Raw genomic sequence first — 47,712 nt, 5'->3', positions numbered from 1 at the left:
CCACGCTGGCCGATCGCCTGATCCAGCGTTGCGGTGGCTTGCAAGACCGTGAGATGTCCTCACAGGTTCTCGATTCCATGGATATCGAGCGTGAACGCGGCATCACCATCAAGGCGCAGACGGCATCCCTGCGCTATCAGGCGGCCGATGGCCAGGTCTACGAGCTCAACCTCATCGATACGCCGGGCCACGTCGACTTCTCCTACGAGGTGAGCCGCTCGCTGTCGGCCTGCGAGGGGGCGCTGCTGGTGGTGGATGCCTCGCAGGGCGTCGAGGCGCAGACGGTCGCCAACTGCTACACCGCCATCGAGCTCGGGGTCGAGGTGCTCCCCGTTCTCAACAAGATGGACTTGCCTTCGGCGGATCCGGATACGGTGGCCGCCGAGATCGAGGACGTCATCGGGGTGGATGCGTCGGGCGCCATCCTTGCGAGTGCCAAGACGGGGCAGGGAATCGACGAGATCCTCGAAGCCGTCGTGGCCCGTATCCCTCCGCCCAAGGGGGATCCCCAGGCGCCGCTGCAGGCGCTGATCATTGATTCGTGGTTCGACAACTACGTGGGCGTGGTGATGCTGGTGCGTGTCGTGAATGGCACCTTGCGCCCCAAAGACAAGATCCTGCTCATGGCGACGGGGGCGACGCACCTGTGCGAGCAGCTGGGCGTCTTCACGCCCAAGTCCCAGCCGCGCGACGTCCTGACGGCGGGCGAGGTCGGCTTCGTGATTGCGGGGGTCAAGGAGCTGCAGCACGCCAAGGTGGGCGATACCATGACGCTCGCCGCACGCCCTGCTGCCCGGGCGTTGCCGGGCTTCAAAGAGGTCAAGCCGCAGGTGTTCGCCGGGGTGTATCCGGTCGAGTCCAGCGCCTATGACCAGCTGCGCGACTCGCTCGAAAAGCTCGCGCTCAATGACGCGTCGCTCAAGTTCGAGCCCGAAGTCTCCCAGGCGCTGGGTTTCGGGTTCCGCTGCGGGTTCCTGGGGCTGCTGCACATGGACATCGTGCAAGAGCGGCTCGAGCGTGAATTCGACATGGACATCATCACCACGGCGCCTTCCGTGGTCTACGAGGTCCTGGACGGCAGCGGCACGGTATTGCGCGTGGACAGCCCCGCGCGGATGCCTGAAGTCGGCCAGATTCGCGAAATTCGCGAACCCGTCATGACGGTGACCTTGTTCATGCCGCAGGAATATGTGGGGCCGGTCATGGCGCTGTGCACCAACAAGCGCGGCGTGCAGCTCAACATGAGCTATCACGGTCGGCAGGTGCACCTGAGCTACGAGATCCCGCTGGCCGAGATCGTGCTGGATTTCTTCGATCGCCTGAAGTCCGTGTCCCGAGGCTACGCCTCCATGGATTACGAATTCAAGGAATACAGGGCAGCGGACGTGGTTCGGGTCGACCTGCTCATCAATGGTGATCGCGTCGACGCGCTATCCATGATCGTGCACCGCAGCAATGCGCGCACCCGCGGGCGGGACGTCGTCACGCGGATGCGCGGCCTGATCCCGCGCCAGATGTTCGACATTGCCATTCAGGCCGCCATCGGTGCCGAAGTGATCGCGCGCGAGAACGTCAAGGCGATGCGCAAGAACGTACTGGCCAAGTGTTATGGCGGCGACATCAGCCGCAAGAAAAAATTGCTCGAGAAACAAAAAGCCGGCAAGAAGCGTATGAAGCAGGTCGGCAATGTCGAAATCCCGCAGGAAGCTTTCCTCGCGGTGTTGCAGGTCGAGGACAAATAGGCGGACATCAACATGAGTTGGGATTTTGCACTGCTGTTGTTTGTGGCACTGATCGTCACGGGGGTAGTCTGGCTGCTCGACCGTTTTCATCTGCGTGGGCGGCGCCGTGAGCGGGCGCAGGCTGCAGCGCAGGCCTGCCGCAACAACGCGGCCGGCCTGGATGCTGCGGCACTGGATGCCGAGTGTTCCCAGGCCTACGAGAAAGCCCTGCGCGCGCCGTGGTGGGTGGAATACTGCGTCAGCTTCTTCCCGGTGATTCTGTTCGTGTTCGTGTTGCGTTCGTTCGTGGTGGAGCCCTTTCGCATCCCGTCGGGGTCCATGCTGCCTACGCTGGAAAACGGCGACATGATTCTTGTGAACAAGTTCGAGTACGGCATTCGCCTTCCGATCATCGACAAGAAAGTCATTCCCATTGGCGAGCCTCACCGGGGAGACGTGGTCGTGTTTCGCTATCCCGTCGACCCCAGCGTGGATTACATCAAGCGGGTGATCGGTCTGCCCGGCGATGTAGTGGAATACCGAAACAAGACGCTCACCATCAACGGGAACCTGGTTCCCCACGACCGTGATGGCGATTATTTCGAGCCCGATCGGGCTGCTTACGTGGGAGAATACCGCGAGCAGTTGGGGGCGGTGACGCACGAGATCCTGCTCAACTCCAACGCACCGCAGGATTTCGTCCCCATCACGCGCTTTCCCGACTTTCAGAACTGCACCTATCTGTCCGATGGCGTGCGCTGCAAGGTGCCGGCCGGGCATTACTTCATGATGGGCGACAACCGCGACAATAGTCTCGATAGCCGCTATTGGGGGTTCGTCCCGGATGCCAACATCGTCGGGCGGGCGTTCTTCATCTGGATGAACTTTGGCTCACCCAGTCGTATTGGCAGGTTCAAATAATGGCGGGGCTGGATTCTCTACAGGACAAACTGGGCTATCGGTTCCAGAATATGGGTCTGCTCGAGCAGGCTCTGACGCACCGCAGCCATGGCATGCCGCACAACGAGCGCCTGGAATTCCTAGGGGATTCCGTCCTGAACTTTGTCGTGTCGGCGTTGCTGTTTCGCGCGCACGACGAAATGGACGAGGGCGATCTGTCCCGGGTGCGCTCCAATCTGGTCAAACAGGCTGCATTGGCGGACATCGCCAAGACTCTTGCGCTCTCAGAGCTGTTGCGTTTGGGCGAAGGCGAACTGAAAAGCGGTGGTTTTCGTCGTCCCTCCATTCTGGCGGATGCGGTAGAAGCCATTCTGGGGGCCTTGTATCTGGATGGCGGCTTTTCTGAAGTCAGCGCAACCATCGAGCGGCTGTATCAGCCCATCCTCGCGCATATTGACGTTCGCACCTTTGGCAAGGATGCCAAGACACTTCTGCAAGAGCTGGTGCAAGGTCGTGGTCTCGCCTTGCCGCAGTATGCCGTCCTGGCTACCCGGGGGGCCGCCCATAATCAGACCTTCGACGTGGTCTGTGAGGTCGCCCCGTTGCAGATCCGCGAGCAGGCCTCGGGCAGCAGCCGGCGAGCTGCCGAGCAGACGGCCGCAGCGCAGGCCATTGCCGTCATCGAGGCGTTGGGGCCGACGCGCCATCAGGGTCGACGGCACCATCGACCCGCGCAACTCAGCCTGCCGGTGGCTGTGCCCCAGGAGAAAAAATGACAGTCACTCGCTGCGGTTTCGTGGCATTGGTGGGGCGTCCCAACGTCGGCAAGTCCACCCTGAGCAACGCATTGGTCGGAGCCAAGCTGTCTATCGTGTCGCGCAAGGCGCAAACCACGCGCCATCGCATCCATGGGGTCCTCACACGGGGCCATGACCAGTTCATTTTCGTGGATACCCCGGGCTTTCAGACGCGGCATGGCGGCGCCATGAATCGCATGATGAACCGTGTCGTCACTCAGGCGCTGGCCGAGGTCGACGTGGTGGTTCACGTGGTCGAAGCAGGCAAATGGTCGGCAGGCGATGCCGCCGTGCTGCCACTGCTACCGACCCAGCGACCGGTGGTTCTCGCAGTCAACAAGATTGATGCGCTCAAGAACAAGAACGAGCTGTTCGCGTACGTGACGCGGCTCACCCACGAGTTCTCGTATGCGGCCGTGGTCCCCGTCAGCGCTCAGCGTGATACCCAGCTCGACGTGCTGGTCGACGAGATTGCCCTGCATTTGCCCGAGGCCGAGCACCTGTTCGAGGAAGATACCCTGACGGACCGGCCTGTGCGCTTCCTGGCGGCCGAACTGGTCCGGGAGAAGATCTTCCGCCTGGTAGGCGACGAGCTGCCCTATGCTTGCACGGTGGTGATCGAGCAATGGGAAGAAACCGAGGCCGGTGTCCGGGTCGCTGCGTGCGTGATCGTCGAACGTGAAAGCCATCGGCCGATTCTATTGGGCGCGGGTGGGCAACACATGAAGCGTATCGCCACCGAGGCGCGCCAGGACATGATCAAGCTGCTCGATAAACCTGTGCATCTGGACGTCTACATCAAGGTGCGCAAGGGGTGGTCGGATCGCGAAGCAGCGCTGCGCGATCTGGGCTATGAGTAAGCGCAGCCAGCGTGTACAAGAGGCCAGAGGCTATGTATTGCATACCAGCCCCTGGCGAGAAACATCCCTGATTGTCCAGGCGTTCACGCGCGATCATGGCCGAGTCGCCCTGGTGGCCAAGGGCGCCAAGCGTCCTTACTCGGCGCTGCGTCCTGTTCTGGTGGGGTTTCAGCCGCTGTGGCTGTCCTGGACGGGCGATGCCGAGGTGCATACCCTGACGCGGGCCGAGGCCGGCCCTGTGCGTTTGCTGCGGGGGCGTGCGTTGATGTCCGCGTGGTACATGAACGAGCTGATCTTGCGACTGCTGGCACAAGAGGATTCGCATCCTGGTGTGTTCGACGCCTACGAAGTTTCGTTGGACGTGCTGGCAGGGCCCAGGAACGGCCCGCAGGCCGCCGTGTTGCGTCGGTTCGAATGGCAGTTGCTCGAACAGGTGGGCTATGGCGTCGAGGCTGCCATGCCCGACTTTGAAGATTCGGCGTCTGAGCCAGAAGTGCGCCAGGCGCTACGAGAGCGCCTGGATCAGCTGCTGGACGTGCCGCTACGGACACGCCAGGTCTTGATGGACTTGCAGAAATATTGAGCGGTAGTCAGTCGCGGTTGCCGCCAAAGATGCCCAGCAACATCAGCAGGTTGGTGAAGATGTTGTAGAGGTCAAGATACACCGCGAGCGTGGCCGTGATGTAGTTGGTTTCACCTCCTTGCACGACGCGCTGCAGGTCGACCAGCAAGAAGACCGAGAAGATTCCGATGGCCAGCACCGACAGCGTGAGCATCAGGGCCGGAATTTGCAGGAACATGTTGGCCAGCATGGCCACTACCAGCAGAACCACCCCGATGAAGAGGAATTTCTGCAGGTGGGTGAAGTCACGCTTGCTGGTCGTGGCGACGGAGGCCATGACACCGAAAACCGCCGCCGTGCCGCCAAAGGCCAGCATGATGAGCTGCGAGCCGTTGGACAGGCCCATGACCATGCCCAGCAGGCGCGACAGCATCAGGCCCATGAAGAACGTGAAGCCCAGCAGCAGCACGACTCCCATGGAGTTGTTCTTATTGCGTTCGACCAGGAACATCAGGCCGAAAGCCCCCAGCAGGAACACCACTGTGCTGGTGCCAGGGTTGGTGGCCATGGCCTGGCCCGCACCAAAGTGCATGCCGACTGCCGCGCCCAGCACGGTGGGGATCAGCGACAGCGTGAGCAGCCAATAGGTGTTGCGCAGCACACGGTTGCGCGCCACGATGGACGAGGCCTCATAGGCACCGTCTTGAGGAAGAGTGTGACGAAGATCAGACATTGTGATTTCCTGTCTTGGTATGTCCTGGCAAGAGTCAATCCTAACACGTCACCATCTTACAGTAAGCTGAATGATGGTGTCCATGAAGGGGTGAAGTGGTATGACGCATTCATGCCGCTGTCAGTTTTGACCGTCGTAGCGGGCAGAGGTTCCAGAAGCAGGCTGGATACGTGCACTCATTCCTGCGTGCTCAGCCTGTGCCCGTGCACGTCGTGACCGGCCTGCTGGTAGGCCATCCAGCGAGCGCGGGCAGCCTGGACATCGGCCTCGTGGCCTGAGACGATTTCGAGCACGCGGGCGAATCGTTCTACCCCCGGTGGGCAGGCCAGGTCCAGGTTGAGCAGCCAGGCGCTGGCGTCTACGTCGTGCAGCGCAGAGGCCTCGTCGACCAGAAGAACCGGAGCCAGCGGGGCGAGCGGATCGGTGGACGGCACGTGCGGGATGAAGCTTGCAGGATCGAATTCCCAGAGCAGCGTATCGAAGCGCCGCAAGCGACGAGCATCCGTGCAGTACACCATCAGCCCATGCCCTGCCTCGATATGGCGGGCTGTCGTGCGGCAGGCCATGCGCAGGCGGTGCGTGGCACCGTAGGCAAAATCGATGCGGCTCATGCGGGGAGATGTTCGAGCAGGTATTGCATCAGCAAGGGCACCGGGCGTCCTGTGGCACCTTTTTGGCTCCCGGATCGCCAGGCGGTGCCCGCGATGTCGAGGTGAGCCCAGCGGTAGAGGGGCGTGAAGCGTGACAGAAAGCAGGCCGCCGTGATGGCGCCTGCCGGACGACCACCGATATTGGCCGTATCGGCAAAATTGGATTTCAGCAGCTCTTGATAGTCGTCTTCCAGGGGTAGGCGCCAGGCAGGGTCCAGCGCTTCGCGTCCGGCGGCCAGCAGCTCGGCAGCGAGGGTGTCGTCCTGGGTGAACAGACCGCTATTGACGTGGCCCAGCGCGACCACGCAGGCGCCCGTGAGCGTCGCCATGTCGATCACCACAGCTGGCTTGAAGCGTTCCGCGTAGGTCAGGGCGTCGCACAGAATGAGGCGGCCTTCGGCGTCCGTGTTCAGAATTTCGATGGTCTTGCCCGAAAGGCTGGTGACGACGTCCCCCGGCTTGTTGGCGGTTCCGCTGGGCAGATTCTCGCAACTGGGGATGATGCCGATGACTTCCCGGGGAAGGTTCAGTTCGGCCACGGCTCGCAACGTGCCCAGCACACTGGCAGCTCCGCACATGTCGTATTTCATTTCGTCCATGGCGGCGGCTGGCTTGATGGAGATCCCGCCCGCGTCAAAGGTGACCCCCTTGCCCACCAGCACGATGGGTTTTGTCTTGCGCGCGGCTGCTGCGTCGGGGGTGTACCGCAGCACGATGAACGCGGGGGGCTCCGCCGAACCCTTGGCGACCGATAGAAAGGACCCCATTTTCAGCGCCTCGATCTTTTTCTGGTCGAGGACTTCAGCCTTCAGTGTTTTGAACTCGCGCGCCAGCGCCTTGGCCGCCTGACCCAGATAGGTGGGGGTGCATACGTTGGCCGGCAGATCGCCCAGCAGGCGTGCAAAATTCGTGCCTTTGCCAATCGCCGCTCCCTGGTCCAGCCCGGTGCGGGTGTTTGCCGCCTGGGCGCGGGGCACGTGCAGCGTGAGCGTGTTCCATGTCCGTGACGGTTTGCGCGTGCTCAGCGTGTGGTCGTATTGGTAGCTCTCGGTCATGGCCGTGCGGGCGATGAGTCGGGCGCGCTGTGTCGCGTCCGCATCAGGGCAGGGCAAGGCGCACAGCGTGCTGATCGCCGATTGTGCATTCGTGGACAGACAGACCTTGGCCAGCGCCTGGTGCGCTCGGACCAGCGTGCTGGCCTGGTAAGCGTCGGGTCGCCCAAGGCCGAGTAAAATCACTTTGTCGGCCGTGATGCCTTCAGGCTTGTGCAGCGTGAGACTTTGGCCGACGGCCCCATCGAAATCCGCCTTGGCGATGCGGCGCAGTGTGCCGCCGCAGGCCGCGTCCAGGGCTTCGGCTGCGGCGCTCAGCGTCCCGTCGCTGAAGACGCCCGCCGCCAGTACCTGCGTCTTGAGCGCAGCCAAAGAAGAAGCGGTCGTTGTGCTAAATTTCATGGGTTTTCCTTTCGTCTGCGGTGAGCTCATCGAGATGAACGGTCCATTATTCCGCATTTTCCATGTCCCTGTTCAAGCGCGCCGTCGTTTCTGAGATTACAAGCCACGCGGGCATTGTGTTCTCGACCTTGCTGGTCGTGTGGCTGAGCGTACTCATCGTGCGGCTGCTGGGGCAGGCTGCGACGGGCGACATCGGGGCCAACGTGGTGTTGGGGCTGGCCGTGTTCTCGAGTATTACGGCCTTGCCTGTCATCCTGGCCGTCTCGCTGTTCATTGCGGTGCTCACGACGGTGACCCGCAGCTACCGCGAGTCCGAGATGTCGGTCTGGTTCGCCAGCGGGCTGTCCTTGTATCAGTGGCTACGGCCTGTGATGCAATTTGCCCTGCCGGTCGCCGCCGTCGTGGCTGTGTTGACGTTGTTTGCCTCGCCGTGGTCATACGGGCAGATTGCCGAGTACCGTCAACGGTTTGAGCAGCGCTCGGATCTTTCCCGTATCACTACCGGCCAATTCATCGAAACAGATGATGGGAAGCGCGTCTTCTTCGCCGAAGCACCCAAGCGCAAGGGCGATGAACTGGGGCAGGTGATTGCACGCGTCATCGAGCCCGATTGGCTGAGTGTCATTACGGCCGACAGTGCCTCGATTGAGACAGAAGCCAATGGTGATCGCTTCGTTGTGCTGGGGCCGGGGCACCGCTACGATCTGAAGCCCGGCACTCCCGAGGTCCGCCTGCTGGATTTCGATCGTTACGGGATCCGCATTGAGAGCCGCACCAGTCCCAGTGCGATCGAGGCCTCGCGTCGAGAGGCCCTGCAAGAGGTGAAGGCTCGGCCTACAGTCGAGCTGCTGCGCAGTGGCGACCGCGAATCCATGTCGCAGCTGATGTGGCGGATCGCCTTTCCCTTGGCTGTTCTGAATCTTGCGTTCATCGCCTTGCCGTTGGGTGCGGTCAATCCCCGTCTGGGGAGGTCTGGCGATTTGCTGGTGGCGGGGCTGATTGCGCTGCTCTACATGAACCTCATCAACCTGTCTCGCGGCTGGATTCTGAACGGCTCGCTGTCGTTCGGCCTGGGCGTCTGGCTGGTTCATGCGGCCTTCCTGGGGGTGGGGCTCTTCATGCTGTGGCGCCGTACCCGGGTGGCTCGCCCCCGTCGTCGAAAAGCCAGGCCTGCCTGAGTGGGCGCGTTGTCGCGCGCTGCTCTGCGTGATCGTCCGGTGGGTGACAAATTTTTTTCAGTGTTGAGACTACACTGAGGCATGTGCCGCGACTTCTGTGCTCGTCGTGGCTTTTACACCCAAAAACAATACTTCCCATGGATGAACAGGAGACTTGAATGAGTGAAATACCGCGCGTTCCGCTGCTGATAGGTGGCAAGCTGGTCCAATCCAAGACCAAAGAGTGGCGCGACGTCATCAACCCGGCCACGCAGGAAGTCATCGGGCGCGTGCCGTTTGCCACGCCCGACGAACTCAACGAAGCCGTGGCCAATTCGGCCGAGGCCTTCAAGACCTGGCGCAATGTCAGCCAGGCCAAGCGCCAGCAGGTGATGATCAACCTGGCGCGGCTGCTGCGCGAGAACGCCACCAAAATTGCCGAGGTCATGTCGCACGAGCATGGCAAGACCGTCCCGGATGCCGAGGGTGAAGTCGGACGCGGCATCGAGGCCGTGGAACACGCCATCTCGGTGAACACCTTGCAGTTGGGCGAGTACGCCGAGAACGCGGCTACCGGCATCGACGTGTATTCCATCATTCAACCGCTGGGCGTGTGCGCCGGCATCACGGCCTTCAATTTTCCGGTGATGCTGCCCTGCTGGATGTTCCCGGTCGCCGTGACGGTGGGCAACACTTTTGTGCTCAAGCCTTCCGAACAAGACCCTACTGCCGCGCTGATGCTGGCTCAGCTGGCGCTCGAAGCCGGCCTGCCCCCCGGGGTGCTGAACGTCGTGCACGGCGGGCCTGAGACTGCCAATGCGTTATGCGATCACGCCGACGTCAAGGCCGTGTCCTTCATCGGGTCTTCTCGAGTGGGCGCGCATATCTATGAGCGCGCCTCGGCGGCCGGCAAGCGTTGCCAGGCCATGATGGGCGCCAAGAACCACAGCGTGATCATGCCGGACGCCGATCGCGAGGCGGCACTCAATTCCATGCTCGGAGCGGCGTTTGGAGCGGCGGGCGAGCGCTGCATGGCCATCTCGGTTCTGGTGCTCGTGGGCGAAGCACAGAAATGGTTGCCTGACTTCGTCGAACGGGCCAAGAAGCTCAAGGTCAACGTCGGCACTGACCGTAAGGCCGATTTGGGCCCGCTGGTGTCGCAGCGCGCCAAAGAGCGCGTGGTGGGCCTCATCCAAAAGGGAGTGGACGAAGGCGCTGATCTGGTGCTCGATGGCCGCGGCATCAGCGTGGCCGGGTACGAAAAGGGCAACTTTGTGGGGCCGACCATCTTCAGCAAGGTCAAGGGCGACATGACGATCTACCACGAAGAAATCTTCGGGCCGGTGCTGTCGGTCGTGCTGGTCGATACGCTGGAAGAAGCCGTCGATTTCATCAATGGCAATCCCAATGGCAACGGCACGTCCATCTTCACGCAAGATGGCAGCGCGGCGCGCTACTTTCAGAACAATATCGGTGTCGGGCAGGTGGGTATCAATATCCCCATTCCGGTGCCGGTGGCGTGGTTCAGCTTCACGGGGTCACGTGCGTCCAAGCTCGGCGACCTGGGGCCGAACGGCAGGCAGGCGGTGTACTTCTGGACGCAGACCAAGACCGTTACGGCGCGTTGGTCGGCGCATCATCGCGAAGTCAACACCACCATTGCCATGAAGTGACGCGTTCGTTCTTCCACGCAAGCTGCAAAGGCCATGGCTCGCAAGGGTCGTGGCCTTTTTGTACAGCCTTTTGAGGCCTTTTCGTGATGGATGCGGCCTTGCGCCGCACTGTGTCATATAGTTTGACGTGAACTAAATAAATATCTATAAGTTATATTAAATAGCATCTATATTCCATATAATCAGGGTTCGATAAGGACCCATCGATGAACCTGCAGCAATTCCGATTTGTTCGTGAAACGATCCGGCACCATTTCAATCTGACGGATGCCGCTCGGTCGCTCTATACCTCGCAGCCGGGGGTCTCGAAGGCCATCATCGAGTTCGAAGACGAACTGGGCATCAAGATCTTTGAACGCCACGGCAAGCGCCTGAAAGGCCTCACCAAGCCAGGACAGGCCGTATCCGTCGTCATAGACCGCATCATGCGCGAGGTCGACAACCTTAAAAAAGTCAGCGACGAATTCGCGCAACGTGACGAAGGCGCGCTGGTAATTGGCTGCACCCACACACAGGCGCGGTATCTTCTGCCGCGCGTCATCCCGGCGTTTCGGGCCCGCTTTCCCAAGGTGCATGTATCCTTGGCCGAGGGCAATCCCGAACACCTGGCCCGCCTGGTCCTGCAGGAACAGGCCGATCTGGCCATTGCTACTGAAACCTTGGCCGAGACCTCCGGCTTGGTCGCCCTGCCGGTCTATACCTGGGAACACACCTTGGTCGTGCCCCCCGATCATCCTCTGACCAGCCTGACTTCCAGCGCGGCGCGCAGTCTGTCCCTGGAGCACCTGGCCCGCTATCCCATCGTCACTTATGATCGCGCTTTTTCAGGGCGTCGCGCCATCGATGCCGCGTTTCAGGCGGCAGGCATCACGCCCGACATCGTGCTCGAGGCGATCGACGCCGACGTGGTCAAGACCTACGCCGACATGGGACTGGGGATAGGCATTATCGCCGGGGTTGCTTTCGATCCACGACGTGACAAGACCCTGGTCGGGCTGCCGGCTGGGCACCTGTTTGGCAAGCACGTGACCAGCGTGGCGATCAAACGGGGGGTGTTTCTGCGCGATTACGTATACACCTTGCTCGAGATGCTGGCACCCGAGCTCTCGCGCGACGTCGTGGCAAAAGCCATTGCGCAGCCCGCGCCCGCCGTGCGGGACGTGGCTTGAGCGATTTTGGGCGCTCAGCGGCCTCAGACCCCTAGATAGGCGCGCTTGAGTTCGGGGTCTTCAATCAGGTCTTTGGCAACGCCTTCGCGTACGATGTGGCCGGTGTCGAGCACATAGGCCCGGTCAGCTGCAGCGAGTGCCAAATGGATGTCCTGCTCGACCAGCAGGACGGTCACGCCCTGATTGCGGATAGTGGCCAGATTTTCCATCAGCTGGTCCACGATGATGGGTGCCAGTCCCAGGCTCATTTCGTCAACCAGCAGCAGCGTAGGTTTTGCCATCATGGCGCGTGCCATGGCGCACATCTGCTGCTCGCCGCCCGACATGCTGCCCGCCAGCTGCTTGCGGCGCTCTGCCATGCGGGGAAACTCGGCGTACACCTTTTCCAGATCCTGGCGAATCTGTGCCTTGTCGCTGCGCCGATAAGCGCCCATGAGCAGGTTGTCCTGCACGGACATGCGCGGAAAGAGCTGGCGACCTTCGGGGAGCTGCACCACTCCTTTACGGAAGATGTCATCGGGTGTGCAGCCTACCAGGGATTGCCCGGCCAGGGTGATGGTCCCCGACTGGATCGGCAGCAGACCCGAGAGCGTGCGCAGCAGGGTGGTCTTGCCGGCGCCGTTACTGCCTACCAGAGCCAGGAACTCGGCCTTGCGGACTTCGAGTGTGATGTCGTGCAGGACGTTGACCAGGCCGTAGCCCGCTGACAGGTTGCGGATCTGCAGCAGGGGTTCTTGTGTTGCTTGGGCGGTGCTCATGAACGCTTTTTCCCGAGATAGGCCTCTACCACGCGGCTGTCGGAGAGCACGCTGTCGGGTGCGCCGTCAGCGATCTTCTCGCCGTGGTGCAGCACCATGATGCGGTCGGACAGGTTGCGGATTGCCTTGATGACGTGTTCGATCACGATGATGCTGATGCCGGTGTCGCGGACCTTGCGGATGATGTCGATGACTTCGTCGATCTCGACGAGATTCAGACCAGCCATGACTTCGTCGCACAGCAGCACGCGTGGTTGCATGGCCAGCGCTTTGGCGAGTTCCAGACGCTTGCGGTCGGGGCCGCCCAGGTCTTCGGCGCGGTGATCGACATGCTTGCCCAGACCCACGAAGTTCAGGCATTCGCGTGCGCTTTCGCGCGCCAGTGCCAGCTTGGACTGCCCTTGGCCGCGCCCGAAGAGGGCACCGACTGCGACGTTGTCCAGCACCGAGAGCCCCGGGAATGGCTGCATGATCTGAAACGTGCGGCCTATGCCCAGGCGTGCTCGGCGGAACGCGGCCACGCGATCGATGCGTCGCCCGTCGAACCAGACTTCGCCTTCGGTGGGCGTCAGGGTACCGCTCAGCAGGCTGATGAGGGTGGTCTTGCCGGCGCCGTTGGGGCCGATGAAGCCCAGGATTTCGCCCTGGGCCAATGAAAAGCTGACGTCATGCACGGCCACCAGACCGGCGAAGCGGCGCGTCAGCTGGCGGGCTTCCAGAATGGGACTCATATGCGGTGCATCCGAACGTTTTCGACGAAGTAGTGCCAGCCGGTGCGGCGGAAACGCCGTACGACGTCCGCCAGGCCGCGCGGCATCAAGACCACTGCCACCACGATGACGACGCCGAAGAACAGGCCGGCAATGCTGGTCACTTCGCTGGACAGAAGTTCAGAGATGGCGGACAGGATGAACGACCCGACGATAGGCCCGAGGATGGTGCCCGGCCCGCCAAAGACGGCCATGATGATCATCTTGACGTTGAGCGTGATGTCGAAGGCGCTTTCCGGATCAAGGAAAGTGATCCAATAGGCGTGGATGCCGCCTGCCAGCGCGCTGAAAACACCCGCCAGGACGAAGGCGAGGACCTTGTAGCGCGTGGTGTCCACCCCCATGACCACGGCGCCTTCCTCGTTTTCGCGGATGGCGATCAGGCCAAAGCCAAAGCGGCTGCGCGTCAGCCACCAGATCGTCAGGGTTGCGAACACCAGCAGGATGAGCGAGAGTTCGTAGAACATGCGGTCGTTGTTCAGCGGCGGCAGCACCAGCCCGATGTTTTCGCCAGCCAGTGGCACGTTGGACACGATTGCGGCCATGATCTGCGCCAAGGCCAGGGTGGCAATGGCAAAGTAGTGGCCCTTCAGGCGCAGGACGGGGAACCCCAGCAGCAGCGCGAAGGCGACGGCCAGCGCCACGCCAAAGAGCATTCCGGTGGCGAAAGGAAGCTGCCATTGCACCATGGCGATGCCTACGCCGTAGGCACCCAACCCGTAGAAGACGGAATTGCCGAAGGAGGGGTACCCGGTGTACCCGCCGATGATGTTCCAGCCCTGCGCCAGAACGGCGAGCAGCAGGGTGCTGATGCCGAACTGAACCATGGTATCCGTGCCGTAATAGGGCAGGAACGCCAGGGCGATCAGCACCAGGATGATGAGAGGAATGCGCAGCGCCTTCATGCGGTTCTCCCGAGAATGCCCGTGGGCCGCACGATCAGCACCAGGATCAGGACGCCAAAGCTTGCGACGTCAGCGTAGGTCGGACCGATGTACAGCGTGGTCAAGGACTCGATGAGACCCAGGATAAGGCCGCCGACGATCACCCCCAGGGGGGTGTCCAGGCCGCCGATGATGGCGATGGCGAAGGACTTCGCAGTCAAGGTGGCACCAATGTAAGGATTGATTTGTGAGACGGTGCCGTACAGCCCGCCGGCGGCGCCCGCCAGGGCCAGGCCCAGGCCGAAGGTCACGGCATACAGGTGGCGGGGTTCAACGCCATAGAGGCGTGCTGCAGACAGGTTCTGGGCGGTTGCCCGGATGGCTCTCCCCAGGCGCGTGTGCAGCAGGAAGTACCACATGACCAGGGTCAGCAGAATTGCCATGGCGCAGGCGGCCAGGCGGACCAGCGGAATCGTGATGCCCAGTACCGTGGTGTTTTGCCCCGAGTAGCTGGGATTGATGGTGCGGAAATCGGCCGAGAAGACCAGCTGCGCCAGATAGGTCAGCACGACTTCCAGGCCAAAGGTGATCAGCAGCGTGTTGAACATGGGCGCGCGCACGATCAGATTGAGAATGCCCCGTTGGATGGCATAGCCCAGAATGAACATCACGACGGCAGTGAGTGGCAACCCGAGGAAGGGGTCCAGCCCCCACCAATGAAAGGTGTACCAAGAGATATAGGCGCCCAGCATGATGAAGGCGCCGTGGGCCAGGTTGACGATGTTGAGCACCCCCCAGACCAAGGCCAGGCCGAGCGCCACGATGGCGTACAGCCCGCCCTGCAGGATGCCGTTGACAAGTACTTGTAGCAGAAGGTCCAAGGGGGGGTCTCCGAGTCAGGCGATCAGCGTTTGGCCCAGTCGGGCATCGGGTACTTGGGTTGGTGCAGGAACTTGCTGCCATCGAACACCGCAACCGGCTTGCCGTCCTGAACTTGAATTACGGTCTGATCCAGGTGAATCTGACCGTTTTCAGCGAACTTGATGTGGCCATACAGGCTGTCAAAGTCGCTGGCTGCGAGTGCAGTACGCACGGCCTTGGGGTCCAGCGTTCCGGCCTTTTCGATGGCCTTCACGATTGCTTCGACGTCGGCCACGCCCGAAGCAGCGTGGTAGTCAGGCTCGTAGCGGTACTGGGCACCCCAGGTTTTGGCGAACTGGGCGGCATCGCCAAACCATTCGTCTTTCTGGGATTCGTTGGGCAACCAGGCCGTCATGCCAAACGCGTAGTCTGCGTCCTTGCCCAGGGCCTTGCGGAAGTCTTCGCTGGGAACCCCCACGGTGAACGAGTAGAACTTCGGCGAAACGTCCAGGCTCTTGGCCTGGCGGATAAAGTTCAGGATTTCGGTTTCGTGGCCCGCGACCAGGACGGCGTCAGCTTGCTTGGACTTGATTTGCGACAGCAAGGTATTGAAGTCGCTGGCGTTCGAGCTGTAGCGTTCGTCCAGCACGGTGTTCAGGTTCGCATCCTTCAGCATGGGACGGGTGCCCTTGGCAACCGAGACGTCAAAGGAGTCGTCTGCGTACAGCAGCGCAACCTTGGCGGGCTCAGGCTTGAGCTGCTTGAACATCTTGATGGTGCTGCCAAAGTAATCGCTGGCAGGTGCGAGCGTGCCAAATACGTATTTGAAGCCGCGCGAGAAGATCTGGTCCGAAGCACCACCACCTTGAACCATGGGGATCTGATACTTTTCAGACACGGCGGAATCGGCCAGTGCAAAATTGCTGGCGAACGGTCCGAGGAGGAAGTTCACCTTGTCCTGCGAAACCAGTTGCGTGTATTGACGCACGCTCAGGTTGACGTCGGACTGGTTGTCATACAGCTTGAGCGCCAGCGTGTATTTTTTTCCGCCAACTGTTACGCCGCCTTTGCGGTTGATCTGGTCGACGGCGAGCTGGTAGGCGTCGCGGTAGTAACGCCCGGTGTTGGCGATGGGGCCGGTGAGCTGAACAGAAGCGCCCAGAACGATCTGGTTGTTGGCTGCTTGTGCAGAGGTGCTCAGACCCAGGCCCAAAGCCAAAGTCAGCGCCGCCAGCGGCAGCCCGTGCCGTAGTGCGATATGCATGGAGAAGTCTCCTGAGGGTAGTCTTGTGCGCCGTATTGTGCTCTTTGTCACATAACAACAGGCTGAATATCAACTTACAAATAGTTGAATTATGTCTTGATCTTTTAGTGATCTTCGGCTTTCGCACCGATGAAATCGGCCTTTCTGGTTCGAAAAGTCCGCTTTCGAGCGTAGATGACCCCCGTGCTTTGATACAAGAAGTCGGGTCTTCCCCTAGTTTTTTGCCAGGGCTGACTGCCTGTTGCCTGAAGGCTCAGGAAAACCCCACTTTTAATATTGATTGTATAAATGAGAACGATTATTATTAACTAATCAAAGAACATGCCGCAGGAGATTTCGTATGGCACAGACCCCCGTCAACGCACTGATCGTTGGTGCCGATCGTCTGGGCAACATCCCGGCGCTCTTGCGCGGTCGCAATATCGCGATCGCACATCACATCAGCGGTCGCGAGCCCGGGCATCAGAAAAAGGTGGCATCTCTTCCGTCCGGGACGCAGCTGGTCATTTTGCTGACTGATTTTTTGGGGCACAACGTCATGAAGACGTTTCGCGCTGCTGCACAAAAAGACGGGATCCGGGTTCTGGTCTGCCGCCGCTCGGTTTGCAGCATGCAGCAGGCATTGGATCAATGCGGGTATTGCGCAAGCTGCCCCAGGCGGCAGATGGGGACTGCGCTTTTGCCCGCCTGAACGAGCAAAAGCACGGTTTTACCGCTTTGCCGTCGTCTTGACGACGTGGGGCACTTTCAGGCGCCGGGCGCCGTTGTAACGCTTGCGCCAGTAGGCCATGTCCATGTCATCCACGCGGATGGACGCCCCTGTGCGGGGAGCATGCACGAACTTGTGATCACCCACGTAGATGCCCACGTGGGAATAGCGCCGCCCCAGGGTATTGAAGAACACCAGGTCGCCGCGTTTGAGATCGTCGCGCGGAACCGAAACGCCTTCGTGCGCCTGGCCACGTGCCGAGCGTGGTAGCTTCAGCCCCAGTGATTTCTCGGCCGCGTAGGCCACGAGCCCGCTGCAATCGAACCCTTCTTTGGGAGTATCGCCGCCGAAGCGGTACTTGACGCCCAGGAACCGCATGGCGGTTGAAACCATGGTCTTGGAGCCTGGCGTAGAGGTAGGAAGATCGCTGGTGGAGTAGTTGACGTCGACATCCAGACTTTTGCCGTCGTCGAGCCATGCGCCAAGGGGGTCAGACTGGGTTCTTGCGAGATAACTGTCGCGCAGCACATGGTCCAGCGTATCGTTGGCATCGGCTGTCGTCGTCTGGCGCGGCTGGGTTGCACAACCCGCCAGCGCCATCATGCCGGTACAGAGCAGGATTTTCAGTAAGCGAGAAGGAGAGAGTCGTGTCGATAGGGCGGCGAGGAGATGTGGCGGTGGCATGGGCTGTAGTTTTTCTCATCAGCGCTCCTGTCCGAACCAGTCTCTTGTGATGCTAAAGACGCAAAAAATTCTTGCAGATCCCAGGGCTCAACGCCTGGGAAGAAGGACAAACAGAAACACGGGTTGGAAGATGAATTGCATACCCGCCCTGCGGGCAACCGCTAGAGTTTATTCGATCAATCTGTTGCGGACAAGCCAAAATCCGGGGCTGTTACGTAACAGCATTTGGCACTTGTCAGGTCAACGTCAGAATAGAAATCGAATTTTCGCGTAAATTCCGCCGGAATGCCCGTCCTGCGGGCCACAGGAAGAATTCATGTCAGATGAAAGGAACGGCGCTTCGGCCCTGCGGCCAGGGGTGGGACGGCGCGAGGTCTGGTCGTGGGCCATGTATGACTTCGCGAACTCGAGCTATACCACCGTGGTGCTGACCACGGTATTCAATGCCTACTTTGTGGGGGTGGTCGCGGCAGGACAAAGCTGGGCGACGCTGGCGTTGACCGGGGCTTTGTCCTTCTCTTATCTATTGGTCATGCTCTTCATGCCGGGGTTGGGTGCTCGGGCGGACGCGCGGGCAGGACACAGAAAGCTGCTGTATTCCAGCACAGTGGGATGCGTGGTGGGGACCGCCATCCTTGCCAGCGTGGCACCGGGCAATATTGCCTGGGCGTTGGTCTGGCTGGCGTTTTCCAACGTCTGCTATTGCGTGGGAGAGTCTACCGTGGCCGCATTCCTGCCCGGCCTGGCGCGGCCGGAGGCCATGGGGCGCGTGTCCGGTTGGGGCTGGAGCTTTGGCTACTGCGGGGGCATGCTGGCATTGGGCTTGTCCTTGTGGATTGCCGCCTGGGGCGGGACACACGGCTTGCCGGCCGCGCGTTATGTACCCTGGATCATGTTGCTGACGGCAGGCTTTTTTGCCATCGCGGCCTTGCCTTCCTTTTTGTGGCTGCGCGAGCCGGGCTCCGGGAGCACTGCGTCTACCGTGGCCTTGCTCACGCAACTGCGCCGTGCCTGGCATGAGACTCGGCGCGACTTCCCGGATTTTCGCCGCCTGCTCATGTGCATTGCCTGTTACCAGGCCGGGATCACCGTGGTGATCACGCTGGCCTCGGTGTATGCCACCGAGGTCATGGGTTTCAGCATGCAGCAGACCATGCTCCTGGTCTTTCTGGTGAACATCGGTGCCGCCATCGGGGCGTTCTGCTTTGGGTATGTGGAAGACCGGATCGGCCACAAGCGGGCCCTGGCGTTCACTTTGCTGGGGTGGATTGTCATGATTCTGCTGGCCGCATTGGGACGCTCCTTGGCCGTGTTCTGGGCTGCCGCAACCTTGGCCGGCCTGTGCATGGGCACCAGCCAGAGCGCTGCACGGGCCATGGTGGGTGTGCTTGCGCCTCAGCGCCGGCCTGCCGAATTCTTTGCCTTGTGGACTTTTGCGGTCCAGCTATCGGCTGTGGTGGGGCCTTTGAGCTATGGGCTGCTGGTCTGGGGAACTCACGGTGATCATCGGCTCGCGCTTCTGGTGACCGGGCTGTTCTTCGTGGCGGGTCTCGTTGTGCTCGCCCGGGTGAATTTCGAGCGGGGTATTCAGGCGCGTGACGCCGGCGGCAGTGCGCAGAATGTGTCCTGATTTGTCAGTATCGAGTAAGTCTCGTGAAGTACGGTGGCAGCCAGACCCATACAACACAATGCAGTTCAACAACAATCAGGAGTGAGTGATGGCGAAGGAGATTGAATCTGTTCTGGTAGAGAACCGCGTGTTTCCGCCCCCGGCAGAGCTCGTGAAGCAGGCCAACATATCAGGCATGGCGGCCTACCAGGCCTTGTGCGACGAAGCCCGGCGTGACCCAGATGCCTTCTGGGCCCGCCTGGGCAAAGAATACCTGGTCTGGAACAAGCCCTTCACTCGGGTCGTGGATGATTCCAACAAGCCGTTCTATCGATTTTTCCCGGATGGCGAGATCAACATCTCGGCCAATTGCCTCGACAAGCACATGGGCACGCCAGTCGAGAATCAAACGGCAGTGATCTTCGAGGCGGATGACGGTGCCGTCACCAAGGTGACCTATAAAGAGCTGCTTGCCCGGGTGTCGCAGTTTGCCAATGCCATCAAGGCGTTGGGCTACAAGAAGGGTGACCGGGCTGTCATCTACATGCCCATGTCCATCGAAGCTGTGGTGGCCATGCAGGCGTGCGCGCGGCTGGGCGTAATTCACTCTGTGGTGTTTGGCGGGTTCTCGTCCAAGAGCATTCACGAACGTACGGTCGACGTGGGTGCGACGCTCATCATCACGGCGGACGCCCAGATGCGCGGCGGCAAGGCCGTGGCCTTGAAGAACGCCGTCGATGAAGCCATCGCCATGGGCGGTTGCGAAGCGGTGAGCAAGGTCATCACCTACAAGCGTGCGGGCACCAACGTCCAGTGGCATCCCGAGCGCGACCTGTGGTGGCACGACGCGATCCAGGGACAGTCCACACAGTGTGCACCGGTGGCGGTCGAAGCCGATCACCCGCTCTTCATTCTGTACACGTCTGGCTCTACCGGTAAGCCCAAGGGCGTGCAGCATTCGAGTGCCGGCTACCTGCTCTGGTCTCTTCTGACCATGAAATGGTCCTTCGATTCGAAACACAGCGACGTCTTCTGGTGCACGGCCGACGTAGGCTGGGTGACGGGGCATTCGTATGTCACCTACGGCCCGATGGCTGCGGGTGTCACTCAGGTGATCTTCGAAGGCGTCCCAACGTATCCCGATGCCAGCCGCTTCTGGAAGATGATTCAGGCGCACAAGGTCAGTATTTTCTATACGGCGCCGACGGCGATCCGCGCGCTCGCCAAGCTGTGCGAGGCCGACCCCAAGACGCATCCCAAGGCGTTCGATCTGAGCACCTTGCGCATCATTGGTTCGGTGGGCGAGCCCATCAACCCTGAAGCCTGGGTCTGGTATTACAAGAACGTGGGCCGCGAACGCTGCCCGGTGATCGACACATGGTGGCAGACTGAAACCGGTGCCAGCATGATCACACCGCTGCCGGGCGTAACGCCGCTCAAGCCCGGTTCGTGCACCTTGCCGCTGCCCGGCATCGACGCGGCCATCGTCGACGAAACGGGCGAAGAAGTCGAGAAAGGCAAGGGCGGGTTCCTGGTGATCCGTCGCCCATGGCCGTCCATGATCCGTACCGTCTGGGGCGACCCCGAGCGTTTCAAGAAGACGTACTTCCCGCCGGAACTCAAGGGCTATTACCTGGCGGGCGACGGTGCACAACGCGACAAAGATGGCTACTTCTGGATCATGGGGCGCATCGACGACGTGCTGAACGTGTCCGGGCACCGCCTGGGCACCATGGAAGTCGAGTCCGCTCTGGTGGCCAACGAACTGGTCGCCGAGGCGGCTGTGGTGGGGCGCCCCGATGACACGACGGGCGAGGCCATCGTGGCCTTTGTGGTGCTTAACGGGGCACTTCCCAGCGGTGCCGAGGCCGACAAGGTTGCCAAGCAGTTGCGCGATTGGGTCGCCAAAGAAATCGGCCCCATTGCCAAGCCGCGCGACATCCGCTTTGGCGAAAACCTGCCCAAGACGCGCTCGGGCAAGATCATGCGGCGCCTGCTGCGCTCGGTGGCCAAGGGTGAAGCCATTACCCAGGACGTGACCACGCTCGAAAACCCCGGCATTCTGGAGCAGCTCGCACAGGTCCGATAAGCAAAACCAATGCACGCCTTCCCTGAACATTTGTTCGCGGAAGGCGTTTTTGTTTTTTGCGCGGCCCTTCTCTTTCATGACAAGGGCCTCGAGCGTTTGGGCGCCGGCCTCCCTGGAAATGGCTATCATGGGAGAGCGGGGTGAGTGAGGGGCTCATGCAGCCCGGCATCAAAACCCTGAATTCCATTCACATCCAGTTTGGAGCACAAGAGGGAATAGAGACATGACAGATACCAAGGTTCGTGAGGACGCAGGCGCTGCCAACGAGGCGCAGATTGCCGTGTATTGGCAAGAAGAGCAGTATTTTCAGCCGCCGCAGTCCTTCATCGATCAAGCCAACGTGCGTGATCCGGACATCCGCAAGCGATTTGGCGAAGAAAATTTCCCCGAATGCTATCGGGAATACGGCGACATGCTCAGCTGGTACCATCCATACGGTCAAGTGCTGGACACCAGCAATCCGCCGTTCTGGAAGTGGTTCGTGGGCGGCAAGATCAACGCGTGCTACAACTGCGTCGACCGACACTTGGTCAAATACCGCAACAAGGCCGCCTTCATTTTCGTGAGCGAAGTCGAAGACGAACCTCCGATCGCAATGACCTACCAAGAGCTGTACGTGCGCGTCAACGAAATGGCCGCATTGCTCAAGGACTACTGCGGCCTGAAGGCGGGCGATCGCGTCACGCTGCACCTGCCCATGACACTCGATCTGCCCATCACCATGCTGGCGTGCGCGCGGTTGGGCATCATCCATTCGCAGGTGTTTGGCGGGTTCTCCGGCAAGTCTGCCGGCCAGCGTATCCAGGATTCCGGCAGCCGCTATCTGATTACCTGTGATGCCTATTGGCGTTCCGGGCATCTCATCGACCATAAAGAAAAAGCCGACATTGCGGTTCAGGAAGCAGCTGATCTGGGGCAGAAGGTCGACAAAGTCCTGGTGTGGCAGCGCTACCCGGGCAAGTACAGCGCGGCAACGCCCATGGTCGAAGGCCGCGACGTGTTCGTCAACGACGTCCTCAGGCAATACCGCGGTCAGCGGGTCGAGCCGGCCGTCATGGATGCCGACGCGCCGCTCTTCCTGATGTATTCCAGTGGCACGACGGGCAAGCCCAAGGGCTGCCAGCACCGTACGGCAGGCTATCTGGCCTACGTCACGGGCACGTCCAAGTACGTGCAGGACATCCACCCGGAAGACACCTATTGGTGCATGGCCGACATCGGCTGGATCACTGGGCACTCGTATATCGTGTACGGGCCGCTGGCGCTGGCGGCCACCAGCGTGGTGTACGAAGGCGTCCCTACGTATCCGGATATCGAACGGCCGTGGCGCATTGCCGATCAGTTGGGGGTGAACATCTTCCACACCTCGCCGACCGCCGTGCGTGCCTTGCGTCGTTCAGGGCCGGACGTCCCCATCAAGGGACCGCAGCATTTCAAGCACATGACGACCGTGGGCGAGCCTATCGAGCCGAATGCCTGGCGTTGGTACTATGACCAGATCGGCAAGGGCCAGGCCGTCATCTGTGACACCTGGTGGCAGACGGAAAACGGTGGCTTCCTGTGCAGCACGCTGCCTGCGCTGGACGCCATGAAACCAGGCAGTGCAGGGCCGGCACTACCTGGCATCTATCCGGTGATTTACGACGATGATGGCAAGGAACTGCCTCGGGGTTCGAACCGTGCGGGCAACATGTGCATCCGCAACCCCTGGCCGGGCATCATCCAGACGATCTGGGGTGACGACAAGCGTTTCGTAAAGACGTACTACGAGCGTTACTGCAAGAACCCCAAGAGCACCGATTGGCGTGATTGGCCCTATATGTCGGGCGACGGCGCCATGGAGGCAGAAGACGGCTACTTCCGTATCCTGGGGCGCATCGACGACGTGATCAATGTGTCGGGCCACAGACTGGGCACCAAAGAAATCGAATCCGCCTGCCTCACCGTGCCCGATGTGGCCGAAGCGGCCGTGGTGGCCGTCAACGACGAGATCAAGGGCAAGGTGCCCGAGGTCTACGTGTCGCTGGCTGTCGGTTCCAAAGCCAGTTCGGATGCCATCGTCAAGGCCGTGAATCAGGCCTGCGAGGATATCATCGGCAAGATCGCCAAACCCAGTCGTGTCCATGTGGTGCCGGACATGCCCAAGACCCGGTCGGGCAAGATCATGCGCCGGGTGCTGGCATCGATTTCAAACGGCCGCGACGTGGGGGATGTGACCACGCTGGCCAACGCCGCCGTGGTGGAAGAGATCCGCAAGCAGGTGCAAGGCTGATCAGGTAAAGGCCGGGCACCCGTGCCCGGCGGTGGATTCATTGTTGTGGAGTGTCAAGATGACTGAGGTCGTCAAAACCGAGGAAACCGAGCTTCTGGCCGTCGCGCAGGCCGTGCGCGAGGCCTGCATCCAGGCTGCACTGGACGGCCACGAACAGGCGGGGTTGAGCGGCCTGTGCGCCGAAGGCCGCTGGGAGCTGGCTATCGACTACGTCCGCTCGCTGGACCTGAAGAAGGTGCTCAAGACCTTGCCCTGAGCGCAACAATGGGGTTCAGAGAACCCCATTGTTGCCTACATCCCGTTGTACACCGGCCCTTCGCCGCCTTGTGGCGTGACCCACACGATGTTCTGTGTGGGGTCTTTGATGTCGCAGGTCTTGCAGTGGACGCAGTTCTGCGCATTGATCTGCAGTCGGTCTTCGCCTGAATCAGTTTTTACGTATTCGTACACGCCTGCCGGGCAAAAGCGCGCTTCGGGCCCGGCGTATTTTGCAAGGTTCACCGACACAGGGACCGCGGCATCCTTGAGGGTCAGGTGCACCGGTTCGTTTTCGTCGTGATGGGTGTTCGAAATGAACACGGAGCTCAACTTGTCGAAGGTGAGCTTGCCGTCGGGCTTAGGGTACTGGATGCGTTTGCAGGCCGAAGCTGGCTGCAGGCAGGCGTGGTCGGGTTTGTGGTGGTGCAGCGTCCAGGGCATCTTGCCTTTGAGCAGCCACTGTTCCACGCCCGTCATGAGCGTGCCGATCGTGCGCCCCTTCTTGAACCACTGCTTGAAGTTGCGCGATTTGTTCAGTTCGGCGTGCAGCCACGAACCTTCGAAGGCTGCCGGGTAGGCAGTGAGTTCGTCGTGACTGCGCCCGGCCACCAGTGCGTCGAAAGCGGCTTCTGCCGCCAGGGCCCCGGTCTTGATGGCCGAGTGGCTGCCCTTGATGCGCGAGGCGTTGAGCACCCCTGCCTCGCAGCCCACGAGCACGCCCCCTGGAAAACACATCTTGGGCAGGGATAGCAGCCCCCCTGCCGTCAGCGAGCGAGCGCCGTAGGCAAGGCGTTTGCCCCCCTCGAAGGTGCTGCGAATGGCAGGGTGGGTCTTGTAGCGCTGAAATTCTTCGAACGGAGACAGCCACGGGTTGGCGTAATCCAGGCCCACGACCAGGCCGACCGCCACCAGGTTTTCACCCAGGTGGTACAGAAACGAGCCGCCGTACGTGTCGGCATCCAGCGGCCAGCCGGCGGTGTGTGTCACCAGGCCGGGGTGCGCCTGGGCAGGGTTGACCTCCCAGAGTTCCTTGACGCCGATGGCGTAGCTTTGCGGATCACGGCCCGCGTCCAGGCGGAACTTTTCAATGAGGGCGCGCCCCAGGTGACCCCGTGAACCTTCCGCAAAAATGGTATAGCGCCCGAGGAGTTCCATGCCCGGCTGGTAAGCGTCCGTGTGGCTGCCGTCGCGGGCAACTCCCATGTCGCCCGTGAGTACGCCTCGCACGGCACCGGCCTCGTCAAAGAGCACTTCAGCCGCTGCGAACCCCGGAAAGACGTCGACGCCCAGGGCCTCGGCCTGCTCGCCCAGCCAGCGCGTCACGTGACCCAGGCGCACCACGTAGTTGCCGTGGTTCTTGAAGCAGTCGGGCAGCAGCCATGCCGGGGTTTGACGTGAGCTCGTTTCGGTCAGGAATAGAAAGCGGTCGTCGCTCACGGGGATCGTGAGCGGGGCACCGCGTTCCTTCCAGTCGGGGATGAGTTCGGTGAGCGCGCGCGGGTCCATGACACAGCCCGACAGAATATGTGCGCCGATTTCAGAGGCCTTTTCCAGCACGCAAACGCTCAGATCCTGCCCACGCTCGGCACAGAGTTGTTTGAGGCGAATGGCCGCCGACAGCCCGGCTGGGCCTCCACCGACGACGACGACGTCGTATTCCATGGATTCGCGTTCAGTCATGGGCAGAGGGCTCCGGGGGGTGAAAGTAGGGGGTGAGCAGCCGGCGAACGCGCTGGATCAAGCGTGTGGTTCGCTTCTGGCGTGACGGCCCATTGTAGGGCAGAACATCGTTTTGCCTTGTTTCTTATACTGAAATGGTCGGTTCACAGAAGGCACATTTATGGATGGTGATGCTCAGACTTTCGAAGTTCCTGAGGGAGTCTTTCAGGTTCGGCAAGAGGTTCGCTGGGGTGATCTGGATGCATTGCATCACGTCAACAACACGGTGTATTTCCGTTATTTCGAAGAAGCTCGGGTCCAGTTGTTCACGGCCCTGGACGGGACCGCCTTTGCGCGCCGTCCGGTCGTCCTGGCGCAGGCATCATGTGATTTTCTCATACCGCTGTTGTATCCTGCCAGTATTGTCGTGGGCCTGAAATTGGTTCGTGTCGGGCGCAGCAGCCTCGAGCTTGAGTGCTGGATTGCTGATCCTGCTGACGTCACCAAGGTCTATGCCCGTGGGCGCAGTGTACTGGTCTGTATCGACGAGCACACTCACCGTTCCGTGGCATGGCCTCCAGAGCAGCTTCAGGTTTTGCAGCGCTGCTTTTCTGCATGACAGGGGCCTGCCCTGCAGCCGTTCCGGCTGCGGCGCTGGTTGCCAGGATTCTGGGTTGATTTGTCTTGAAGGAAACGTCGTATGGATAAAGTCTTTAAATCTGCGGCCGACGCCTTGCGTGGTGTCGTGGCCGACGGCCAGATGATTGCCGTGGGCGGGTTTGGCCTGTGTGGCATCCCGGAGGCGCTGATTGCTGCGCTGCGAGATTCAGGAGTGCACAACCTGACCTGCATCAGCAACAATGCCGGGGTCGATGATTTTGGCCTGGGCAAGCTGCTGGGCACGCGCCAGATCAAGAAAATGATCGCCTCTTATGTCGGCGAAAACAAAGAGTTCGAGCGCCAATTTCTGGCTGGTGAACTCGAACTCGAATTTACACCGCAAGGCACTCTGGCCGAAAAACTGCGTGCTGGCGGAGCCGGCATCCCGGCATTCTTCACGGCAACCGGCGTGGGGACCGTCGTGGCCGAAGGTAAAGAATCCCGTGAATTCGACGGGCGCACGTACCTGATGGAACGCTCGCTGGTCCCCGACGTGTCTCTGGTCAAGGCCTGGAAGGCCGATCACAGCGGCAATCTGGTGTTTCGCCGCACCGCCCGCAATTTCAACCCCAACGTCGCCATGGCAGGTCGCATCACGATCGCCGAGGTCGAAGCAGTCGTGCCGACGGGGGCGTTCGATCCCGATGAAATCCATCTGCCGGGTATTTTCGTGCACCGCGTGGTCTTGAATGCGCACCCCGAAAAGCGCATCGAACAACGTACGATCCGTAACGCATAAGGAGCACCACGATGGCATGGACTCGTGAACAAATGGCCGAGCGTGCGGCCAAAGAATTGAAAGACGGCTTTTACGTCAACCTGGGCATCGGTTTGCCCACCATGGTGGCCAACTATGTGCCCAAGGGCATCGAAGTCTGGCTGCAATCCGAGAACGGCTTGCTGGGCATTGGCCCGTTCCCGACAGAAAAAGAAATCGATGCGGACCTGATCAACGCCGGCAAGCAGACGGTGACGACGCTGCCGGGCTCGTCCATTTTTGCGTCGGCAGACTCGTTCGCCATGATTCGGGGCGGCAAGATCAATATTGCCATTCTGGGCGCCATGCAGGTGTCCGAAAAAGGCGACCTCGCCAACTGGATGATTCCGGGCAAGAAGGTCAAGGGCATGGGCGGTGCCATGGACCTGGTGGCCGGGGTGGGCAAGGTGGTGGTGCTCATGGAACACGTGGCCCGCGCAAAAGATGGCACTGAAAGCCTGAAACTGCTCCCCGACTGCACTCTGCCCCTGACGGGGGTGGGCGTGGTGGATCTGGTGATCACCGACCTGGGGGTCATGGAAGTCGCTAAGGACCATCTGAAGCTGCTGGAACTGGCTCCGGGCGTCACGGTCGACGAGATCAAGTCCAAGACCACCGCCAAGCTGGACGTTTCGGCACTGGCCTGATCCCTGTCAGAACTTTCGAAGGAAGCATACATGACATCCCTGGCAACGGCGGCAGAGCGTGTTGCGGCTTTGCGCGCCCAATTGAGCCAGGCGGGCCTCGCGGCCTGCTGGGTACCGACGGCAGATCCTCATTTGTCGGAGTACCTTCCCGAACACTGGATGGCGCGGGTCTGGCTCACAGGGTTCGATGGCTCTGCCGGGGGGGCTCTGATCACGGCGGATTTTGCTGGCCTGTGGACTGACAGCCGTTACTGGGTGCAGGCCGAGCACCAATTGCAGGGGTCAGGCGTCACGTTGATGCGCGCGGGAGCTCCCGATGTTCCCGACGTGCTCGCCTGGATGAGATCTCATCTGCCCGCCGGTTCGCGGGTTGCAGTCGACGGCCGGGTCCTGGATTGTGCGACGGCTCATCGCTGGCACGTGGCGTTTCCGGGGGCACGGCTCGAACTGGTGCTGGATCGAGATCCGGTCGGAGCAATCTGGTCTGATCGCCCCGCATTGCCGGCGGCGCCCGTGTTCGAACACCTGCCGCCTCATGCATGCCGCACCCGTGCCGGTAATCTGGCGGCGGTGCGCGATGCCATGCGCTTGCATGGGGCCACTTTGCACTTGCTGTCTTCCCTGGACGACATCGCCTGGCTGCTGAACTTGCGGGGCTCCGACGTCAATCACAACCCGGTCTTTCTTTCGCATGCCCTGGTGGGATTCGACCAGGTCCGGCTCTACGTGGCAGCAGGCAAGGTGGCTGCTCCGCTGGAAGCCAGGCTGGCACTCGATGGCGTGGTGCTGCGCGACTATTCTGCGTTGGCGGACGACCTGGCGGCGCTGTCCGCAGATACCGTCTTGCTGGTGGACCCGGCTCGCGTCACGGCCGGCACGCTGGCGCACGCCAGCCACGCACGCCTGGTCGAGGCCATGAACCCCTCGCAGTTGCTCAAATCGATCAAGACCACGGCCGAGGCACAGAATATCCGTGAGGCGATGGCCCAGGACGGCGCTGCGCTGTGCGAATTCTTTGCCTGGTTCGAAGAGGCCATGGAGGCGGGGCAATCCGTGTCCGAACTGGATGTGGATACCCATATTACGGCGGCGCGGGCGCGTCGTCCGGGGTTCGTCAGCACCAGCTTTGCCACCATTGCGGCGTTCAATGCGAATGGCGCGATGCCGCACTATCAGGCCACCCCAAAGTCCTTTGCGCAGATTCACGGCGATGGCCTGCTGCTCATCGACTCTGGCGGACAGTATCTGGGGGGCACCACCGATATTACGCGGGTCGTGCCGGTCGGGGAACCTTCAGAGGCGCAGAAGACCGATTTCACCACCGTGCTGCGGGGTCACATCGATCTTGCCATGGCCCGGTTTCCGGTGGGCACGCCGTCCTCGGTGCTGGATACCTTGGCGCGCATGCCCTTGTGGCAGCGAGGCCTGGATTACGGCCATGGCACAGGCCACGGGGTCGGGTATTTTCTTAATGTTCACGAAGGCCCGCAGTCGATTTCCGTGCGCGGCCACGCCCGTCCGCACCAGGAAATGCTGGCCGGCATGCTCACGTCCAATGAGCCCGGCCTGTATCGACCCGGGCAGTGGGGTATCCGCATCGAAAGTCTGGTGCTTGCCGTCCCTGATGGCCATACCGAATTCGATGACTTTCTGGCCTTCGAAACCGTGACGCTGTGTCCAATCGACACGCGTTGCATCGTGCGCGAACAACTGACGCCCGGGCAGCTTGAATGGCTCAACGGGTACCACGCTCGCGTCCGCGCTGGCTTGTTGCCTCTGGTCACAGGGACCGCACAGCGCTGGCTGATGGCGCGGACCGAACCGTTATAATCCAAATTTCCTGCTTTGCCCGGTGCTCCCGGGCGCTCATCCGACATGACCAAGTACGTAATCGTCACAGGGGGGGTAGTGTCCTCCCTGGGCAAGGGCATTGCTGCGGCGTCGCTCGCTGCAATTCTGGAATCCCGCGGGCTGCGGGTCACCATGCTGAAGCTCGATCCCTACATCAATGTAGACCCGGGCACCATGAGTCCCTTTCAGCATGGCGAGGTCTTCGTCACCGAGGACGGTGCCGAGACGGATCTGGACTTGGGCCACTACGAGCGCTTCGTGTCGACCAAGATGCACAAGGTCAATAACTTCACGACTGGGCAGATCTATGAATCGGTCCTGCGCAAAGAGCGGCGGGGCGATTATCTGGGCAAGACCGTTCAGGTCATTCCGCACATCACCAACGAAATCCAGGATTTCATCGCGCGTGGCGCCAAGGCGGCCTGGAATGGCCAGGCCGACATCGCCATGGTCGAGATCGGCGGCACGGTGGGCGACATTGAATCCTTGCCGTTCCTCGAAGCCGTACGCCAGATGAGCCTGCGGCTGGGCCGCAACCAGTGCGCGTTCGTGCACCTCACGCTGGTGCCCTACATTGCCTCGGCGGGCGAACTCAAGACCAAGCCCACGCAACACTCGGTCCAGAAACTGCGCGAGATCGGCATTTATCCCAATGCGCTGTTGTGCCGCGCCGACCGTCCGGTCCCTGACGAAGAGCGCGCCAAGATTTCGTTGTTTTCGAATGTCCCGCTCGATGCTGTGATCTCGGTGTCGGATGCCGACAGCATTTACAAGATTCCGGCCATGCTGCATGCGCAGGGGCTGGACAACATCGTGTGCGATGCGCTGGCCATCACGCCGCCTCCGGCGGACCTCACCGTCTGGGATCGCCTGGTCCACGACCTTGAACACCCGCGGGCCACCGTGACCGTTGGCATGGTGGGCAAGTACGTGGATCTCACCGAGTCGTACAAGTCGCTGTCAGAAGCCTTGATCCACGCGGGTATCCATACGCATTCCCACGTCAACATCCAGTATATTGATTCTGAAGACATCGAGAAGAACGGCACGGCGGGCCTTGCCGGGTTGGACGCCATCCTGGTGCCGGGCGGCTTCGGCAAGCGCGGCACCGAGGGCAAGATCAAGGCCATCCAGTACGCGCGCGAAAACGGCATTCCCTATCTGGGTATCTGCCTGGGCATGCAGCTTGCGGTGGTCGAGTTCGCCCGGCACGTGGCTGGACTGGGCGGAGCCAACAGCACGGAATTCGACCCATCTGCGGCGCATCCCGTGGTGGCACTCATCACCGAATGGCAGGATCGCGAAGGCAGGGTCGAGCGCCGCGATGATTCCTCCGATCTGGGCGGCACCATGCGCAAGGGGGCCCAGCGTTGTCCCGTCAAGCCTGGGACCCGTGCGCATGACATCTATGGCGACGAAGTCAACGAACGCCATCGTCACCGCTACGAAGTCAACAACGTCTACGTCAACCGCCTGGAACAGGCCGGCATGGTGATCAGTGCGCGCACGCCCACCGAGAACCTGCCCGAGATCATGGAAATCCCGAGCCATCCGTGGTTCATGGGGGTCCAGTTCCACCCCGAGTTCACCTCGACGCCGCGTGACGGTCATCCCCTGTTCACGAGCTTTGTGCAGGCTGCACTGGCACGGCAGCAGCGACAAGCGGCCGCCTCCTGAAGGTGCGTGGCCGCGATCAATGAGCCCATGAGGCAGGAGTCCAGCATGCAACTCTGTAATTTTCAGGTGGGGCTGGACCAGCCTCTGTTCGTGATCGCGGGGCCCTGCGTCATCGAGTCGCGCGAGCTGGCGTTCGAGACGGCCGGACTGCTGCACGAAATGACGCAGTCGCTCGGGATTCCCTTCATCTACAAGAGCTCGTTCGACAAAGCCAATCGCAGTTCCGAGACGTCTTTTCGGGGCCCTGGCATGGATCAGGGGCTCGCTATTCTCGAAGACGTGCGCAAGACCTTTGGCGTGCCCGTGCTGACTGACGTGCACGAAGCCGGGCAGGCGCGCGAGGTGGCGGCAGTGGTCGATGTGCTGCAGACGCCTGCGTTTCTGTGCCGCCAGACGGACTTCATTCATGCCTGCGCGGCGACGCTCAAGCCCGTGAACATCAAGAAGGGTCAGTTCCTGGCCCCTGAAGACATGATTCAGGTGGTGGCCAAGGCGCGCGCGGCCGCCATTGCTGCAGGCGGGGATGGCCAGAACATTCTTGTGTGCGAGCGCGGCGCTTCGTTTGGTTACCATAACCTGGTGTCGGACATGCGCTCGCTGGCTATCTTGCGCGATACCCTCTGCCCTGTAGTGTTCGATGCCACCCACTCGGTGCAATTGCCCGGCGGGCAGGGCACACGGTCAGGCGGGCAGCGCGAATTCGTGCCGGTGCTGGCGCGTGCCGCCGTGGCGGTGGGGGTGGCCGGGGTGTTCATGGAAACCCACCCGGACCCGGACAAGGCGCTGTCGGATGGTCCCAATGCCGTGCCGCTTGCGCAGATGCGGGCACTCCTCGAAAGCCTTTCGGCCATCGATCATTGTGTCAAGGGCAGTGGCGTCCTCGATCGCTCCCTCTGAAACCCGGGCGCTTCAGCTGTTAGACTGAGAAAACTCCATCGGTACAATACTGGGGTTTCGTTCCCCACCACCACAGGCAGGACTGTCAGACCATGAGTGCAATCGTAGACATCATCGGGCGTGAGATTCTGGATTCACGCGGCAACCCCACCGTGGAGTGCGACGTGCTCCTGGAATCAGGTGCCATGGGCCGTGCAGCTGTGCCGTCCGGAGCCTCGACAGGTTCGCGCGAGGCCATCGAGCTGCGGGATGGCGACAAATCGCGCTACCAGGGCAAAGGCGTCCTGAAGGCGGTGGAACACGTCAATACCGAAATCTCCGAGGCGCTCATGGGGCTGGATGCCCAGGAGCAGGCTTTCATCGATCGTACGCTGATCGACCTCGACGGCACCGAAGACAAGAGCCGGTTGGGGGCCAATGCCATCCTGGCGGCCAGCATGGCGATGGCCCGTGCGGCGGCCGACGATGCGGGTTTGTCGCTCTATCGCTACTTTGGAGGCAGCGGCCCCATGCAGATGCCGGTGCCCATGATGAACGTCATCAATGGTGGCGCGCATGCCAACAACACGCTGGACCTGCAGGAATTCATGATCCTGCCGGTGGGCGCCAGCAGTTTCCGCGAAGCCCTGCGCATGGGCGCTGAAATTTTCCATACGCTCAAGAAGATCATTGGCAAGGCCGGCATGTCCACCGCCGTGGGCGACGAAGGCGGGTTTGCCCCCAACGTGGCCAACCACGAGGCCGCCATCGAGCTCATCCTGAAGGCGATTGCCGAGGCGGGCTACGAGGCAGGCACGCAGGTGCTGCTGGGGCTGGATTGCGCCAGCTCCGAGTTCTACCGCGATGGTCAGTATCATCTGGCGGGTGAGGGCGGCATTTCGCTCAATTCGCGTGACTTTGCCAACTTGCTGGCATCGTGGTGCGACAAATATCCGATCGTCTCGATCGAAGACGGCATGGCTGAGGGCGATTGGGATGGCTGGAAGCTGCTCACCGAAGAATTGGGGCGCAAGGTGCAACTGGTGGGCGACGACCTGTTCGTCACCAACACCAAGATCCTGAAAAAAGGCATCGACCAGGGAATTGCCAATTCCATCCTCATCAAGGTCAACCAGATCGGTACGCTGACCGAGACCTTCGCCGCCATCGAAATGGCCAAGCGCGCGGGTTATACCGCCATTATTTCCCACCGCTCGGGTGAAACCGAAGACTCGACCATCGCCGACATCGCCGTCGGCACCGCCGCCACCCAGATCAAGACCGGGTCCCTGTGCCGTTCCGATCGCATCGCCAAGTACAACCAGCTGCTGCGGATCGAACGCATGCTCGGTGCGCAAGCGCGTTATCCCGGCATCACGGCGTTCCCGGTGGAACTGGATTGATATTCGATCCCTTCATCTTGTCGTTCTGGTGCGGTCTGGAGCACTATGCGCCTACAGCATTGTCGGGGGCGCCACGGATCAATCGATGTTGAGTCAACGCAGATTGCTGGTCATTGCCTTGATCGGGTTGCTGGCGGCGCTGCAGTATCGTCTCTGGTTGGGTGATGGTGGGATGTTGCCTCGCCACCGCCTGCAGGTTGCCGTCGACCAGGCCACCCGCCAGGACGATGCGCTCGGCAAGCGGAATTCGGCGCTGCAGGCCGAGGTTGATGATCTCGGCAAGGGTGGCCAGGCCATCGAGGCTCGTGCACGGAGCGAGTTGGGTATGATCCGCAATGGCGAAACCTTCTACCTCGTCGTCCAGCGCAATTAACCACTAGCGCTTCGGCGTGACCAAATCTCCTCGTTATTGGGCGGTACTGCCCTCTGCCGGCGAAGGGAGCCGCATGAGGCTGGGCCGTCCCAAGCAGTATCTGCCTCTGGCGGGCCTGTCCATGCTGGAATGGAGCGTGACGCCATTCCTGCAAGCTGAATGGATCGATGGCGTGGTGCTGGTACTGCCGCGCGGCGATACCGAGTTCGCCCGGCTGCCGATTGCCCGCCACCCCAAGATCGTGCCGCTGACCGGCGGCACCGCGCGCATGGATTCGGTACTGATCGGCCTGACCGCAGTCGCCGAACTGAGCGCCGGGTTGGGCGCCCCGGTACAGGTTCTGATCCACGATGCAGCCCGTCCCTGCGTCACGGTCGACGACATTGAACGTTTGTGCGACGAGGCTGATGATGAGCACGGTGGTTTGCTGGCCATGCCGTTGAACGAAATACTCAAACGCGAAAACCGCGAACGCGCGACAGCAACGCTGGACAGCACCGCACTGTGGCGCGCACAAAGTCCGCAGATCTTCCGTCTTGACCTGCTGCGCGCTGCGCTGCAAAAGTGCAACGGCCGGGGGGACAAGTTTGTCGATGAGGCTGCGGTGATGGAGGCGGCCGGCTATCGACCGCGCTTGATCAAGGGCCGCGAGAGCAACGTGAAAGTGACCTATCCGGAGGATGTTCCGCTGGCCGAGTTCTGGCTGTCGCGCGCTGCCTACCTGCGTTGATTGGTACCGCCGCCCTGGGTGCGCAGCAGCACGTAGGCGGCACCGGTACCGCCATCGTGCGGGCGAGCGGCGCAGAACGCCAGCACATCCTTCCGGCGACGTAGCCAGCCGTCCAGCAGGCTGCGGATGACCGGCCCGGTATTGGGCGAACCCAGGCCCTTGCCGTGAATGATGCGGACACAGCGCAGGTCGCGGTTTTGGCAATCGGCCAGGAATCCGGCGACTGCGTGATAGGCCCGGTCGCGGTTGTAACCATGCAGGTCGAGTTCCGCGCCGATGCGATAACCGCCGCGACGCAACCGCCGCCAGACCGAATCCTGGATGCCGTCGCCGCGGTAGGCGAGAGCGTCAACGCTGTCGACCGGATCGGGCTCGAACGGGCCGCGCCACAGTTCGTCAAGCACCGCCTGTTCATCGGCTTCGAGACTGCGCGGGCGGGTAGTTGGTCTGGCCGTCTGCGTTGAAACGCGGCTGGTTGGTGGATGCCGCCGCACTTCCGCCATTGCCGCGCGGAAAATCTCCAGTTCTTCAGGTGGCAGCGGCTGCTTCATGCGCGCATGATAGCGCGCATGCCGTTAAACTTTGCGCTTGCAGGAAACCCATTCCCCGATGCGCATACTCCTTTCCAACGATGACGGCTGCATGGCCCCCGGCCTGCGCTGCCTGGCTGATTGCCTACGCGACAAACACGCGCTGTCGATCGTGGCTCCCGATCGTAACCGCAGCGGCGCGTCCAACTCGCTGACGTTGCTCAGCCCCCTGCGTGTACAGCGTCACGCCGACGGGACCTGGTGCGTTGACGGTACGCCGACCGATTGCGTCCACCTGGCGCTGACCGGCTTGCTCGAAGAGACGCCTGACATGGTCGTTTCCGGCATCAACGCAGGCACCAACCTGGGCGATGACACGCTCTACTCGGGCACCGTGGCGGCCGCGATGGAGGGGCGCCATCTGGGCTATTCAGCGATTGCCGTTTCCAACGTCAGTTATGCGCCCGAGCACTACCCGACTGCCGCGCGCGTGACGCTGGAACTGGTAGAAAGGCTGCAGCAGGCACCTTTGCCGGGCGATACCATCCTCAACGTCAATGTGCCGGACCTGCCCTACGCGCAGCTGCAGGGCTTCGAGGTGACCCGACTCGGCAACCGGCACATGGCCGAAGCCGCACAACCGACGCACGACCCCCGTGGCCGGCCGATCTGGTGGATAGGCGGCACCGGGAGCGAGCAGGATTGCGGCCCGGGGACCGATTTCTACGCTGTGCAACAAAGGCGCGTCTCAATTACGCCGTTGCTGGTCGATCTCACCCGGCATGCCGTGATCGACAACCTGAAAACCTGGGCGCGGGGTTTGTGAGCATGTCGACACCGATGCCGAAGCAGGAACTGGGGTCGGCACTGCCGGCCGCGCGCGCACGCCTGGTGCGCGAACTGCGCGCCCAGCGTATTGACGATGGGCGTGTGTTGGCCGCAATTGGCAAACTGCCGCGGCACGAATTTGTCGAAGACGCATGGCATACGGAAGCCTACAAGAACAAGCCACTGCCGATCGGCTTGTCGCAGACCATCTCGCAGCCGTACATCGTGGCGTTGATGACGCAGTTGCTGTTGCAGGGCGGTATCCGCAAGAAAGTACTGGAAGTCGGTACCGGTTCCGGTTACCAGAGCGCGGTGCTGGCCGAAGTGTTCGCAGCGGTTTTCTCGGTGGAACGGATCAAGCCGTTGGCGGAGCAGGCACGAGCGCGGCTGCGTCGGCTGGGCTACCGCAATATCCATTGCGGCTATGCCGATGGCGGGGAAGGCTGGGCGGCCCATGCGCCCTACGATGGCATCATCGTCACCGCGGCGGCGGCGGAGGTACCGCGCGCACTGCTCAAGCAGCTCGCGCGTGGTGGGCGCATGGTCATTCCGGTGGGGCCGCCAGGCCACCAGCAGCTGCGCGTGATCGATCGCACTCCACATGGTCTGGAGGCGCAGGATGTCTCGGCCGTCAGTTTCGTACCCCTGCTACCGGGCAAGGTTTGATGATTTCCGCCGTGGTCAGTCGCCTCAATATTGGCGGGGGTTAGGGTGTTTGGAGAATTCCAGGTCTGGCTGAACCACCTCTACGGCACCCTGGGTTATGGTGAAATTTTCCTGTTGATGACACTGGAATCGTGCCTGTTTCCGGTGCCGGCCGAGTTGGTGATGATCCCAGCCGGCTACCTGGCCAGCGCGGGCCGGCTCGATCCGACACTGGCCGTGGCCGCGGGTGCGGGCGGATCACTGCTGGGCGCTTCCATCAACTATGTGCTGGGTCGCACCCTGGGTCGTGCATTCCTGCTGCGTTATGGCCGCTTTCTGTTGATCGATCCGCCTCACTACCATCAGGCGGAGCGGCTGTTCCTGCGTAATGCATCGCTGGCGACTTTTGTCGGCCGCCTGCTGCCGGTGATTCGTCATTTGATTTCCCTGCCTGCCGGCGTGTTCGGCATGAACAAGGCGCATTTCGTGCTCTGGACCGTGGCTGGCGCGGCGTTGTTGTGCGCCATCGAGCTGGCCCTGGGCTACTATCTCGGACCACCCGCAGTGAAGATGATGCGCGGCTACAGTCACGAGGTCGGCATTGTCGTCATCCTGCTGGTGGCGGGCTGGCTGGTCTGGTTCCTGCGGCGGCGGCGCGCATGACGGCGGGCGATCATCGCCGCCGTGGCTTGCGCCGGTACCGGCAGCGGTCGTTGCGGGTCATTGCCCAGTTTTGCCTGATCATCCTCCTGGGCGGCTGCACCAGCATGTTGAGCTGGAATGGCAGCGGGTACCACGGTTACCGTCATCATCGTGTCGCTGCGTCGGGTGGCAGCGGCTATACCGTGGTCCAGAAAGGCGACACGCTGTATTCCATTGCCTTCCGCAACAACCTTGATTATCACGACCTCGCAGCCTGGAATGGCATCGGCAGCAACTACACCATCTATCCTGGCCAGCGCCTGCGTTTGCATGCGCCACGGCAAGCAAGCCGCGGCAGCAGTGCCCCAGCGACATCGGGGGCGACAATACGAACTGCACCGGTTGTGGCGGCCTCGCGCCCGTCACCGATGATTCTCGCGCCTGCGCCGACGACGCCCGTTGACACGATCCCGCCGCCTGGCAGCCAGGCCTTCAGCGACACCCACTGGCAGTGGCCGGTGGATGGCCAGGTGGTGCAGCAGTTCGATCCGGATCAGGGTTCAAAAGGCATCAATATCGCCGGTCGCCTGGGCCAGACCGTCGTCGCTGCCGCACCCGGCAAGGTGGTGTACAGCGGGGGGGCCCTGAAGGGTTATGGTGAACTGATCATCATCAAGCACGACGAGCGCTACCTGTCGGCCTACGGCTACAACCAGAAGTTGTTGGTGCAGGAAGGGCAATGGGTGCGTGCCGGGCAGCCCATCGCGGAAATGGGCGAGGGGCCGGAACACCATGACGAACTGCATTTCGAGATCCGTGACCGCGGCCGGCCGGTTGATCCGTTGTCGCTACTGCCGCGGCGCTGATCTGTTGCGCCAGCCCGGTCTCGGGCATGGCGCAAGCGCGCGCAGCATGATGTAATAACAGGTTGACGCGCTCGTTACCGATGACAGATGCCCATGCATCGGCCGACGCCGCTCCTGCTCCGCTTCAAGGTGAAATCGTGAACAGTCCCGTGCCGGCCACGCCGAAGGCCAGTTTCCCGCGCATCCAGCGTTTGCCGCCTTATGTCTTCAACATTGTCGGTGACCTGAAAAAGGCTGCACGCGCCCGCGGCGAGGACATCATCGATTTCGGCATGGGCAATCCCGACCAGCCCACGCCGAAACACATCGTCGACAAGTTGGTGGAAGTGGCGGTGCGCGGCACCGATTCCGACTACATCAAGCCCGAGCATCGTGTCGATGGCGCCGTGCACACGCACCGCTATTCGGTCAGCAAGGGCATTCCGCGTATGCGTCGCGCGATGGCGAGCTGGTATCGCACGCGCTACAAGGTCGAACTGGACCCGGATACCGAGGTCATCGCCACCATCGGCTCCAAGGAAGGCCTGGCGCATCTGGCTTTTGCCACGCTGGCTCCGGGCGACACCGTGCTGGTGCCCAACCCGGCCTATCCGATCCACCCGTTCGGGACGGTATTGGCGGGGGCGGATGTGCGCCACGTGCGCATTGGGCCAGAAGTGGATTTCTTCGAGGAGCTTGCGAAAGGCATCAAGGAGACGATGCCCGCGCCGAAGATGCTGATCCTCAACTTTCCGGCCAATCCGACCACCCAGTGCGTCGACCTCGCGTTCTTCGAAAAAGTGGTGGCGATCTGCCGCGAGTATGGCATCTGGCTGGTGCATGACCTGGCCTACGCCGACATCGTGTTTGACGGCTACCAAGCCCCCAGCGTATTGCAGGTGCCGGGCGCCAAGGACATCGCAGTGGAGTTTTTCACCCTGTCCAAGAGCTACAACATGCCGGGCTGGCGGGTCGGGTTCATGAGCGGCAATCCAACCCTGGTTGGCGCGCTGACACGGATCAAGAGTTATCTCGACTACGGCATGTTCACGCCGATCCAGGTCGCCGCGATCGCCGCGCTGGAGGGGCCGCAGGCGTGCGTGGCCGAGATCTGCGAGATGTACCGCAAACGTCGCGACGTGCTCTGCGACGGCCTCAACAAGGCCGGTTGGCCGGTAGAGAAGCCGCAGGCAACGATGTTCGTCTGGGCGAAAATCCCCGAGCCGTTCCGCGCGCTGGGCTCGCTGGAGTTCTCCAAGCGCCTGTTGGAAGACGCCAAGGTGGCGGTATCCCCCGGCGTGGGTTTCGGCGACTACGGCGACGATCATGTGCGCTTCTCGCTGATCGAGAATGAGCACCGCACGCGCCAGGCGTTGCGCTCGATCAAGAAGCTGTTGCAGGGGGCTGCGTGAGCCTGGACAGCAAGTCCGCGCCGCTGCGTATCGGCATCGCCGGCCTCGGCACGGTCGGGCAGGGGGTGCTGCGCGTGCTGGCGCGCAATGCGGAATGGATCGAACGACGCTGTGGCCGGAGGTTGGTGGTCACCCACGCCTGCGTGCGTGACCGCTCGAAAAAACGTGACTGCGATCTGGCGGGCGTGGTCTTGCTGGACGATCCGCTGCAACTGGCGCAGGCCGACGTTGACGTTGTCATCGAACTCATCGGCGGGCTCGATACCGCGCAGGCGCTGGTATTGGAGGCGCTACAGGCCGGCAAGGCCGTAGTCAGCGCCAACAAGGCGCTGCTGGCGGAGCGTGGTCAAACGGTGTTCGCCGCGGCCGAAGCGACTGGCTGCGCCCTCGGCTTCGAAGCTGCCGTGGGTGGCGGCATCCCGGTGATCCAGGCACTGCGCGAAGGCTTGGCCAGCAATCGCATCAACACGGTTGCCGGGATCATCAACGGAACCAGCAATTACATCCTCACCGAGATGGATCACAAGGGCATGGCGTTTGACGAGGCGTTGGCGGATGCCCAGCGCCTGGGCTATGCCGAAGCCGATCCCAGCTTCGACGTCGATGGCATCGACGCCGCCCACAAGCTGGCGATCCTCGCCGCGATCGCCTTCGGCATGCCGCCGGCGTTCACGTCGGTCCATACCGAGGGGCTGGATACGGTACAGGCACAGGACGTGCGGTTGGCGCAGGAGCTGGGTTACCGCATCAAACCATTGGCCATCGCCAAGTGCAGCGAAGCTGGCGTCGAACTGCGCGTGCACCCGACGCTGATCCCGGCCAGTCACTTGCTGGCTTCGGTGGATGGCTCGCTGAATGCCTTCCGCATTCATGGCGATGCCGCCGGCCAGACCGTGCTGATTGGTGCCGGCGCCGGCGCCGAACCGACCGCATCGGCCGTGATCGGTGATTTGATCGAGATCGCCCGTGCGCGTACGCCCAGCCTGCCGCTGGGGCAGGCAGCCGCGCAGCTGCGTCCACGCAGGATTGTGCCGCTGGGTGAAGTCGAGAGCGCCTATTACCTACGCCTGCGGGTCAAGGACACGCCCGGCGTGTTGCGCGCCATCACCTCGATCGTGGCCGACCTCGATATCAGCATCGAAGCGATCCTGCAGAAGGAACCGCGCGATCACGCCGACGCCACCCTCGCCATCATCACTTCCATCACGACCGAATCGCACTGCGACCAAGCGCTGGCGCGGATGATGGAACTGTCGTTCATGCAGCCCGATGCAACGCGGCTGCGCGTGGAGTATTTCAATGACTGAGTTGAAAGCGGGACCCGGCCATTACACCGGCCTGATCGATACCTATCGCAGCCGGTTGCCGCTGGCTGCAGAAGCCGCCGGCATCAGCCTGGGCGAGGGCCGCACACCGCTGATCCGCTTGCAGAACATCCCCGGTGACATCAGGTTCGGCGGCGAGATCTATGTCAAGTACGAAGGTCTCAATCCCACCGGTTCGTTCAAGGATCGTGGCATGACCGTGGCCGTGACCCAGGCCGTGCATGCCGGCAGCCGCGCCATCATCTGCGCCTCCACCGGCAATACCTCGGCGTCGGCCGCGGCCTACGCCGCACGCGCCGGCATCACCGCGTTCGTGTTGATCCCCGACGGCCACGTGGCCCAGGGCAAGCTGGCGCAGGCCATTGCCTACGGCGCCACCGTGGTGCAGATAAAAGGCAATTTCGACGACGCCATGCAGCTGGTCAAGGAACTGGCGGAGTCCTCGCCGGTGACGGTGGTCAATTCGATCAATCCCTACCGTCTGCAAGGCCAGAAAACCGCGGCCTTCGAGATCGTCGAAGCCCTCGGTCGTCCGCCTGATTTCCATTGCCTGCCGGTCGGCAACGCGGGCAACATCACCGCGCACTGGATCGGCTATTCAGAATCAGCGGGACAAACCACCGAAGCCTGCCTGTACTGCGCCGGCAACTGCGGATTCCTCCAATCCACGGACGCTGGCAAACGACCACGCATGGTGGGTTATCAGGCCGCGGGCAGCGCGCCATTCATGCGTGGCGGCCCGGTTGACGAGCCGGAAACGGTAGCGACCGCCATCCGCATCGGCCATCCACAGAGCTGGTCGCCCGCCTGGACCGTGCAGAAGGAATCCCGTGGCTGGTTCGACGAATTGAGCGACGAGGAGATTCTCGCGGCGCAGTCCCGCCTGGCCAGCCGCGAAGGCGTGTTCTGCGAGCCCGCATCGGCCGCGTCCATTGCCGGAGCGATGCGCGACATCCAGCGCGGCAAGATCCCCGACGGCAGCACGGTCGTCTGCACGTTGACCGGCAATGGCCTGAAGGATCCGGACGTCATTCTGCGTGGCGGCATGCCGAGGATGACCCGGATCGAGGCCGAACGCAGCGCCGTCGAGCGTCTGCTGACCCAGCACCTTGGTTGAGGCGCACCAGACCCCGCAGATCCGTCGTCGTCCCCGGGTTGATGCAGCGGCGCTGCCGGCCGGGCTCCATCCCGTGTTGCGGCGCGTTTATGCCGGCCGTGGCATTGCCAGCGCCGAGAGCCTGTCGCTGGAACTGAACACGCTGTTGCCACCGGGTCTGCTCGGCATCGAGCGCGCGGCGAGTCTGTTGGCCGATGCCATCATCGACGGCAAGCGTATCGTCGTTGCCGGCGACTATGACGCCGACGGTGCGACCGGCACGGCACTGGCCGTGTTGGGTCTGCGAGCCTTGGGCGCCGCTGCGGTCGATTACGTCGTGCCCAATCGCTTCACCATGGGGTATGGCTTGTCGCCGGCGCTGGCGGCGGCAGCGGTCGCACGCGGTGCCGATGTGTTGATCACGGTCGATAATGGCATCGCCAGCGTCAGCGGAGTCGCGGCCGCCAGGGCGGCGGGCTTGACGGTGATCGTTACCGACCACCATCTGGCGCCGCCGGAATTGCCGGCTGCGGATGCCATCGTCAATCCCAACCAGCCCGGATGCGCTTTCCCCAGCAAGAACCTGGCAGGCGTCGGCGTGATGTTCTACACCCTCGGGGCCGTGCGCGCAGTCTTGCGGGAGCGCGGTGGATGCAACGCCCGGGACGAACCCAATCTCGCCGGATTCCTGGATCTCGTCGCCCTGGGCACGGTGGCCGACCTGGTGCGCCTGGACCATAACAACCGCGTGCTGGTCGCACAGGGTCTGGCCCGTATCCGCGCCGGTCGTTGCCGCCCCGGCCTGCTGGCGCTGCTGGAAGCGGCGGGCTGCAACCGTGAACGCCTGAGTGCGCAGGATCTCGGTTTTGTCCTGGGTCCGCGGCTCAACGCGGCCGGACGGCTCGACGATATGCGCATCGGCATCGAATGCTTGTTGGCACCGGACCCGGAAACGGCGCGGCCGTTGGCGGCACAGCTCGACGAGCTCAACCGCAGCCGCCGACAGATCGAGCAACAGATGCGCGATGAAGCGCTGGCGGCACTGCCCGAGACGGGGGATGCCGTGGGCCTCTGCGTGTTCGACGATAGCTGGCACGAAGGCGTCGTGGGTCTGGTGGCTTCCCGCGTGCGCGAGCGCACCCATCGGCCGACGATTGCCTTTGCGCCCGCGGCCGACGCCGGGATGCTCAAAGGCTCCGGCCGCTCCATCCGTGGTTTGCACTTGCGCGACGTGCTGGCGGCGGTCGATGCCCATCATCCGGCCTTGATTGAACGCTTCGGCGGGCACGCCATGGCCGCGGGCCTGAGCCTGGCGCGCGACCACCTCGACGCATTCCGTAGCGCGTTTGATGAACACTGTCGCGCCGTGCTGAGTGCCGGGGACATGGAAGCAGTCGTGGAGACCGATGGCGAATTGGCCGCAGAAGAACTCCAACTGGAGACGGCGCAAGCGTTGGAGCAGGCCGGCCCCTGGGGACAAGGATTCCCCGAGCCGCTGTTTGAAGGTCGTTTTGCCGTGCTGTCGGCCCAGCCGGTGGGCGCCGACGGCCGCCACGTCCGTTATCGTTTGCGCCAGGCCTCGGGGCAACCCCTGGTGGCGATCCATTTTGATGGCGCGGGACAGGCCGTGGACGGCGGCGATATCAGCATCGTCTACCAGCTGCAGATCAACCGTTTCCGGCAGATGGAACGCCTGGAAATCCTCATCCGTCATCTTTCCCTGCCGGCTCGATAGAGTCGCGGCGTCGATGGCGGCATCGCTACGATGCATTCTCCGGTCCGGGCGTCGAGCGGTGGCGGGAAGCCAAACCTGACACAGCGTGTCAATCAGTGACCTTTGCTGGCAACTGCAGCCCTGCGCAGCTCACCCGGCGCGCACGCTGTCCCCCGCACTGTGTCCACCGTCCATTCCGCAGGCCGCGTATCACATTTTTCGTCGCGTTTACGGAGGAAACACGAAAGACTTGACGCCTATGCCCTTGTTGTAGGAAGATTTTACGAGTGTAACTCGTTGGCAGTTGTCTTCCGCACAACGGGTCACTGACGGGCAAACCTGTAAGCGCTGTAGGGGGCTTGCCCGATCCTCGCCATGATCGTAACGGTAAAACTCCAACTTCAAGCATAGGGGATCGGATGATGAATCTACATTTTGAACGTAGCGGCCCGTTGACCGAATTGAGTAGCTACCCACAGTGGGCGCAAGACATGGTTGATGCCTGTGACGCCGCAAAACGGGAAGTCGTGGACCACGACATCTGGCCGGCGATGTGCTCCCTCGCCATGACGCCCGAACAGACCAGCACCTTCATGGTCGGTCTCTGGCCCGTGATTGAGGGTTTCCCGGGCTACATGGCGCGTAGCCTGCTGAAAACCCGCTACGGGCGGAGCGCAGGCGATGACATGGCCCGCCGCTGGCTCGTCCGCAACATCCGCGTCGAGCAGAATCATGCAGAGTACTGGCTGCAATGGGCCGAGGGCGCCGGGGTGCCGCGGGAGGCCTTGTTACAGGGGCCGCTGCCCGCCGGAACCCAGGATCTCGCTGGCTGGTGTACCGATGTCAGTGCCAACGAAACACTCGAGGCAGGGATGGCGGCAACCAACTACGCGGTGGAAGGCGCTACCGGCGAGTGGGCCAGGCGCGTCTACGAAAGCGAACAATATGCGGCGAGCTTTCCCGAGGAATCGCGCAAGGCGAGTCTGCGGTGGTTGCAACTGCACGCGGCCTACGATGACGAGCACCCGTGGCAGGCGCTGGAAATCGTGTGTTCGCTGTTGGGCAAATCGCCCTCTGCGCTGGAAGTCGCGCACGTCAAGGAGTGTATCCGCCGTTCCTACGTCTGCATGGGGATGTTTGCCGACCGCTGCGTGCAGGATATGCATGCGACCCGCTACGAACCGCAGTATGCACCGCTGGCTGCGGCACGGGCCTGATACCGCAAGCAGCGTAACCCGCTGACAATCAACTGAGCGTGAACCCGGGCGCGGTTGAGTCATCACGACTCAACCGCGCCTTAGTTTGTTGGGTGTCTGATTCCGGCTGCGTCGGCCTGTGTGGCACTCGCCGGGATAATTGGCATGAATCCTGCCCTTTATCTATCTCGTAATACCCCCTGAGGCGGAGACGAACACCATGACTGACGAGGTCGGCACTAAGAAAACAGAGGCAACGCTCGAGTCGCCGTTCGAGCTGCGCGGTGCATTGTCCCGTCAGTTGAGGCCGCTGGCCTACGCGTTGGCAGCCATGCTGGGGATGATCCTGGTCATCACCTGGGGTGCACTGCGCGTCCAGGTCAATGTTGCAGGGTTCCTGAACGCCGAGAGCGTCTGGTCCAAGGCGCAAAAACAGGCCGTCATCGAACTCAATCACTATGCGCTGAGCGGCGCCGCCTCGGATTACGCGGGTTATGAGCGCAATGTTGCGGTGCTGGATGCCGACCGGTGGATCCGGGACGCGGTCAAGCGTCCCCATTACGATCGCAGCAAGGTGGAGGCAGCCTTCGACCGCGGCCATGTGATGCCATCGGCGCGTACCGCCATGATCTTCTCGATGCGGAATTTGACCCATGCGCCCTACATGGATCAGGCGTTGGCAGCATGGATAGCGACCGACAAGCCGCTCGATCAGCTCGCTGAAATCGCAACTGAACTCCATGCGGCGTATGCGTCAGGCCAGGTGACGCCGCAACTCGCCGCCAGTGCGAGGTCGCGCATCAACGCCCTCAACGCCTTGATCAGTCCGTACACTGACACGTTTTCACTCCAGATCGCCAGGGGGGCCGCCTGGGTTGCGCGCATCCTGTTCGGAAGCGTCTTGGGGGCTGCCCTGATCGCGGGTCTGCTCTGGTTGTGGATGGCGCGTCGTGCATTCGCGGATATCCGCGACAGCCAGGAGCGCTACCACACGCTGTTCGAGAGTGCGCCGGATGCAATGCTGATCCTCGAGGACGTCAATGACCACATTCTTGCCGCAAACGGCACCGCAAAAGCCTGGTGGGGCGACGATCCACAGCTCCTGGTGGGGAAGACTTACAGGCAGTGGAGCGAGCAATGCGTACTGCAGGAAGTGGCGCCGGGCGACTGTTTGTTGCTCCCCCGGGAGAGCCGCATACGACCGGTTGAGACGCAGACCAGCCGGGTGAAGTGGGGTCGGGAAGTGATCGTGCGCCAGGCGCTTGTGCGCGATGTATCCGATCGCGTGGAACACGAACGGACCAATCGTATCGCGGCGGAAGCGTTGGCGAGCATCAAGGAGGGGGTTTTGCTGATCGACGCGAACCAGCGTGTGATTTCAGCCAATGCGGCCGCCTGCTCCATCACCGGTTTCAACAGCCCGGATCTGGTGGGAGCGCCGTTCGGCGATTCGCGCACTTTCCCCGATGGCAGCCCGCTTTCCGCGACGATGTGGTCGGTGGCAGTCTCGCGGGGGCATTGGACCGGGGAAGTGCGGAACATCCGCCGTAACGGGATGGAGTACACCGAACGCCTCACGGTCACGACCATCCGTAATGCCGAACACGAAGTCATTTACTTCGTTGCCGTGTTCAGCGACATCACGGACGCCAAGAAAGCGCACGCGCGATTGGAGCATCTTGCGATCCACGACCCGTTGACGAAGCTCGTCAACCGCGCGGAGTTCCAGCGCCGCTGCGATGCGGCCATCACGCGGGCAGCGTATGAGCACCGCGCCGTCACGATATTGTTCGTCGATCTGGATGCCTTCAAGTTCGTCAACGACAGTTACAGCCATGCAATAGGCGACCAGTTGCTGAAACTGGTCAGCTCGCGCATCTGCAACCAACTGCGCGCCGATGACGTCGCCGGCCGTATCGGCGGCGACGAATTCACGATCCTGTTGCCGGACATGGCGACGCGGGAAGACGCCCAGCAGTTCACCGAGCGCCTGCTGTCGACACTGTCGGAACCGTTCCAGTTGGGTGAACATAAAATCGTGGTCAGCGCCAGCATCGGTATCGCGGGGTTCCCGCTGGATGGCGATAACGCCGAGACGCTCATCGCCCACGCCGATCTGGCGATGTACGTGGCCAAGAAAGAAGAACGCAACACCTGTCGGTTTTATACCCCGGCGATGCAGGCCGAGGCGCGGCAGCAGGTCAGCCTGGTCACGCGGCTGCGTCAAGCCATGCAGAACGGCGAATTCCGTATGGTCTATCAACCCATCGTTGGGACGAACGACCAGCGTATCGTGGGAGCCGAGGCGCTGTTGCGCTGGCATCACCCGGATCGCGGCGAGATCATGCCCGCGGAATTCATCCCCGTGGCCGAGCGCATCGGCCTGGCGCGCCATATCGACCAGTGGGTGCTGCAGACCGTGTGTGCACAGCTGCACGCATGGGAGCAAGCGGGAGCCCCGCACATTCGCATGGATGTCAACATATCGGCTGGCTGGTTTTCACACCCTGCCTTCGCCCAGAGCGTAAAAGACGCGCTGGATGCAAACCATGTCAGCCCTGATCGCCTGGTGCTGGAAATCACGGAAGGCACGATCCTGCTGCTCAATGAAGAGACAACGCATACCCTGCAGACCCTGGCGGAGATGGGCGTACGTGTCGCCATCGACGATTTCGGCACCGGCTATGCGTCGATGTCCTACTTGAAGTTGCCCGCGATCGCTTTCCTGAAAATGGATCGTTCCTTCATCTCGGGATTGCCGGGCGATGCCGACGATGCGGCCATCGCAAAAGCCATCCTGGCGATGGCCGAAACCCTGAAATTGACCACGATCGCGGAGGGCGTGGAGACCGATGCCCAGCATCGTTTCCTGCTGGAAGCACATTGCGCCGAAGCGCAGGGCTTCCTGTACTCTTACCCGTTGCCGCCGGCAGCATTCGAACATCGGCTGAAGTCGGAAACGGAGACGCCAATAGGACGCGCGCGGCTGAAGCTGGTGCCGTCGCAACCGCA

At 62.0% G+C, this 47,712-nt stretch carries 43 protein-coding genes; 32 read left to right on the top strand and 11 right to left on the bottom strand.

The window, feature by feature from the left end; all coding sequences use genetic code 11:
- The 5 genes from lepA to recO form a co-directional block, all read left to right on the top strand.
- Positions 1-1,742 (top strand): translation elongation factor 4 (lepA, locus tag VF285_RS04310; protein ID WP_346951395.1); only part of this gene is annotated, 1,742 nt, incomplete at its 5' end.
- A gap of 12 nt (positions 1,743-1,754) precedes the next feature.
- Entirely contained in the window at positions 1,755-2,642 is an 888-nt protein-coding gene (gene lepB / locus VF285_RS04305) for a signal peptidase I (RefSeq protein WP_346951394.1), read from the top strand.
- Positions 2,642-3,397: a ribonuclease III gene (rnc, locus tag VF285_RS04300; protein ID WP_346951393.1), complete on the top strand. Its 756-nt coding sequence runs from the start codon at positions 2,642-2,644 to the stop codon at positions 3,395-3,397. Before lepB ends, rnc begins: the two co-directional genes overlap by 1 nt.
- A complete protein-coding gene (era, locus tag VF285_RS04295; protein WP_346951392.1) occupies positions 3,394-4,278 on the top strand; it encodes a GTPase Era in 885 nt (294 codons plus the stop codon). Before rnc ends, era begins: the two co-directional genes overlap by 4 nt.
- Positions 4,271-4,861, top strand: a complete 591-nt coding sequence (recO, locus tag VF285_RS04290) for a DNA repair protein RecO (protein ID WP_346951391.1) — start codon at positions 4,271-4,273, stop codon at positions 4,859-4,861. Before era ends, recO begins: the two co-directional genes overlap by 8 nt.
- Positions 4,862-4,868: 7 nt before the next feature.
- Here recO and VF285_RS04285 read toward each other — a convergent pair whose 3' ends face one another.
- The 3 genes from VF285_RS04285 to VF285_RS04275 form a co-directional block, all read right to left on the bottom strand.
- Positions 4,869-5,573, bottom strand: a complete 705-nt coding sequence (locus VF285_RS04285) for a Bax inhibitor-1/YccA family protein (RefSeq protein ID WP_346951390.1) — start codon at positions 5,571-5,573, stop codon at positions 4,869-4,871.
- Between the two features lie 176 nt (positions 5,574-5,749).
- Positions 5,750-6,184: a DNA polymerase III subunit chi gene (locus VF285_RS04280; RefSeq protein WP_346951389.1), complete on the bottom strand. Its 435-nt coding sequence runs from the start codon at positions 6,182-6,184 to the stop codon at positions 5,750-5,752.
- The gene (locus VF285_RS04275; RefSeq protein ID WP_346951388.1) at positions 6,181-7,677 is read right to left on the bottom strand and encodes a leucyl aminopeptidase; all 1,497 of its coding nucleotides are present in this window, start codon (positions 7,675-7,677) and stop codon (positions 6,181-6,183) included. The genes VF285_RS04280 and VF285_RS04275 overlap by 4 nt, the downstream gene beginning before the upstream one ends.
- Positions 7,678-7,739: 62 nt before the next feature.
- On the opposite strand from VF285_RS04275, the gene lptF reads away from it, so the two are divergent.
- From lptF to VF285_RS04260, 3 genes are all read left to right on the top strand, one after another.
- A complete protein-coding gene (lptF, locus tag VF285_RS04270; protein WP_346951387.1) occupies positions 7,740-8,855 on the top strand; it encodes an LPS export ABC transporter permease LptF in 1,116 nt (371 codons plus the stop codon).
- Between the two features lie 158 nt (positions 8,856-9,013).
- Positions 9,014-10,507, top strand: a complete 1,494-nt coding sequence (locus VF285_RS04265) for a CoA-acylating methylmalonate-semialdehyde dehydrogenase (RefSeq protein ID WP_346951386.1) — start codon at positions 9,014-9,016, stop codon at positions 10,505-10,507.
- Positions 10,508-10,713: 206 nt separating this feature from the next.
- Positions 10,714-11,676: a CysB family HTH-type transcriptional regulator gene (locus VF285_RS04260; RefSeq protein ID WP_346951385.1), complete on the top strand. Its 963-nt coding sequence runs from the start codon at positions 10,714-10,716 to the stop codon at positions 11,674-11,676.
- A 23-nt stretch (positions 11,677-11,699) separates the two neighbouring features.
- On the opposite strand, the gene VF285_RS04255 is transcribed toward VF285_RS04260, so the two are convergent.
- Genes VF285_RS04255 through VF285_RS04235 form a run of 5 tightly spaced genes read right to left on the bottom strand, consistent with a single transcriptional unit; the run spans position 11,700 to position 16,213 of the window.
- Positions 11,700-12,434 (bottom strand): ABC transporter ATP-binding protein, encoded by a 735-nt coding sequence (locus tag VF285_RS04255; protein WP_346951384.1) that lies wholly within the window; start codon positions 12,432-12,434, stop codon positions 11,700-11,702.
- A complete protein-coding gene (locus VF285_RS04250) occupies positions 12,431-13,165 on the bottom strand; it encodes an ABC transporter ATP-binding protein (RefSeq protein ID WP_346951383.1) in 735 nt (244 codons plus the stop codon). Before VF285_RS04250 ends, VF285_RS04255 begins: the two co-directional genes overlap by 4 nt.
- On the bottom strand, positions 13,162-14,109 hold the full coding sequence (locus VF285_RS04245) for a branched-chain amino acid ABC transporter permease (protein ID WP_346951382.1): 948 nt from the start codon (positions 14,107-14,109) through the stop codon (positions 13,162-13,164). The genes VF285_RS04250 and VF285_RS04245 overlap by 4 nt, the downstream gene beginning before the upstream one ends.
- A complete protein-coding gene (locus tag VF285_RS04240) occupies positions 14,106-14,969 on the bottom strand; it encodes a branched-chain amino acid ABC transporter permease (RefSeq protein WP_346951381.1) in 864 nt (287 codons plus the stop codon). The genes VF285_RS04245 and VF285_RS04240 overlap by 4 nt, the downstream gene beginning before the upstream one ends.
- 23 nt (positions 14,970-14,992) lie before the next feature.
- Positions 14,993-16,213, bottom strand: coding sequence for an amino acid ABC transporter substrate-binding protein (locus VF285_RS04235; protein ID WP_346951380.1), 1,221 nt, complete (start codon positions 16,211-16,213; stop codon positions 14,993-14,995).
- A gap of 340 nt (positions 16,214-16,553) precedes the next feature.
- On the opposite strand from VF285_RS04235, the gene VF285_RS04230 reads away from it, so the two are divergent.
- Positions 16,554-16,904, top strand: a complete 351-nt coding sequence (locus VF285_RS04230) for a DUF2325 domain-containing protein (RefSeq protein ID WP_346951379.1) — start codon at positions 16,554-16,556, stop codon at positions 16,902-16,904.
- Between the two features lie 18 nt (positions 16,905-16,922).
- On the opposite strand, the gene VF285_RS04225 is transcribed toward VF285_RS04230, so the two are convergent.
- The gene (locus VF285_RS04225; RefSeq protein ID WP_346951378.1) at positions 16,923-17,606 is read right to left on the bottom strand and encodes a C40 family peptidase; all 684 of its coding nucleotides are present in this window, start codon (positions 17,604-17,606) and stop codon (positions 16,923-16,925) included.
- A 316-nt stretch (positions 17,607-17,922) separates the two neighbouring features.
- Between VF285_RS04225 and VF285_RS04220 the strand changes: the two genes are divergently transcribed.
- The 4 genes from VF285_RS04220 (at position 17,923) to VF285_RS04205 (ending at position 23,832) form a co-directional block, all read left to right on the top strand.
- On the top strand, positions 17,923-19,236 hold the full coding sequence (locus tag VF285_RS04220) for an MFS transporter (protein WP_346951377.1): 1,314 nt from the start codon (positions 17,923-17,925) through the stop codon (positions 19,234-19,236).
- 88 nt (positions 19,237-19,324) lie between these two features.
- Complete coding sequence (acs, locus tag VF285_RS04215; protein ID WP_346951376.1) at positions 19,325-21,304, top strand: acetate--CoA ligase; 1,980 nt, start codon at positions 19,325-19,327, stop codon at positions 21,302-21,304.
- A 223-nt stretch (positions 21,305-21,527) separates the two neighbouring features.
- Positions 21,528-23,576: an acetate--CoA ligase gene (acs, locus tag VF285_RS04210; RefSeq protein WP_346951375.1), complete on the top strand. Its 2,049-nt coding sequence runs from the start codon at positions 21,528-21,530 to the stop codon at positions 23,574-23,576.
- A gap of 58 nt (positions 23,577-23,634) precedes the next feature.
- Positions 23,635-23,832, top strand: a complete 198-nt coding sequence (locus tag VF285_RS04205) for a hypothetical protein (protein ID WP_346951374.1) — start codon at positions 23,635-23,637, stop codon at positions 23,830-23,832.
- Between the two features lie 35 nt (positions 23,833-23,867).
- On the opposite strand, the gene VF285_RS04200 is transcribed toward VF285_RS04205, so the two are convergent.
- Positions 23,868-25,514, bottom strand: coding sequence for an electron transfer flavoprotein-ubiquinone oxidoreductase (locus VF285_RS04200; protein WP_346951373.1), 1,647 nt, complete (start codon positions 25,512-25,514; stop codon positions 23,868-23,870).
- Positions 25,515-25,674: 160 nt separating this feature from the next.
- Between VF285_RS04200 and VF285_RS04195 the strand changes: the two genes are divergently transcribed.
- From VF285_RS04195 to ispD, 9 genes are all read left to right on the top strand, one after another.
- A complete protein-coding gene (locus VF285_RS04195; protein WP_346951372.1) occupies positions 25,675-26,112 on the top strand; it encodes a thioesterase family protein in 438 nt (145 codons plus the stop codon).
- Positions 26,113-26,193: 81 nt separating this feature from the next.
- Positions 26,194-26,892 (top strand): CoA transferase subunit A, encoded by a 699-nt coding sequence (locus VF285_RS04190; protein ID WP_346951371.1) that lies wholly within the window; start codon positions 26,194-26,196, stop codon positions 26,890-26,892.
- Positions 26,893-26,903: 11 nt separating this feature from the next.
- Positions 26,904-27,557 carry a CoA transferase subunit B gene (locus VF285_RS04185; RefSeq protein WP_346951370.1) on the top strand — a complete coding sequence of 218 codons (654 nt, stop codon included), beginning with the start codon at positions 26,904-26,906 and terminating at the stop codon, positions 27,555-27,557.
- A gap of 39 nt (positions 27,558-27,596) precedes the next feature.
- Positions 27,597-29,387 carry an aminopeptidase P family protein gene (locus VF285_RS04180; RefSeq protein ID WP_414648061.1) on the top strand — a complete coding sequence of 597 codons (1,791 nt, stop codon included), beginning with the start codon at positions 27,597-27,599 and terminating at the stop codon, positions 29,385-29,387.
- A 45-nt stretch (positions 29,388-29,432) separates the two neighbouring features.
- The gene (locus VF285_RS04175; protein WP_346951368.1) at positions 29,433-31,085 is read left to right on the top strand and encodes a CTP synthase; all 1,653 of its coding nucleotides are present in this window, start codon (positions 29,433-29,435) and stop codon (positions 31,083-31,085) included.
- 45 nt (positions 31,086-31,130) lie between these two features.
- Positions 31,131-31,982: a 3-deoxy-8-phosphooctulonate synthase gene (kdsA, locus tag VF285_RS04170; RefSeq protein WP_346951367.1), complete on the top strand. Its 852-nt coding sequence runs from the start codon at positions 31,131-31,133 to the stop codon at positions 31,980-31,982.
- Between the two features lie 92 nt (positions 31,983-32,074).
- The gene (eno, locus tag VF285_RS04165; RefSeq protein WP_346951366.1) at positions 32,075-33,364 is read left to right on the top strand and encodes a phosphopyruvate hydratase; all 1,290 of its coding nucleotides are present in this window, start codon (positions 32,075-32,077) and stop codon (positions 33,362-33,364) included.
- An 85-nt stretch (positions 33,365-33,449) separates the two neighbouring features.
- Positions 33,450-33,737, top strand: a complete 288-nt coding sequence (gene ftsB / locus VF285_RS04160; RefSeq protein WP_346951365.1) for a cell division protein FtsB — start codon at positions 33,450-33,452, stop codon at positions 33,735-33,737.
- A gap of 16 nt (positions 33,738-33,753) precedes the next feature.
- Positions 33,754-34,467, top strand: a complete 714-nt coding sequence (gene ispD / locus VF285_RS04155) for a 2-C-methyl-D-erythritol 4-phosphate cytidylyltransferase (RefSeq protein WP_346951364.1) — start codon at positions 33,754-33,756, stop codon at positions 34,465-34,467.
- On the opposite strand, the gene VF285_RS04150 is transcribed toward ispD, so the two are convergent.
- A complete protein-coding gene (locus tag VF285_RS04150; protein WP_346951363.1) occupies positions 34,455-35,018 on the bottom strand; it encodes a Smr/MutS family protein in 564 nt (187 codons plus the stop codon). The genes ispD and VF285_RS04150 overlap by 13 nt on opposite strands.
- A 58-nt stretch (positions 35,019-35,076) precedes the next feature.
- On the opposite strand from VF285_RS04150, the gene surE reads away from it, so the two are divergent.
- The 10 genes from surE to VF285_RS04100 form a co-directional block, all read left to right on the top strand.
- Positions 35,077-35,823 carry a 5'/3'-nucleotidase SurE gene (surE, locus tag VF285_RS04145; RefSeq protein ID WP_346951362.1) on the top strand — a complete coding sequence of 249 codons (747 nt, stop codon included), beginning with the start codon at positions 35,077-35,079 and terminating at the stop codon, positions 35,821-35,823.
- A gap of 2 nt (positions 35,824-35,825) precedes the next feature.
- Positions 35,826-36,491 carry a protein-L-isoaspartate(D-aspartate) O-methyltransferase gene (locus VF285_RS04140; RefSeq protein WP_346951361.1) on the top strand — a complete coding sequence of 222 codons (666 nt, stop codon included), beginning with the start codon at positions 35,826-35,828 and terminating at the stop codon, positions 36,489-36,491.
- Positions 36,492-36,536: 45 nt separating this feature from the next.
- Positions 36,537-37,133, top strand: coding sequence for a DedA family protein (locus tag VF285_RS04135; RefSeq protein WP_346951360.1), 597 nt, complete (start codon positions 36,537-36,539; stop codon positions 37,131-37,133).
- Positions 37,130-37,978 carry a peptidoglycan DD-metalloendopeptidase family protein gene (locus VF285_RS04130; RefSeq protein ID WP_346951359.1) on the top strand — a complete coding sequence of 283 codons (849 nt, stop codon included), beginning with the start codon at positions 37,130-37,132 and terminating at the stop codon, positions 37,976-37,978. The genes VF285_RS04135 and VF285_RS04130 overlap by 4 nt, the downstream gene beginning before the upstream one ends.
- A gap of 80 nt (positions 37,979-38,058) precedes the next feature.
- Positions 38,059-39,369, top strand: a complete 1,311-nt coding sequence (alaC, locus tag VF285_RS04125) for an alanine transaminase (RefSeq protein WP_414648059.1) — start codon at positions 38,059-38,061, stop codon at positions 39,367-39,369.
- Complete coding sequence (locus VF285_RS04120) at positions 39,366-40,676, top strand: homoserine dehydrogenase (protein WP_346951357.1); 1,311 nt, start codon at positions 39,366-39,368, stop codon at positions 40,674-40,676. Before alaC ends, VF285_RS04120 begins: the two co-directional genes overlap by 4 nt.
- Positions 40,669-41,811: a threonine synthase gene (thrC, locus tag VF285_RS04115; protein WP_414648058.1), complete on the top strand. Its 1,143-nt coding sequence runs from the start codon at positions 40,669-40,671 to the stop codon at positions 41,809-41,811. The genes VF285_RS04120 and thrC overlap by 8 nt, the downstream gene beginning before the upstream one ends.
- A gap of 19 nt (positions 41,812-41,830) precedes the next feature.
- Positions 41,831-43,525 (top strand): single-stranded-DNA-specific exonuclease RecJ, encoded by a 1,695-nt coding sequence (recJ, locus tag VF285_RS04110; RefSeq protein WP_414648060.1) that lies wholly within the window; start codon positions 41,831-41,833, stop codon positions 43,523-43,525.
- 398 nt (positions 43,526-43,923) lie between these two features.
- On the top strand, positions 43,924-44,721 hold the full coding sequence (locus VF285_RS04105) for a TenA family transcriptional regulator (protein WP_346951355.1): 798 nt from the start codon (positions 43,924-43,926) through the stop codon (positions 44,719-44,721).
- A 199-nt stretch (positions 44,722-44,920) separates the two neighbouring features.
- Positions 44,921-47,712: putative bifunctional diguanylate cyclase/phosphodiesterase (locus VF285_RS04100; protein WP_346951354.1), on the top strand; the 2,792-nt coding region annotated here is incomplete at its 3' end.

The sequence above is a fragment of the Castellaniella sp. genome (assembly GCF_036379515.1).
Taxonomy (GTDB): domain Bacteria; phylum Pseudomonadota; class Gammaproteobacteria; order Burkholderiales; family Burkholderiaceae_B; genus Castellaniella.
Note: the sequence above shows the minus strand (reverse complement) of the source record. Positions and strands in the feature narration are given on the sequence as shown.

Bases quoted from the DNA above. Each gene is read 5' to 3' on its own strand.
- VF285_RS04205 (WP_346951374.1), top strand. From the start codon at position 23,635: ATGACTGAGGTCGTCAAAACCGAGGAAACCGAGCTTCTGGCCGTCGCG.
- VF285_RS04260 (WP_346951385.1), top strand. From the start codon at position 10,714: ATGAACCTGCAGCAATTCCGATTTGTTCGTGAAACGATCCGGCACCAT.
- VF285_RS04225 (WP_346951378.1), bottom strand. From the start codon at position 17,606: ATGCCACCGCCACATCTCCTCGCCGCCCTATCGACACGACTCTCTCCT.
- VF285_RS04130 (WP_346951359.1), top strand. From the start codon at position 37,130: ATGACGGCGGGCGATCATCGCCGCCGTGGCTTGCGCCGGTACCGGCAG.
- VF285_RS04280 (WP_346951389.1), bottom strand. From the start codon at position 6,184: ATGAGCCGCATCGATTTTGCCTACGGTGCCACGCACCGCCTGCGCATG.
- VF285_RS04220 (WP_346951377.1), top strand. From the start codon at position 17,923: ATGTCAGATGAAAGGAACGGCGCTTCGGCCCTGCGGCCAGGGGTGGGA.
- ftsB (WP_346951365.1), top strand. From the start codon at position 33,450: ATGTTGAGTCAACGCAGATTGCTGGTCATTGCCTTGATCGGGTTGCTG.
- alaC (WP_414648059.1), top strand. From the start codon at position 38,059: ATGACAGATGCCCATGCATCGGCCGACGCCGCTCCTGCTCCGCTTCAA.
- recO (WP_346951391.1), top strand. From the start codon at position 4,271: ATGAGTAAGCGCAGCCAGCGTGTACAAGAGGCCAGAGGCTATGTATTG.
- VF285_RS04200 (WP_346951373.1), bottom strand. From the start codon at position 25,514: ATGACTGAACGCGAATCCATGGAATACGACGTCGTCGTCGTCGGTGGA.
- kdsA (WP_346951367.1), top strand. From the start codon at position 31,131: ATGCAACTCTGTAATTTTCAGGTGGGGCTGGACCAGCCTCTGTTCGTG.
- eno (WP_346951366.1), top strand. From the start codon at position 32,075: ATGAGTGCAATCGTAGACATCATCGGGCGTGAGATTCTGGATTCACGC.
- VF285_RS04235 (WP_346951380.1), bottom strand. From the start codon at position 16,213: ATGCATATCGCACTACGGCACGGGCTGCCGCTGGCGGCGCTGACTTTG.
- VF285_RS04105 (WP_346951355.1), top strand. From the start codon at position 43,924: ATGATGAATCTACATTTTGAACGTAGCGGCCCGTTGACCGAATTGAGT.
- VF285_RS04275 (WP_346951388.1), bottom strand. From the start codon at position 7,677: ATGAAATTTAGCACAACGACCGCTTCTTCTTTGGCTGCGCTCAAGACG.
- VF285_RS04265 (WP_346951386.1), top strand. From the start codon at position 9,014: ATGAGTGAAATACCGCGCGTTCCGCTGCTGATAGGTGGCAAGCTGGTC.
- VF285_RS04230 (WP_346951379.1), top strand. From the start codon at position 16,554: ATGGCACAGACCCCCGTCAACGCACTGATCGTTGGTGCCGATCGTCTG.
- VF285_RS04190 (WP_346951371.1), top strand. From the start codon at position 26,194: ATGGATAAAGTCTTTAAATCTGCGGCCGACGCCTTGCGTGGTGTCGTG.
- lepB (WP_346951394.1), top strand. From the start codon at position 1,755: ATGAGTTGGGATTTTGCACTGCTGTTGTTTGTGGCACTGATCGTCACG.
- VF285_RS04175 (WP_346951368.1), top strand. From the start codon at position 29,433: ATGACCAAGTACGTAATCGTCACAGGGGGGGTAGTGTCCTCCCTGGGC.
- surE (WP_346951362.1), top strand. From the start codon at position 35,077: ATGCGCATACTCCTTTCCAACGATGACGGCTGCATGGCCCCCGGCCTG.
- lptF (WP_346951387.1), top strand. From the start codon at position 7,740: ATGTCCCTGTTCAAGCGCGCCGTCGTTTCTGAGATTACAAGCCACGCG.
- rnc (WP_346951393.1), top strand. From the start codon at position 2,642: ATGGCGGGGCTGGATTCTCTACAGGACAAACTGGGCTATCGGTTCCAG.
- acs (WP_346951375.1), top strand. From the start codon at position 21,528: ATGACAGATACCAAGGTTCGTGAGGACGCAGGCGCTGCCAACGAGGCG.
- VF285_RS04250 (WP_346951383.1), bottom strand. From the start codon at position 13,165: ATGAGTCCCATTCTGGAAGCCCGCCAGCTGACGCGCCGCTTCGCCGGT.
- VF285_RS04185 (WP_346951370.1), top strand. From the start codon at position 26,904: ATGGCATGGACTCGTGAACAAATGGCCGAGCGTGCGGCCAAAGAATTG.
- acs (WP_346951376.1), top strand. From the start codon at position 19,325: ATGGCGAAGGAGATTGAATCTGTTCTGGTAGAGAACCGCGTGTTTCCG.
- VF285_RS04150 (WP_346951363.1), bottom strand. From the start codon at position 35,018: ATGAAGCAGCCGCTGCCACCTGAAGAACTGGAGATTTTCCGCGCGGCA.
- VF285_RS04255 (WP_346951384.1), bottom strand. From the start codon at position 12,434: ATGAGCACCGCCCAAGCAACACAAGAACCCCTGCTGCAGATCCGCAAC.
- VF285_RS04245 (WP_346951382.1), bottom strand. From the start codon at position 14,109: ATGAAGGCGCTGCGCATTCCTCTCATCATCCTGGTGCTGATCGCCCTG.
- thrC (WP_414648058.1), top strand. From the start codon at position 40,669: ATGACTGAGTTGAAAGCGGGACCCGGCCATTACACCGGCCTGATCGAT.
- VF285_RS04285 (WP_346951390.1), bottom strand. From the start codon at position 5,573: ATGTCTGATCTTCGTCACACTCTTCCTCAAGACGGTGCCTATGAGGCC.
- VF285_RS04140 (WP_346951361.1), top strand. From the start codon at position 35,826: ATGTCGACACCGATGCCGAAGCAGGAACTGGGGTCGGCACTGCCGGCC.
- VF285_RS04195 (WP_346951372.1), top strand. From the start codon at position 25,675: ATGGATGGTGATGCTCAGACTTTCGAAGTTCCTGAGGGAGTCTTTCAG.
- era (WP_346951392.1), top strand. From the start codon at position 3,394: ATGACAGTCACTCGCTGCGGTTTCGTGGCATTGGTGGGGCGTCCCAAC.